62 protein-coding genes and 1 pseudogene (1 of these 63 running past the window's edge) are annotated in these 54,552 nt (G+C 71.3%); 25 read left to right on the forward strand and 38 right to left on the reverse strand.

What is annotated here, in order from left to right:
* Positions 1-45 precede the first annotated feature (45 nt).
* The gene (locus ACGFR9_RS27520) at positions 46-528 is read right to left on the reverse strand and encodes a VOC family protein (RefSeq protein WP_393213285.1); all 483 of its coding nucleotides are present in this window, start codon (positions 526-528) and stop codon (positions 46-48) included.
* 231 nt (positions 529-759) lie between these two features.
* Here ACGFR9_RS27520 and ACGFR9_RS27525 point away from each other — a divergent pair, with 231 nt between their 5' ends.
* On the forward strand, positions 760-1,419 hold the full coding sequence (locus ACGFR9_RS27525) for an ATP-dependent Clp protease proteolytic subunit (protein ID WP_030222879.1): 660 nt from the start codon (positions 760-762) through the stop codon (positions 1,417-1,419).
* Positions 1,419-2,021, forward strand: coding sequence for a ClpP family protease (locus tag ACGFR9_RS27530; RefSeq protein WP_393213288.1), 603 nt, complete (start codon positions 1,419-1,421; stop codon positions 2,019-2,021). Before ACGFR9_RS27525 ends, ACGFR9_RS27530 begins: the two co-directional genes overlap by 1 nt.
* A gap of 15 nt (positions 2,022-2,036) precedes the next feature.
* Here the strand turns inward: ACGFR9_RS27530 and ACGFR9_RS27535 are convergent, their stop codons facing one another.
* Positions 2,037-2,429: a helix-turn-helix domain-containing protein gene (locus tag ACGFR9_RS27535; protein ID WP_393213291.1), complete on the reverse strand. Its 393-nt coding sequence runs from the start codon at positions 2,427-2,429 to the stop codon at positions 2,037-2,039.
* Between the two features lie 232 nt (positions 2,430-2,661).
* On the opposite strand from ACGFR9_RS27535, the gene ACGFR9_RS27540 reads away from it, so the two are divergent.
* Positions 2,662-3,549, forward strand: a complete 888-nt coding sequence (locus ACGFR9_RS27540; RefSeq protein ID WP_393213294.1) for a SigB/SigF/SigG family RNA polymerase sigma factor — start codon at positions 2,662-2,664, stop codon at positions 3,547-3,549.
* 15 nt (positions 3,550-3,564) lie between these two features.
* On the opposite strand, the gene ACGFR9_RS27545 is transcribed toward ACGFR9_RS27540, so the two are convergent.
* A complete protein-coding gene (locus ACGFR9_RS27545; protein ID WP_393213297.1) occupies positions 3,565-4,023 on the reverse strand; it encodes an ATP-binding protein in 459 nt (152 codons plus the stop codon).
* 147 nt (positions 4,024-4,170) lie between these two features.
* Here ACGFR9_RS27545 and ACGFR9_RS27550 point away from each other — a divergent pair, with 147 nt between their 5' ends.
* The 3 genes from ACGFR9_RS27550 to ACGFR9_RS27560 are packed head-to-tail and all read left to right on the forward strand — an operon-like array spanning position 4,171 to position 6,504.
* Positions 4,171-4,755, forward strand: coding sequence for a PRC-barrel domain-containing protein (locus ACGFR9_RS27550; protein WP_393213300.1), 585 nt, complete (start codon positions 4,171-4,173; stop codon positions 4,753-4,755).
* Positions 4,752-5,183, forward strand: coding sequence for a PRC-barrel domain-containing protein (locus tag ACGFR9_RS27555; RefSeq protein WP_393213303.1), 432 nt, complete (start codon positions 4,752-4,754; stop codon positions 5,181-5,183). Before ACGFR9_RS27550 ends, ACGFR9_RS27555 begins: the two co-directional genes overlap by 4 nt.
* A 46-nt stretch (positions 5,184-5,229) precedes the next feature.
* Positions 5,230-6,504 (forward strand): streptophobe family protein, encoded by a 1,275-nt coding sequence (locus ACGFR9_RS27560; protein ID WP_393213305.1) that lies wholly within the window; start codon positions 5,230-5,232, stop codon positions 6,502-6,504.
* Between the two features lie 11 nt (positions 6,505-6,515).
* Here the strand turns inward: ACGFR9_RS27560 and ACGFR9_RS27565 are convergent, their stop codons facing one another.
* Entirely contained in the window at positions 6,516-6,926 is a 411-nt protein-coding gene (locus tag ACGFR9_RS27565) for a hypothetical protein (RefSeq protein ID WP_393213308.1), read from the reverse strand.
* A 312-nt stretch (positions 6,927-7,238) separates the two neighbouring features.
* Between ACGFR9_RS27565 and ACGFR9_RS27570 the strand changes: the two genes are divergently transcribed.
* On the forward strand, positions 7,239-7,640 hold the full coding sequence (locus tag ACGFR9_RS27570) for a nuclear transport factor 2 family protein (protein ID WP_393213311.1): 402 nt from the start codon (positions 7,239-7,241) through the stop codon (positions 7,638-7,640).
* An 83-nt stretch (positions 7,641-7,723) separates the two neighbouring features.
* On the opposite strand, the gene mgrA is transcribed toward ACGFR9_RS27570, so the two are convergent.
* On the reverse strand, positions 7,724-8,716 hold the full coding sequence (mgrA, locus tag ACGFR9_RS27575) for an L-glyceraldehyde 3-phosphate reductase (protein ID WP_393213773.1): 993 nt from the start codon (positions 8,714-8,716) through the stop codon (positions 7,724-7,726).
* 128 nt (positions 8,717-8,844) lie between these two features.
* Between mgrA and ACGFR9_RS27580 the strand changes: the two genes are divergently transcribed.
* Complete coding sequence (locus ACGFR9_RS27580; protein ID WP_393213314.1) at positions 8,845-9,729, forward strand: LysR substrate-binding domain-containing protein; 885 nt, start codon at positions 8,845-8,847, stop codon at positions 9,727-9,729.
* A gap of 27 nt (positions 9,730-9,756) precedes the next feature.
* Positions 9,757-10,272, forward strand: a complete 516-nt coding sequence (locus ACGFR9_RS27585; protein ID WP_393213317.1) for a DinB family protein — start codon at positions 9,757-9,759, stop codon at positions 10,270-10,272.
* Here the strand turns inward: ACGFR9_RS27585 and ACGFR9_RS27590 are convergent.
* The 3 genes from ACGFR9_RS27590 to ACGFR9_RS27600 all read right to left on the reverse strand — a co-directional run bounded on the left by ACGFR9_RS27590 (position 10,254) and on the right by ACGFR9_RS27600 (position 12,782).
* Positions 10,254-11,324, reverse strand: coding sequence for an adenosine deaminase (locus ACGFR9_RS27590; RefSeq protein WP_393213320.1), 1,071 nt, complete (start codon positions 11,322-11,324; stop codon positions 10,254-10,256). The genes ACGFR9_RS27585 and ACGFR9_RS27590 overlap by 19 nt on opposite strands.
* 66 nt (positions 11,325-11,390) lie before the next feature.
* Positions 11,391-11,786, reverse strand: a complete 396-nt coding sequence (locus tag ACGFR9_RS27595) for a VOC family protein (protein WP_393213323.1) — start codon at positions 11,784-11,786, stop codon at positions 11,391-11,393.
* 105 nt (positions 11,787-11,891) lie between these two features.
* A complete protein-coding gene (locus ACGFR9_RS27600) occupies positions 11,892-12,782 on the reverse strand; it encodes a glycoside hydrolase family 19 protein (protein ID WP_393213326.1) in 891 nt (296 codons plus the stop codon).
* 346 nt (positions 12,783-13,128) lie between these two features.
* Here ACGFR9_RS27600 and ACGFR9_RS27605 point away from each other — a divergent pair, with 346 nt between their 5' ends.
* The 3 genes from ACGFR9_RS27605 to ACGFR9_RS27615 all read left to right on the forward strand — a co-directional run bounded on the left by ACGFR9_RS27605 (position 13,129) and on the right by ACGFR9_RS27615 (position 15,589).
* Positions 13,129-14,676: an SDR family oxidoreductase gene (locus ACGFR9_RS27605; protein WP_393213329.1), complete on the forward strand. Its 1,548-nt coding sequence runs from the start codon at positions 13,129-13,131 to the stop codon at positions 14,674-14,676.
* Between the two features lie 78 nt (positions 14,677-14,754).
* Positions 14,755-15,195: an SPW repeat protein gene (locus tag ACGFR9_RS27610; RefSeq protein WP_393213332.1), complete on the forward strand. Its 441-nt coding sequence runs from the start codon at positions 14,755-14,757 to the stop codon at positions 15,193-15,195.
* Between the two features lie 130 nt (positions 15,196-15,325).
* Positions 15,326-15,589, forward strand: a complete 264-nt coding sequence (locus tag ACGFR9_RS27615; RefSeq protein WP_393213335.1) for a GlsB/YeaQ/YmgE family stress response membrane protein — start codon at positions 15,326-15,328, stop codon at positions 15,587-15,589.
* A gap of 313 nt (positions 15,590-15,902) precedes the next feature.
* On the opposite strand, the gene ACGFR9_RS27620 is transcribed toward ACGFR9_RS27615, so the two are convergent.
* Positions 15,903-16,694 carry a GNAT family N-acetyltransferase gene (locus tag ACGFR9_RS27620; protein ID WP_393213338.1) on the reverse strand — a complete coding sequence of 264 codons (792 nt, stop codon included), beginning with the start codon at positions 16,692-16,694 and terminating at the stop codon, positions 15,903-15,905.
* A gap of 55 nt (positions 16,695-16,749) precedes the next feature.
* Between ACGFR9_RS27620 and ACGFR9_RS27625 the strand changes: the two genes are divergently transcribed.
* Positions 16,750-17,235 carry a nucleoside deaminase gene (locus ACGFR9_RS27625; protein WP_393213341.1) on the forward strand — a complete coding sequence of 162 codons (486 nt, stop codon included), beginning with the start codon at positions 16,750-16,752 and terminating at the stop codon, positions 17,233-17,235.
* Here ACGFR9_RS27625 and ACGFR9_RS27630 read toward each other — a convergent pair.
* Positions 17,195-17,815: a chaplin gene (locus tag ACGFR9_RS27630; RefSeq protein WP_393213344.1), complete on the reverse strand. Its 621-nt coding sequence runs from the start codon at positions 17,813-17,815 to the stop codon at positions 17,195-17,197. The two genes, ACGFR9_RS27625 and ACGFR9_RS27630, sit on opposite strands and share 41 nt — an antisense overlap.
* A gap of 286 nt (positions 17,816-18,101) precedes the next feature.
* Between ACGFR9_RS27630 and ACGFR9_RS27635 the strand changes: the two genes are divergently transcribed.
* The 3 genes from ACGFR9_RS27635 (at position 18,102) to ACGFR9_RS27645 (ending at position 22,557) form a co-directional block, all read left to right on the forward strand.
* Entirely contained in the window at positions 18,102-19,688 is a 1,587-nt protein-coding gene (locus ACGFR9_RS27635) for an alpha/beta fold hydrolase (RefSeq protein ID WP_393213347.1), read from the forward strand.
* 79 nt (positions 19,689-19,767) lie between these two features.
* Complete coding sequence (locus ACGFR9_RS27640) at positions 19,768-20,862, forward strand: chemotaxis protein (protein ID WP_393213350.1); 1,095 nt, start codon at positions 19,768-19,770, stop codon at positions 20,860-20,862.
* A gap of 291 nt (positions 20,863-21,153) precedes the next feature.
* Entirely contained in the window at positions 21,154-22,557 is a 1,404-nt protein-coding gene (locus ACGFR9_RS27645) for a PP2C family protein-serine/threonine phosphatase (RefSeq protein ID WP_393213353.1), read from the forward strand.
* Between the two features lie 12 nt (positions 22,558-22,569).
* On the opposite strand, the gene ACGFR9_RS27650 is transcribed toward ACGFR9_RS27645, so the two are convergent.
* Positions 22,570-24,060 carry a hypothetical protein gene (locus tag ACGFR9_RS27650; protein ID WP_393213356.1) on the reverse strand — a complete coding sequence of 497 codons (1,491 nt, stop codon included), beginning with the start codon at positions 24,058-24,060 and terminating at the stop codon, positions 22,570-22,572.
* Positions 24,061-24,294: 234 nt separating this feature from the next.
* Here ACGFR9_RS27650 and ACGFR9_RS27655 point away from each other — a divergent pair, with 234 nt between their 5' ends.
* Both ACGFR9_RS27655 and ACGFR9_RS27660 read left to right on the forward strand, forming a co-directional pair.
* Positions 24,295-25,407, forward strand: a complete 1,113-nt coding sequence (locus ACGFR9_RS27655) for an aminoglycoside phosphotransferase family protein (RefSeq protein WP_393213359.1) — start codon at positions 24,295-24,297, stop codon at positions 25,405-25,407.
* 316 nt (positions 25,408-25,723) lie between these two features.
* Positions 25,724-27,634, forward strand: a complete 1,911-nt coding sequence (locus ACGFR9_RS27660) for an N-acetylmuramoyl-L-alanine amidase (RefSeq protein WP_393213362.1) — start codon at positions 25,724-25,726, stop codon at positions 27,632-27,634.
* A 56-nt stretch (positions 27,635-27,690) separates the two neighbouring features.
* On the opposite strand, the gene ACGFR9_RS27665 is transcribed toward ACGFR9_RS27660, so the two are convergent.
* From ACGFR9_RS27665 to ACGFR9_RS27680, 4 genes are all read right to left on the reverse strand, one after another.
* Positions 27,691-28,188, reverse strand: a complete 498-nt coding sequence (locus ACGFR9_RS27665) for a hypothetical protein (RefSeq protein ID WP_030222954.1) — start codon at positions 28,186-28,188, stop codon at positions 27,691-27,693.
* Between the two features lie 57 nt (positions 28,189-28,245).
* Positions 28,246-28,839, reverse strand: coding sequence for a CGNR zinc finger domain-containing protein (locus ACGFR9_RS27670; RefSeq protein ID WP_393213365.1), 594 nt, complete (start codon positions 28,837-28,839; stop codon positions 28,246-28,248).
* Positions 28,840-29,052: 213 nt separating this feature from the next.
* Complete coding sequence (locus tag ACGFR9_RS27675; RefSeq protein WP_393213368.1) at positions 29,053-29,943, reverse strand: universal stress protein; 891 nt, start codon at positions 29,941-29,943, stop codon at positions 29,053-29,055.
* 138 nt (positions 29,944-30,081) lie between these two features.
* On the reverse strand, positions 30,082-30,324 hold the full coding sequence (locus ACGFR9_RS27680; protein ID WP_393213371.1) for a DUF397 domain-containing protein: 243 nt from the start codon (positions 30,322-30,324) through the stop codon (positions 30,082-30,084).
* Between the two features lie 229 nt (positions 30,325-30,553).
* On the opposite strand from ACGFR9_RS27680, the gene ACGFR9_RS27685 reads away from it, so the two are divergent.
* Complete coding sequence (locus tag ACGFR9_RS27685) at positions 30,554-32,314, forward strand: sulfatase (RefSeq protein WP_393213374.1); 1,761 nt, start codon at positions 30,554-30,556, stop codon at positions 32,312-32,314.
* A 125-nt stretch (positions 32,315-32,439) separates the two neighbouring features.
* A pseudogene (locus tag ACGFR9_RS27690) lies at positions 32,440-33,219 on the forward strand (AMP-binding protein); the annotation flags it as partial.
* 170 nt (positions 33,220-33,389) lie between these two features.
* Here ACGFR9_RS27690 and ACGFR9_RS27695 read toward each other — a convergent pair.
* Positions 33,390-33,977 (reverse strand): hypothetical protein, encoded by a 588-nt coding sequence (locus tag ACGFR9_RS27695; protein ID WP_393213376.1) that lies wholly within the window; start codon positions 33,975-33,977, stop codon positions 33,390-33,392.
* A gap of 240 nt (positions 33,978-34,217) precedes the next feature.
* On the opposite strand from ACGFR9_RS27695, the gene ACGFR9_RS27700 reads away from it, so the two are divergent.
* The 5 genes from ACGFR9_RS27700 (at position 34,218) to ACGFR9_RS27720 (ending at position 36,741) form a co-directional block, all read left to right on the forward strand.
* Entirely contained in the window at positions 34,218-34,478 is a 261-nt protein-coding gene (locus tag ACGFR9_RS27700; protein WP_393213379.1) for a hypothetical protein, read from the forward strand.
* A complete protein-coding gene (locus ACGFR9_RS27705) occupies positions 34,450-34,977 on the forward strand; it encodes a DUF6879 family protein (protein ID WP_393213382.1) in 528 nt (175 codons plus the stop codon). The genes ACGFR9_RS27700 and ACGFR9_RS27705 overlap by 29 nt, the downstream gene beginning before the upstream one ends.
* Before the next feature lie 19 nt (positions 34,978-34,996).
* Entirely contained in the window at positions 34,997-35,851 is an 855-nt protein-coding gene (locus tag ACGFR9_RS27710) for a helix-turn-helix domain-containing protein (RefSeq protein WP_393213385.1), read from the forward strand.
* A gap of 91 nt (positions 35,852-35,942) precedes the next feature.
* The gene (locus ACGFR9_RS27715) at positions 35,943-36,332 is read left to right on the forward strand and encodes a hypothetical protein (protein WP_393213388.1); all 390 of its coding nucleotides are present in this window, start codon (positions 35,943-35,945) and stop codon (positions 36,330-36,332) included.
* Entirely contained in the window at positions 36,322-36,741 is a 420-nt protein-coding gene (locus ACGFR9_RS27720) for a hypothetical protein (protein ID WP_393213390.1), read from the forward strand. Before ACGFR9_RS27715 ends, ACGFR9_RS27720 begins: the two co-directional genes overlap by 11 nt.
* A gap of 66 nt (positions 36,742-36,807) precedes the next feature.
* Here the strand turns inward: ACGFR9_RS27720 and ACGFR9_RS27725 are convergent, their stop codons facing one another.
* The 22 genes from ACGFR9_RS27725 to ACGFR9_RS27830 form a co-directional block, all read right to left on the reverse strand.
* Positions 36,808-37,506: a collagen-like protein gene (locus ACGFR9_RS27725; protein ID WP_393213393.1), complete on the reverse strand. Its 699-nt coding sequence runs from the start codon at positions 37,504-37,506 to the stop codon at positions 36,808-36,810.
* Positions 37,503-37,778, reverse strand: coding sequence for a hypothetical protein (locus ACGFR9_RS27730; protein ID WP_393213396.1), 276 nt, complete (start codon positions 37,776-37,778; stop codon positions 37,503-37,505). The genes ACGFR9_RS27725 and ACGFR9_RS27730 overlap by 4 nt, the downstream gene beginning before the upstream one ends.
* A 10-nt stretch (positions 37,779-37,788) precedes the next feature.
* Positions 37,789-38,007: a hypothetical protein gene (locus ACGFR9_RS27735; RefSeq protein WP_393213398.1), complete on the reverse strand. Its 219-nt coding sequence runs from the start codon at positions 38,005-38,007 to the stop codon at positions 37,789-37,791.
* A gap of 11 nt (positions 38,008-38,018) precedes the next feature.
* Positions 38,019-39,128: a peptidoglycan-binding protein gene (locus tag ACGFR9_RS27740; protein ID WP_393213401.1), complete on the reverse strand. Its 1,110-nt coding sequence runs from the start codon at positions 39,126-39,128 to the stop codon at positions 38,019-38,021.
* 66 nt (positions 39,129-39,194) lie between these two features.
* Entirely contained in the window at positions 39,195-41,003 is a 1,809-nt protein-coding gene (locus ACGFR9_RS27745) for a glycosyl hydrolase family 28-related protein (protein ID WP_393213404.1), read from the reverse strand.
* Position 41,004: 1 nt separating this feature from the next.
* Positions 41,005-41,946: a hypothetical protein gene (locus ACGFR9_RS27750; RefSeq protein ID WP_393213407.1), complete on the reverse strand. Its 942-nt coding sequence runs from the start codon at positions 41,944-41,946 to the stop codon at positions 41,005-41,007.
* Between the two features lie 2 nt (positions 41,947-41,948).
* On the reverse strand, positions 41,949-43,127 hold the full coding sequence (locus tag ACGFR9_RS27755; protein WP_393213410.1) for a siphovirus ReqiPepy6 Gp37-like family protein: 1,179 nt from the start codon (positions 43,125-43,127) through the stop codon (positions 41,949-41,951).
* On the reverse strand, positions 43,124-44,095 hold the full coding sequence (locus tag ACGFR9_RS27760) for a phage tail protein (RefSeq protein ID WP_393213413.1): 972 nt from the start codon (positions 44,093-44,095) through the stop codon (positions 43,124-43,126). Before ACGFR9_RS27760 ends, ACGFR9_RS27755 begins: the two co-directional genes overlap by 4 nt.
* A complete protein-coding gene (locus tag ACGFR9_RS27765; protein ID WP_393213415.1) occupies positions 44,096-46,834 on the reverse strand; it encodes a hypothetical protein in 2,739 nt (912 codons plus the stop codon).
* A 136-nt stretch (positions 46,835-46,970) separates the two neighbouring features.
* Entirely contained in the window at positions 46,971-47,417 is a 447-nt protein-coding gene (locus tag ACGFR9_RS27770) for a hypothetical protein (protein WP_393213418.1), read from the reverse strand.
* Positions 47,418-47,429: 12 nt separating this feature from the next.
* Positions 47,430-47,957, reverse strand: a complete 528-nt coding sequence (locus tag ACGFR9_RS27775) for a hypothetical protein (RefSeq protein ID WP_393213421.1) — start codon at positions 47,955-47,957, stop codon at positions 47,430-47,432.
* A gap of 3 nt (positions 47,958-47,960) precedes the next feature.
* Positions 47,961-48,443 carry a hypothetical protein gene (locus ACGFR9_RS27780; RefSeq protein WP_393213423.1) on the reverse strand — a complete coding sequence of 161 codons (483 nt, stop codon included), beginning with the start codon at positions 48,441-48,443 and terminating at the stop codon, positions 47,961-47,963.
* A complete protein-coding gene (locus ACGFR9_RS27785; protein WP_393213426.1) occupies positions 48,443-48,616 on the reverse strand; it encodes a hypothetical protein in 174 nt (57 codons plus the stop codon). The genes ACGFR9_RS27780 and ACGFR9_RS27785 overlap by 1 nt, the downstream gene beginning before the upstream one ends.
* Complete coding sequence (locus ACGFR9_RS27790; RefSeq protein WP_393213429.1) at positions 48,616-48,945, reverse strand: hypothetical protein; 330 nt, start codon at positions 48,943-48,945, stop codon at positions 48,616-48,618. The genes ACGFR9_RS27785 and ACGFR9_RS27790 overlap by 1 nt, the downstream gene beginning before the upstream one ends.
* 12 nt (positions 48,946-48,957) lie before the next feature.
* Positions 48,958-49,410: a hypothetical protein gene (locus ACGFR9_RS27795; protein WP_393213432.1), complete on the reverse strand. Its 453-nt coding sequence runs from the start codon at positions 49,408-49,410 to the stop codon at positions 48,958-48,960.
* Positions 49,411-49,977 (reverse strand): head-tail connector protein, encoded by a 567-nt coding sequence (locus ACGFR9_RS27800; protein ID WP_393213435.1) that lies wholly within the window; start codon positions 49,975-49,977, stop codon positions 49,411-49,413.
* 9 nt (positions 49,978-49,986) lie between these two features.
* A complete protein-coding gene (locus tag ACGFR9_RS27805; protein ID WP_393213438.1) occupies positions 49,987-50,412 on the reverse strand; it encodes a hypothetical protein in 426 nt (141 codons plus the stop codon).
* Positions 50,409-50,798, reverse strand: coding sequence for a hypothetical protein (locus ACGFR9_RS27810; RefSeq protein ID WP_393213440.1), 390 nt, complete (start codon positions 50,796-50,798; stop codon positions 50,409-50,411). Before ACGFR9_RS27810 ends, ACGFR9_RS27805 begins: the two co-directional genes overlap by 4 nt.
* A gap of 68 nt (positions 50,799-50,866) precedes the next feature.
* On the reverse strand, positions 50,867-52,324 hold the full coding sequence (locus tag ACGFR9_RS27815; protein WP_393213443.1) for a phage major capsid protein: 1,458 nt from the start codon (positions 52,322-52,324) through the stop codon (positions 50,867-50,869).
* Positions 52,321-53,139, reverse strand: coding sequence for an HK97 family phage prohead protease (locus ACGFR9_RS27820; RefSeq protein WP_393213446.1), 819 nt, complete (start codon positions 53,137-53,139; stop codon positions 52,321-52,323). Before ACGFR9_RS27820 ends, ACGFR9_RS27815 begins: the two co-directional genes overlap by 4 nt.
* A 1-nt stretch (position 53,140) precedes the next feature.
* Complete coding sequence (locus ACGFR9_RS27825) at positions 53,141-54,466, reverse strand: phage portal protein (protein WP_393213449.1); 1,326 nt, start codon at positions 54,464-54,466, stop codon at positions 53,141-53,143.
* A protein-coding gene (locus tag ACGFR9_RS27830; RefSeq protein ID WP_393213452.1) for a hypothetical protein crosses the window boundary here: on the reverse strand, positions 54,463-54,552 show its 3' end. It continues 93 nt past the right edge of the window; the window shows 90 of its 183 coding nt (coding positions 94-183); its start codon lies off the right edge, out of view; it ends in the stop codon at positions 54,463-54,465. The genes ACGFR9_RS27825 and ACGFR9_RS27830 overlap by 4 nt, the downstream gene beginning before the upstream one ends.

Consider the following 54,552-nt stretch of genomic DNA (forward strand, 5'->3'; position numbering starts at 1 on the left):
GAACCCCGGGCGGGGACGTGCCTCGGCCGGCCCGGCCCGGGCGCGTCACTCGCCGGCATACGCCTTCTCCAGTTCCGCGATGTCGAGCTTGGTCATCGTCATCATGGACTTCATCGCCCGGTCCGCCTTCCGCCGGTCCGGATCGCCGATCATCTCGGTCAGCCGTACGGCGTTGACCTGCCACGAGACGCCGAAGCGGTCCTTCAGCCAGCCGCACGGCCCGTGCTCGCCGCCGCCCTCGACGAGCTTCTCCCAGTAGTGGTCGATCTCCGCCTGGTCCGCGCAGTCGAGCTGGAAGGAGATCGCCTCGTTGAACGTGAACTCGGGTCCGCCGTTCAGCGCGACGAACTTCTGGCCGTTGGCCGTGAACTCGACGGTGAGCACCGAACCCTCGGTGCCGGGCGCGGCCCCGGTGTTGCGGACGATGTCGCCGACGCCCGAGTCCTTGAAGACCGAGACGTAGAAGTTCGCGGCCTCCTCGGCCTGGCCGTCGAACCAGAGACATGTGGTGAATCCGTCGGTGGTCATGAGAGGTACCTCCTGGGCGTGGAACGCGGTCATGGGTGGTGACCCGTCCCGGCCCCGCAACTCATCGGTGCGGCCCCGGATTCATCCGTACGGCGATCCGCGCGAGCGCTCTGCCCACGGCGAATCTGCCGCGGGCAGAGATTTCCCCGCCCGCCCCCGTGGCCGTTCGAGAGTGGAGGCGCACGCGGTCGTCCCGGCCGCGTCGACGACGAGCGACCTCCAGGAGCGCCGATGTCCCCACTCACCGCCGCCGGCCCGTGGCCGGTCCCGCTGCCCCGGGCCGAGGAGGGCGACACCCCGCCGACCCGGTTCGACGACCAACTCGCCGCCCAACTGCTCGCGCAGCGGATCGTGCTGCTCGGCACCCAGGTCGACGAGGTGTCCGCCAACCGGGTCTGCGCGCAGTTGCTCATCCTGTCCGCCGAGGATCCGCGCACCGACATCAGCCTGTACGTCAACAGCCCCGGCGGCTCGGTCCACGCGGGCCTGGCCATCTACGACACGATGCGGCTGATCCCCAACGACGTCTCCACGCTGGCCATGGGCTTCGCCGCCAGCATGGGCCAGTTCCTGCTCAGCGTCGGCACCGCGGGCAAGCGGTACGCGCTGCCGAACGCGCGGATCATGATGCATCAGCCGTCGGGCGGCATCGGGGGCACGACCGCGGACATCGAGATCCAGGCGGAGAGCCTGGAGTTCACCAAGCGGACCATCGAGCGGATCACCGCCGAGCACACCGGGCAGACTCCGGAGACCATCTCCCGGGACGGCGACCGGGACCGCTGGTTCACCGCCGAACAGGCCAGGGAGTACGGGATGGTCGACCGGGTGGTGGAGTCGCTGGACGACGTCCGCCCGGCCGCCACGCGACCCCGGATGGGGCTGCGCTGATGGGTTCGTACACGATTCCGAACGTCGTCGAGCGCACGCCGCAGGGGGAACGGTCCTACGACGTGTTCAGCAGGCTGCTCGCCGAGCGGATCATCTTCCTGGGGACGGAGATCGACGACGGGGTCGCCAACGTCGTCATCGCGCAGCTTCTCCATCTGGAGTCGTCGGCACCGGAGAGCGAGATCGCGGTCTACATCAACTCGCCCGGCGGCTCGTTCACCTCGCTGATGGCGATCTACGACACGATGACGTTCGTGCGGGCGCCGGTCTCGACGTTCTGTGTCGGGCAGGCGGCGTCCACGGCGGCCGTACTGCTGGCGGGCGGGGATCCGGGGCGGCGGTTCGTGCTGGAGCACGCGCGGGTGCTGCTGGGGCAGCCGGCCTCGGGCGGGGCCCGCGGCACGGCGTCCGATCTGGCGCTGCGGGCCAAGGAGATGGTGCGGATCCGTTCGCAGGTGGAGGAGGTGCTGGCCCGGCACACGCACCACGACGTGGGGACGCTGCGGGCCGACATGGACCGCGACAAGGTGTTCACCGCCGGGGAGGCCGTGGCGTACGGACTCGCCGACGAGGTGCTGACCCGGCGCCTGACGGGGCTGTGAGGCGCCGGGCGCGGGTCAGGCGGCCAGGCAGAGTCCGTGGTGCGCGGAGCCGGACGCTCCGCGGGGCGCGGTGGCGGCCCGCCGGGCGGTGACGCGGACGAGTTCCGTGTGGGCCCGGGTCAGCAGATCGCCGAGGCCGAGGCCGAGTGCCTGGGCGGCGGCCGCGAGGACCTCCGAGGAGGCCTCCTTGCGGCCCCGCTCCACCTCGGAGAGATAGGGCATGGAGATCCGGGCGGCGTCGGCGACGTCCTTCAGGGTCCGCTCCTGGGCGAGCCGCTCGCCGCGGAGCACGTCTCCGACGAGGTCGCGCAGCAGCGGTTCCCTGGGGGCGGGGGCCGGGGCCGGCCGCAGGGGGATGACGCGGGCGTGTTTCGGCGCGGCGGGGCCGGCCGTCTCCTGACTGGTCATCTCCCCAGCCTAGGAATTCCGCTGCCGAGGGGAAGGGACCGGCGTTCCGCCCTGAGTGAAGCCGCACCGGGCGCGGCCGCGGCCGCTCCGCCGTACCATGGGACGTACGAGTGACGACGGGTGCGCACCATTTTTTCGATCCTTTCGGAGGATGGTGGGCATGGTCTCGCATGACCTGGGTACTCGCAGGGCTCAGGTACATGTCCGCCGGTGACGTTCGTGGGGAGAGGCAATGAAGACCGCCGTGATCCGGTCGCAGGCGCAGACGCTCGAGGAGCACTCCGGGGCCGGGACGGGTGACGCGGACGGGCGGGACGTGCCGGACCCGCGTGCCGTGGCCCCGCGCGACGCACGGCAGCTGTCCCGCCAGTTCTTCCGCCGGCTCGCGGAACTGGAGGAGGGCACGCACGAGTACCAGTACGCGCGCAGCACCCTCATCGAGATGAACATGTCCCTCGTACGGTTCGCGGCCGGGCGGTTCCGCGGCCGGGGCGACGACATGGACGACATCGTGCAGACCGGCATGATCGGTCTGATCAAGGCCATCGACCGGTTCGAGCTGTCCCGCGAGGTCGAGTTCACCTCCTTCGCGCTGCCGTACATCGTCGGTGAGATCAAGCGTTTCTTCCGGGACACCACGTGGGCCGTGCATGTGCCGCGCCGGCTCCAGGAGCTGCGGGTGGAACTGGCGAAGGCGCGCGAGGAGCTCGCCAGCCGGCTGGACCGGGAACCCACGGTCGGTGAGCTCGCCACTCTGATGAACATCACGGAGCAGCAGGTCATCGAGGGACAGATCGCGGCGAACGGGTACAACTCGTCGTCGCTGGACGCGGCCCTGACCGGTGACGGCCCGGAGCACGGCGAGGCCGTGCTGGCCGACTTCATCGGTGTCGAGGAGGAGGGGCTGCGCCTCGTCGAGGACTTCCAGTCGCTCGCCCCGCTGATGGCCGAGCTCAGCGAACGGGACAGGGAGATCATCCATCTGCGGTTCGTCGAGGAGGCCACGCAGGCGGAGATCGGCGAGCGGCTCGGCTGCTCGCAGATGCATGTGTCCCGGCTGATCAAGCGGATCATCATGCGGCTGCGCGAGGGCATGCTGGGCGAACTCGGCTGCGCCTGACGGCGGGAGAGGACGTCAGCCGGCGTCGACGAGGGGCAGCACCGCGCACACGCGCTTGCCGACCGGTACGCGTTCCACGCTGACGTCCCTCGCGAGTGCGCGGACGATCTCCAGGCCGTGCCGGCCGACGCGTTCGGGGTCGCGGGGGAAGACCCGGGGCAGACGGGCGCTGCTGTCGTAGACCGTCACCGTGAGCGCGGTGTCGGTGCCCTCCAGCTCGAGGATGTACGGCCCCTCGCTGTGCCGGTCCGCGTTGGTGACGAGTTCGCTGACCACCAGCAGGACCGCGCCGTCGGCGCGCTCGTCGACGACGGCGCACCATTCGGTCCTGAGCTGCTGGAGGAACTGCGCCGCGAACGTCCTCGCCTCGGCGATGCATCCCGGCTCGCCGGTGAAGTGCGCCGCGCGCCGCAGCGGCTCCACGGGCACGTCGAAACCAGTCGCTATCACTGCCCCGTCCAGGTGGTAGATCATGCGTTTCTCTCTGCGAAGCCGGGCGTGCCGGACGAATCTGCACCAGTCCTGGTACCCCGACTCCCGCTCCGCACTCCACCCTGATCGGTGTGCGGCCTCGCGGGGCGGGGAACCCGGTTTTCCGCCGGGAACGGCGGAAGGGGCGCCATGAACGCACTGACGGCGGTACGGAGCCTGACGACGCTGCCCGTGGTCACCCTGGGCGGGGACGCGGTGGCGCATGTCAAGGACACGGTGTTCGACCCGGAGGCCGGGCGGATCGCGAGTTTCACCCTCACCGGCCGGACCCTGCTGTCGGGCCCGCTGCCGCGGGATCTGCCGTGGGCGGCGGTGCACTGTCTGGGCCGGCACGCGGTGATGGTCCGTGACGAGGGGGCGCTGTGCGCGCTGCCGCTGTCGGTGGCGCGCCGTGATGCCCTGCGCGGGCGGCTGCTGGGGGCGCATGTCATGACCGACGACGGAGATCTGGTGGGCACGGTGCTGGACGTCCTGGTCGAGGGCGGCACCAGCGGGCGGCTCGTCGCGTTCCGGCTGGCCGCGCACCGGGAGCTGGTGCACGGGACCCGGCACCGCAGGCACCGGGTGTATGTGCCGCGGGGCGAGGCGCTGAGCGTCTCCGGCCGGACGCTGGTGATCCCGGCGCACGCGACGACGTACGTCACCGACGACCTGCCGGCCTTCACCGCCCGGGTCGGCGCGTACCACGACCGCGGCGGGAGGGCGGCCTCATGATGCTGTTCTCGCGGGTGCGCGGGCTGCCCGTGCTGACCTTGGGCGACGCGGACCGGGTGGGAGTGGTGCGCGCCCTGACGGTCGACGCGGGCTCCGGGGAGGTCACGCACGTACGGGTACGGCGCGGGCGGATGCGCAAGGACGCCGTGGTGGCGTGGGACGCCCTGGGCGCGGTCGGCCCGGACCTGCTGATCGCGCGCCCGGCCGGCGACCCGTCCGGGGTCCCGCCCCATCACGACCTGGTGGGCAGCAGGGTGCTGACGGAGTGCGGCGAGGAGCGCGGCACCGTGCTCGACGCGGCGTTCGATCCCGCCACCGCCCGGATCGAGGCGGTGCTGACGACGCGCGGCGAACTGCCGGCCGGGCGGCTGCTGGGCCTCGGCGATCACGCCCTGGTGATCCGGACGGGCCACGGGCATCCCGGTTAGGGTCTCCCGGCGGGCGGGGCGGGCCGGGGCTGCTTAGCGTGCAGGAGTGAACGCACGTACCGCCTCCGGCCCTCCGGCGGCCCGGCACGGCTGGGCGGGGGCCCTCGCCACGGTCCTGGGCGCGCTGGTCGTCATGGGTGTGGTGGCCGCGCTGGGTCTGTGGGCGGCCGGCGCCACGGACCTCCCCGGTGACTCGTTCCCCCGGGTGCTGGCGGCGACCCTGGTCACGGCGGTCGGCGGCTCGGTGAAGCTCTCCGGGGACGCCGGTGAACTGGCCGGAACGGAGGGCGGTCTGACGGTGATCCCACTGTCCGTCACCCTCGCCGGGGCGCTGGTCGCCGGCTGGGGGTTCCTACGTCCGCTGCGGCACCGGGCGGTGGCGGGGGCGCCGGAACTGGCGGGGTGGGCGGCACGGATCGCCGTACTGTGGCTGCTCGCGGTGCTCGGTCTCGCGCTGGCCGCACGGCACACGTACGAACTGTCCCTCGGGGAGGGCCCGCTGGGCGACCTGGGGGATCTGTTCGGGATCAGACCGGTGGTGGGGTTCTCCACCGATGTGGCGCCGACCGTCCTGATCGGTCTGGTGTGGCTGGCGGGCGTCCTGCTGGTGGCGCTGATGGTGGCGCGCGGCGCCCCGCTGCCGGCCGGGCTGCTGCGCCTGCGGACGTCGCTGCGGCCGGCGGCGTACGCGATGGTGCTGCTGTTGCTGGCCGCCGTCGGCATCGGCCTCGTGATCGCGCTGGTCGTCGCCGCCACCCGGGGGCATCCGGCCGACACGTTCGCCGTGATCCTGCTGGGGCTGCCCAACGTGGTCTGGCTGGCGCTGACGATCGGGCTCGGCGCCACCTGGGACGGCAGGGTGGAGGGGCCGTTCGGGCTGCCCATGCCGCATGTGCTGGACGAGGTGCTGCGGACCCCGGACGTCTCCGCTCTGAATCTGGGCACCCTCACCGAACACGACGGCGGGAAGTGGTGGCTGCTGCCGGTGGTGAGCGCGGTGCTGCTGTGTGCCGCCGCGTTCGTGATGGCGGCCCGCTCCCCCGCCCGGGTCCGGGCCTGGCAGCACGCCGTGAACATGGCGGTGGCGCTGGCACTGACCGTGCTGATGATCTGCCTGATGGTGCGGATCTCCGCGCGGGTCGGCCTGTCCTTGCTCGGCATCGGCGAGCTGGGCGAGGGCCTGTCGGGTCAGGTGCTGCTGAGGCCGCGGCTGTGGGGCGCTCTGGGACTTGCCCTGCTGTGGGGCCTGGCCGCCGGGTTCGCGGGGGCGTTCCTGGCGCGCGCGGTACGCCGTACGGAGGGTGCGGGGGCCGAACGCTGACGCGGGGCCGGTCAGGCGACCGGGACACCGAGGCCACGGGCGGCGCGCTGCATGCGCAGGGCGTCCACGGACTCGGCCAGCAGTTCGTACTCGGTGGTCTCGTCGCCGGTCGCGAGGCGCACCATCCGTCCGGCGGCGAGCGTCTCGGCCACCTCCTCCTGCCGGGCGACGTCACCGCACCAGGTGCGCAGCACATCGGGTACGTCGGGCACGTCGTCGGCGACGGGGACGAGCGCACCCGGCGGTACGTGCTCGGCGTCCGGCCGTGGGTCGAGGCGCTCGGCGATCCACAGGGCACGGTCGCGCAGCCACCACAGGGCGAGGGCGAGGGTGGGCGCCCGGTAGGTTCCGAGCGGTACGCCGATGCGCCGGCCGTCACAGACTCCGTAGGCGGTGACATGGCACAGGAATTCGTCGTGCACATTCCCTCCCCCGCTGCGTCGCTCGCCCGCCGGGCCGGGCCGGCTGCCCGCCTCGTGGCTCGCATGCTGTGCGTGAGTGCGCCGTCGCGCGGCGTGAAGCGCTCTCATTGTCGAGTATGTTCACCTCTGAAACACTGTCACCATGTGTTTCCGGCCAGACTCCTGGCATATTCACCGCCAGGTGTGGCCGAAACCGTGCGGTGATGGCCGACGGACGGCATATGACCTCGGGGGTAATCGACGTCCGTGCGAGGTGGCGGGCACTGTGGGGGTGTCCGAACGGCAGACACGATCTCACTTGGGGGATTCGCCATGACCACAGCCGCCCACCGTTACGACGCCGTCGTCGCCCGCTACTTCGAGGCCTGGAACGCCGAGGGTGCGCAGGCGCGCGCCAAGGCCGTCGCCGACGTCTGGACCGCGGACGGGAGCTACACCGACCCGCTGGCCGACGCCGCCGGCCACGAGGCGATCAGCGCGATGATCGGGGCGGTGCGTGAGCAGTTCCCGGGCTTCGAGTTCCGGCTCACCGGTGCCGTGGACGGCCATCACGACACTGCCCGCTTCTCGTGGGAACTGGTGAACGCGGCTGGGGGCACCCCCTCTGGGGGAGGCTCGGCGCCGGTCGCGGGGTCCGACGTGATCACGCTCACCAAGGACTCCCGCATCCGCGCGGTATACGGCTTCCTGGACCGCGTCCCCGCGGGGGCGTAGCCCACTTCCGCCCGTCCGCGGGCTGTCGTGCCGCCGGGCGGCGCGACAGCCCGCGGACGGGCGCGGTGCCCGGCGTCGGTGCTCTACCGTTTCACCGCCGCGTCGATGCGGGTCAGTTCCTCCTTGGTGAAGTCGAGGTTGCGGGTGGCCGCGACGCTGTCCTCGAGCTGGCGGGGGCTGCTCGCCCCCACCAGGGCGGAGGTGAGGCGGCCGCCGCGCAGGACCCAGGACAGTGCCAGCTGCGCCAGGCTCTGCCCGCGTGCCGCCGCGATGTCGTTCAGCGTGCGCAGCCGGCCGACCAGTTCCTTGGTGACGGCGTCGCTGTTCAGGAAGGGGCTGTCGCTCGCGGCGCGCGAGTCCTCCGGGATGCCGTCGAGGTAGCGGGCGGTGAGCAGGCCCTGCTCCAGCGGCGAGTACGCGATGGAGCCGACCCCGAGCTCGTCCAGGGCGTCCATCAGCCCCCCGTCCTCCGGGCGGCGGTCGAGCATCGAGTAGCGGGGCTGGTTGATCAGCAGCGGGGTGCCCAGCTCGCCGAGGATGCGGGCGGCCTCGCGGGTCTGCTCCGCCGAGTAGTTGGACACGCCCACGTACAGCGCCTTGCCCTGCTGGACCGCCGAGTGCAGCGCGCCCATCGTCTCCTCGAGCGGAGTCTCCGGGTCGAAGCGGTGCGAGTAGAAGATGTCGACGTACTCCAGGCCCATCCGGCCCAGGCTCTGGTCCAGCGAGGACAGCAGGGACTTGCGTGAGCCCCATTCGCCGTACGGGCCGGGCCACATCAGGTAGCCGGCCTTGGTCGAGATCACCAGTTCGTCGCGGTACCGCCCGAAGTCCGTCTTCAGCGCCTCGCCGAGGGCCGACTCGGCCGCGCCGGGCGGGGGCCCGTAGTTGTTGGCGAGGTCGAAGTGGGTGATGCCCAGGTCGAAGGCGCGGCGCAGGATGGCCCGCTGGGTCTCGGCCGGACGGTCGGGACCGAAGTTGTGCCACAGGCCGAGCGAGAGCGCGGGGAGCTTCAGGCCGCTGCGTCCGGTGCGCCGGTAGGGCATGTCCGCATAACGGTCGGGATGGGCGGTGTACAACACGACTCCAGAGGGGTTGGCACGCATGACTGACGGTTCCGTCGAACCGTCCCTCCACTCTGTCGTGACCTGCGGGCAGTGGTCCAACAGAAGAATCCGATGGAATTCAGCGGATACGCTTCTCAATCATGGAACTGCGTCACCTCCAGCACTTCGTCGCCGTGGCCGAGGACCAGCACTTCACCCGCGCGGCGGAGCGGCTGATGGTCTCCCAGTCGGGCCTGTCCGCGTCCATCCGCGCGCTGGAGCGGGAGCTGCAGACGCCGTTGTTCGTCCGGACGACCCGCAGCGTGACCCTCACGGAGGCGGGGCGGGCCCTGCTGGCGGAGGCCGAGCGGATCCTGGCGCAGGTGCGCGCCGCGCACGAGGCGGTGGCCGCGGTGCAGGGCGTGCTGCGCGGCACCCTGGCGCTCGGCACCGAGCAGTGCATCGCGGGGGTGAACGTGCCGGAGCTGCTCGCCGCGTTCCGCCGGCTCCACCCGGACGTGGAGATCCGGCTGCGGCAGTGGGGCTCGGCCGCGCTGGCGGAGGAGGTGGCGGCGGGGCGGCTGGACCTGGCGTTCGCCTACCGCACGGAGGCCGATCCGGAGCAGCTGCGGTCCCTGCCCCTGACCAGCGAGCCGATGACCGTGCTGTGCCACCCGGACCATCCGCTGGCGCGGGCCGGGGCGCCGCTCACCCCGCACGACCTCGCCGACGAGGTGTTCGTCGACTTCCACCCGGACTGGGGTCCGCGCCGGGCCACCGACGCCGCGTTCGCCGCCGTCGGCGTACGCCGCACGGTGGCGCTGGAGGTCAACGACGTGCACAGCCTGCTCGACCTGGTCGACGAGAACCTGGGCGTCGCCGTCGTACCGAGGCACTTCCGGCACAAGCGGGAGGCCCTCACCGCGCTCCCGCTGAAGGACACCGGGGAGGCGGTGTACGAGACAGTCGCCCTGGTGCCGTCACCGCGGGCGGCCAGTCCGGCGGCGCGGGCGCTGATGGCGCTGCTGGGCGACGGGGGCGCGTGAGGCGCGCGGATGCGCGAGGCTGGGGGCATGCATGCCAAGGACATCCTCATCGACGGCTTCGGTCGCGTCCGGGAAGAAGTCCACGCCGTCGTGGAGGGCCTCGGCCCCGAGGCGCTCAACGCCCGGCCCGGCCCCGACGCCAACTCCGTGACCTGGCTGGTGTGGCACCTCACCCGGGTCCAGGACGACCACATCGCCGACGCCTTCGGGCTCGACCAGGTGTGGCTCTCGCAGGACTGGGAGAAGCGCCTGGGCCTCGGGCTGCCCCGCGCCGACACGGGGTACGGCCACACCTCGGCGGAGGTCGCCGAGGTGCGGGTCGGCTCCGGTGACCTGCTGACCGGCTACCACGACGCCGTGCACGAGCGGACCGTGCGGGCGCTGCGCGGGCTGACGGCCAAGGACCTCGAGCGCATCGTCGACGAGCGCTGGGATCCGCCGGTCACCCTGGGCGTACGGCTGATCAGCGTCCTGTCCGACGATCTGCAGCACGTCGGACAGGCCGCGTACGCGCGGGGGCTGGTTCAGAGCGCCGAGGCGTAGCCCGGCAGGACGACGTCGCGGATGAGGGCGTTGCGCTCGTCGAACGGCAGGAAGGCGCTCTTCACGGCGTTCACCGTGACCGTGCGCAGGTCCTCGACCGTCCAGCCGGCCTGCTCGACCAGCAGGGACATCTCGCGGGTCATGGTGGTACCGGAGACCAGACGGTTGTCGGTGTTGAGGGTGACCCGGAAGCCGAGGTCCTTCAGCGCGGTGACGGGGTGCCCGGCGATCGAGGTCGCGGCGCCGGTCTGCAGGTTGGAGGTGGGGCACATCTCCAGCGCGATCCGGCGGTCGCGGACCCAGCCGGCCAGACGCCCCAGCTTGCCGTCCACGATGTCGTCGGTGATCCGCACGCCGTGCCCGATGCGCTGGGCGCCGCACACCTGGAGCGCCTGGTGGATGCTGGGCAGGCCGTGGGCCTCACCGGCGTGGATGGTGAAGGGCACGCTCTCACGGCGCAGATGCGCGAAGGCGTCGAGGTGGTCGGCCGGCGGGAAGCCGTCCTCGGCTCCGGCGATGTCGAAGCCGACGACCCCGGCGTCCCGGAAGGCCACGGCCAGGTCGGCGGCCTCGCGGACCCGGTCGAACATCCGCATGCCGCAGAGCAGGGTGCCGACCCGGACGGGCGTCCCGGCTGCGGCCGCCCTGGCCATACCGGCGGCGAGGCCCTCCTGGACGGTCTCCACGACCTCGCGCATGGTCAGCCCGCCCCTGGTGTTGAGCTCGGGAGCGTAGCGCACCTCGCCGTAGACGACTCCGTCGGCGGCCAGGTCGAGCACGTACTCCTCGGCGGTGCGCAGCAGGCCCTCACGGGTCTGCATCACGGCGAGGGTGTGCTCGAAGGTGGCGATGTAGCGGACCAGGTCGCCGGAGTTCGCGGCCTCGACATACCAGGCGGCGAGCTCGTCGGGGTCGGTGGTCGGGAGGGTGTGACCGACGGCCTCCGCCAGTTCGACGACGGTCGCGGGGCGCAGCCCGCCGTCGAGGTGGTCGTGCAGTACCGCCTTGGGGAGGCGGCGGAGGGTCTCGGCGTCTATGCGCGTAGATGACATGTGCGGTGGTTCCTCAGCGGGTGGTTCGGCGGCGACGGGACGGATCGGGGGCGGCGCCGGGACGTATCAGGGAGCGGTGGGCTGGAGCAGGTCCCAGCGGTTGCCGTACAGGTCCTGGAAGACGGCGACCGAGCCGTACGGCTCGTGGCGCGGCTCCTCCAGGAAGGTCACGCCGGCGGCGGTCATCCGCGCGTGGTCGCGGGCGAAGTCGTCGGTGTGCAGGAAGAAGCCCACGCGCCCGCCGGTCTGGTCGCCGACCCGGGCCCGCTGGGCCTCCCCCTCGGCACGGGCGAGCAGCAGTGCGGCGCCGGTGTGCCCGGCGTCCGGCTCGACGACGACCCAGCGGCCGCCGTCCGGCCGGGGCGCGTCCTCGGCGAGCCGGAAACCGAGGGCCTCGGTGTAGAAGCGGATCGCCTCGTCGTAGTCGTCGACGACGAGGGTGACCAGGGGAACGCTTCTCATCGTGACCTCTCACAGGTGGGATTGACCGGAGAGGTTATACGTAAAACCACCGCACGCGCCAGTCCCGCTCCGGGGGCGACGCCCGGAGCGGGATCGGGGAGGGCGTCAGCAGTACAGGTTGGCGCCGGGGGACGTGCCGAGGATCTGGGTGAACCGCTGGTACGTGCTCACCCTGCTCTGGACCTGCGCCGGGTTACGGCCGTCGCACTCCAGGGAGCCGTTGATGCTGCGGATCGTCTGGCCGAAGCCGGCCTGGTTGACCATCGCGTTGTGCGGGGTCATGGAGCCGGGGCCGGACTGGGTGTTCCAGTACCACAGGGCCGTCTTCCAGGCCACGGCCGCGTCGTTCTGCACCAGCCAGGGGTTGCCCAGCAGGTCGATGCCGAGCGCGTCGCCCGCGGCCTTGTAGTTGAAGTTCCAGCTGAGCTGGATCGGACCGCGGCCGTAGTAGGCGGCCTGGCCCGCCGGGCAGCCGTACGGCTGGCCCCAGTCGCAGTAGTGGGGGTAGTTGGCGGTGTTCTGCTCCACCACGTGCACCAGACCGCCGGTCTCGTGGCTGACGTTGGCCAGGAAGGCGGCGGCCTCCTGCTTCTTCACCGTGTCGCTGCCGGTGTTGGCGAAGCCGGGGTAGGCGCTCAGCGCGGCCTTGAGCCCGCTGTAGGTGTAGAAGGAGTTCCGGCCCGGGAACATCTGGTTGAACTGCGCCTCGGACACGACGAAGGTGCCGGCGGGGGTGTCCGAACCGCCGTCGCAGGCGTACGGCTCCCAGTACCAGGTGCTGATGATCGGGTCGTAACCCGGGTTGGCGTGTTCGGCGATGTACGCCCGGCCGTCGGTGTAGCGCACGATGTCACCGGCGTTGTACGACCGACCGGCCACCCAGTTGGGATAGCTGGAACAGGAGGCCGCGGAGGCGGAGGCCGCGGGCAGCAGTATCGGGGCACTGCCGGCGAGGACGAGAGCGGCGATCAGAGCGGCGACGCGTCTTCTCGACAAGGGATCAACTCCTTTGCGGAACACGGCCGCTCCCGGGCGAGGGCATGCTGGTGCGAGGCCTCGCCCGCACGTGCCGGCGAAGCCGGTCACGGCTGTGGGGGCGGCCGTGGTGGGGGGTGTGAAAGCACACTCAACCGCTTTGGTCTGTACCAGTCAAGGGTTTAGACCAGTCATCGTGGCCTGGACCTTTCGGTCGGCGCCGACGGCACGTGCGGGGCCGGCTCGGCGCCGCCGTGCGCCGAGCGCGCGCACGCGTTGCGGCGCGCGCCGAACGGGAGTCGGGTTGTACCGATCCGTGATTGCGGACAACTGGTCGCAGGACATCACCCGACGCGAGGAGGACACCGTGACGGCGGCATCGAACAACGGCACCGGGCCGGGACCGCTCTGCCTGGTCACCGGCGCGACGGGCTACATCGGCGGACGGCTGGTGCCCGAACTCCTGGACGCCGGCTACCGGGTGCGCTGTCTGGCCCGTTCACCCGACCGGCTGCGCGACCAGCCCTGGGCGGGCCGCGCGGAGGTGGTCCGCGGCGACGTCACCGATCCCGCGTCGGTGGCCGCGGCGCTGGAGGGCGTGGACGTGGCGTACTACCTGGTGCACGCATTGGGGTCGGGCCACGACTTCGAGGAGACGGACCGCCGCGCGGCGCGGATCTTCGGCACGCGGGCGCGGGAGGCGGGCGTACGGCGGCTCGTCTACCTCGGCGGTCTCACCCCGGCCGGCGTTCCCGCGCGGGAGCTGTCCCCGCATCTGCGGTCGCGGGCGGAGGTGGGCCGGATCCTGCTGGACTCGGGGGTGCCGACGGCCGTCCTGCGGGCCGCGGTGGTGATCGGCTCGGGGTCGGTCTCGTTCGAGATGCTGCGGCATCTCACCGAACGGCTGCCCGTGATGGTCACCCCGCAGTGGGTGCACACCCGGATCCAGCCGGTCGCGGTGCGCGACGTCCTGCGTGCCCTGGTGGGCTGCGCGGGCATGCCCGAGGAGGTCAGCCGGGCCTTCGACATCGGCGGCCCGGACGTGCTGACGTACCGGGAGATGATGGTGCGGTACGCGGCCGTGGCCCGGCTGCCGCGCCGGGTGATCGTCCCGGTGCCACTGCTCACGCCGGGGCTGTCCAGTCACTGGGTGGGGCTGGTCACGCCGGTGCCCGCGTCCGTCGCCCGGCCGCTCACCGAGTCGCTGCGGCACGAGGTCGTCTGCCGGGAGCACGACATCGCGCGGTACGTGCCCGATCCGCCCGGTCATCCGATCGGCTTCGACGAGGCGGTACGGCTCGCCCTGAAACGGGTGCGCGAGGCCGATGTGGCGACCCGGTGGTCCTCGGCGTCGGTGCCCGGCGCGCCCAGCGATCCGCTGCCCACCGACCCGGACTGGGCGGGCGGCAGCCTCTACACGGACCGCCGGGAGCGGACCGTGGACGCCTCCCGGGAGTCCCTGTGGCGGGTGATCGAGGGCATCGGCGGAGAGAACGGCTGGTACTCCTTCCCGCTCGCCTGGGCGGTGCGCGGACTGCTGGACCGGCTGGTCGGGGGCGTGGGACTGCGCCGGGGACGGCGGGACGCGGCACGGCTGCGGGCCGGTGACTCGCTGGACTTCTGGCGGGTGGAGGAGATCGAGCCGGGCCGGCTGCTGCGGCTGCGGGCCGAGATGCGGCTGCCGGGTCTGGCCTGGCTGGAGATGTACGCCGAGACGGACGAGGCCGGCCGCACCCGGTACCGCCAGCGCGCCCTGTTCCATCCGCACGGACTGCTCGGTCACCTCTACTGGTGGGCGGTGTCCCCGTTCCACGCCGTCGTGTTCGGCGGCATGGCCCGCAATATCGCGCGGACCGCCGCCCGTACGGAGACCGCGTCAAACTCCCTGCCAGATCTACACATAAAGGGAAAATAAGAGCAGAATGGGCCCAAGCGGCTCCTACCGCAGACCGCACCAGACGCGGTCAGGCCTGCCAGTCAAAGGAGACGACTCATGGCCAACGTCTCGCACCCGCGCGGTGATATCGCCAGCCACCCCGACGCTCCCGAAATGCGGCAACGGTACGACCGTATGCTCGGCGGTCGCGATGTGGCCCTGATGGACGGACCGGTGTTCCTGCTCGGTCTCTACTGCGCGGTGTCCCCGTGGATCCTCCACTACACGACGAGCCAGCCCGCGCTCGTGACCCACAACCTGATCGTGGGCATCGCGATCGGTCTGCTCGCCCTCGGGTTCACCGCGGCGCCCGCGCGCATGTACGGCCTCAGCTGGGCCATGTGCGCACTGGGCGTGTGGATGATCATCTCGCCCTGGATCGTCGGCAGCGGTCCGGACGCCGGCGTCATCTGGAACAACGTCGTCATCGGCGGCCTCGCCGTGCTGCTGGGCGCGGCGTGCGCCACCACGGCCGCCAGGAGCGGCGGCCGGCCGTAGCGACGGCGACGAAAGGAGTCGAGCGCCGGTCCGCGTGCAGCGCGGGCCGGCTCTTCCGTGTCCGGGCGGGAGTGTCCCGACGGCGCGGGGGCAGACGCAGTGCAGCGGAGGTCAGGAAAAGAGGGGTGAGATGGAGATAGACGGCATCATCAGTGCGATCGTCATCGGAGTCGTCATCGGCGTCCTGGGCCGGCTCGTGGTTCCGGGCCGCCAGCGGATCGGGGTTCTCTGGACCATCCTCGTCGGTATCGTCGCCGCGCTCATCGGTTCGGGGATCGCCGCGGCGTTCGGGGTGGCCGACACGGACGGCGTCGACTGGGTGGAGTGGCTGATCCAGATCGGCCTCGCCGCGGTGGGGGTGACGGCGCTGGACCGAGCGAAGTCACACCGCTGACGCCGCCACCGGCCCCGTGCCGCCCAGCCGCCGGCAATCGCGTCCCACCCACCCGCAGGCACGCGGCCCCGCACCCCGTCCAGCCGCGGGCAATCGTGCCGCAGGGCGATGGGGGTACCTCACGCTCGAGCGAAGTCGAGAGTGGGGGAGGGCGGGCGCGACGGCACCTCGTAAGCGCCGTGTAGCGCGAACCTCCCCCGGCCCGCACCCGCACCGGTGTGCGGCGGGGGTGGGTTCACTCGCCGGCGTTCGCCGGGTGCCGCTGCGCCCACCCGTGCCGCCCCGGCGGCACGGGTGCCCGCAGCTACGGCAGCTACGGCAGTTGCGGTGGGGTGTATACGTAGGGCCTCGTCGTGGTCAGCGGGGTGAGGCCGAGGCGTTGGAGGATGGGGCGGCTCCGGGAGGACGCGTCGACCTGGAGGTAGGTGTAGCCGCGGGCCGCGGCGATGCGGGCCCGATGGGACACCAGGGCCCGGTAGATGCCCCGCCCCCGCCAGGCCGGGACCGTACCGCCACCCCACAGCCCCGCGAACCGCGTCCCCGGCACCAGCTCCATACGCGCCCCGCTCACCGGCTCCTCACCGGCCAGCGCCACCACCGCCACGACCGCGTCCGGCTCGGCGGCGAGCCGGTCCAGCAGATGCGACCGGAACCGCGAGGCGTCCGCCCCGAACGCCTTCTCCTGCGCCCGCGCCATCAGATCCACACCCGCCCGGTCGGTGACCGGCACCAGCCGGACCCCCTCGGGCGGCTCCGCGTCGAGCACGGCGCCGGCGATCTCACCGATCATCAGCGTCTCGACCGGCTCGGCCACGAACCCCGCCGCCACCAGCCGCTCCCCCAGCTCCACCGGCCGGTCGTGCCCGTACAGCTTCCATTCGAACCCGCGCCCGAGCCCGTCGAAGTACGCGATCTGCTCCGCGATCGCCGCGTCCGCGTCCGCCGCCGACTCGAGGCCTGACCAGACGACGCCGTTCCAGCCGTGCGCGGGACCCGTATGACGCACCACCGCGCCGACACGTTCGACCCGTGCGCCGGGTCCCTCGGGCCGCGCGCCCTCGCGCAGCTCACGGTCGAACAGGGCGAGTACGCTGCTGTGATCCATGCCGCCGACCCGACCACGCCACCGCCCCCGAGGGCAACGGGATTACGCTGGCCCCATGCCCGTGAACGATGACGAACTGCCGTATCTGCGCCGCTGTGTGGAGCTGGCGGCCGAGGCGCTGGAGTCCGGGGACGAGCCGTTCGGGTCGGTACTGGTGGCCGGGGACGGCACCGTGCTCGCCGAGGACCACAACCGTGTCGCCTCCGGGGACCGCACCCGGCACCCCGAGTTCGAGCTGGCCCGCTGGTCGGCGGCGCACCTGAGCCCCGCCGAACGGGCCGCGGCCACGGTGTACACCTCGGGCGAGCACTGCCCGATGTGCGCCGCGGCCCACGCCTGGGTGGGCCTCGGCCGCATCGTGTACGTGGCGTCCTCGGAGCAGCTGGTGTCCTGGCTCGCCGAGCTGGGCGTGCCCTCCCCGCCGGTGCGGCCGCTGCCCGTCGCCGAGGTCGCCCCCGGTGTGACCGTGGTGGGTCCCGTCCCCGGACTGGCCGACGAGGTCAGGGAGTTGCACCGGCGCTTCCACCGCGGACGGGACTGACCCGCCGGGCCCCGCGGTACAGGGCGACCCCGCCCAGGAACAGCGCGGCACCGGTGCCGAGGACCGGAAGCGTCCGGTCGGCGCCCGTGTGGGCGAGGGCGACGGTGTCCTTCGGCGGGGCGGGAAGCGTGCGCGGCGGGGCCACGGGCCCGGGCTCGGGTTCCGCCGGGCGGGCGGGCCGTTCGCCGGAGGTGTTCGTGGAGCTGTAGCCGACGGCGGCGTTGCCGGCACCGGCCACGTTCACGCTGTTCCCGCTGATGTCGACCGGAAGGTCCACCGGCAATCGCACCCCGTTTCCGGAGGCCACGCCCGGCGAGTCGTGCGCGCCGCTCACCGCCGTGGCATCCCCGGAACCGCCGCCCGGGGCCTCGTCGACGCAGGCGTTGCCCGCGGCCGGATTAAGCAGACCCACCACGTTCACCGTGTTCCCGCACACGTTCACCGGGAGGTGCACCGGGAGCTGGAGGGTGTTGCCGGACCCCACACCGGGCGAGCCGGCCGTGAGGCCGTCCGCACCGGCGTCGGCGTACGCCGGTACCGCCACGGCCATCGCACCCGACGCCGCGGCGACGGCGATCACACCATTTCGGGTAACCCGTCTCATCGCTTTCCCCGCCTTCCGGACATGGTCGCGAGCGCTCGCCCGCACCGATGCGAACGGAACTGAGGCATCCGGGTCATGGCTCATCCGTATGCCGCAGCCGGTTCACCCCATCGGGCGCCCCCCTGCTCGAACCCCGGGCAAAGACCGTCGAACTCACGGCGCCCGAACACCGCGGCGGGCCCGCGCCGGGCCGACGGGCGGGAGCCCGGGGCCCCGCTTATGGTGGGCGAGGGCGCCGGTCGGGGCGTCCTTGGAGGCATCGATGCTGGCCAAGCTGTCGAAGCGATCCGCGGTGCGTCCCTCGGTCCGGCGCTGCGCGGCCACCGGGGCGGTCGGCCTGGCGATACTGGGCTCGGGGCTGACGGCCACCGGCCGTACGGATCCCGGCCCGGGACGGTTCCACGACCAGAAGATCAAGTGGGCCGCCTGCGACACCCCGGACCTGCCGAAGGATCTGCAGTGCGGGACGGTCACCGTGCCGCTCGACTACGCCGATCCCGGCGCGGGCACCCTCGAACTGGCCCTCGCCCGCTACCGCGCCTCCGGCGACCCGCGCGGCTCGGTGCTGCTGAACTTCGGCGGCCCCGGCGGCTCGGGGGTGCTCGGACTCGCCCACGGCCGCAAGGACTTCCTGGGCCTCACCGAGGACTACGACGTGGTCTCCTTCGACCCGCGCGGTGTCGGCCGTTCCTCACCGGTCAGCTGCGGCACCGACGCCACCGGCCAGGCGCTGGAGGCGACCGACGGCGAGGAGATGGCCGATCCCCGTGACACGCTGCGGAGGCTGCGCGAGGTGGCCGCCGAGTGCGCCGAGCACTCGGGTCCCGTCCTCGAGCACATCGGCACCGTGGACGTCGCCCGCGACCTGGACGTGATGCGCCAGGCGCTCGGCGACAGGAAGCTCAACTACCTCGGCTTCTCGTACGGCACCCGGATCGGCGCGGTGTACGCGGCCGAGTTCCCCGGGAAGGTGGGCCGTATGGCACTGGACGGTGTGGACACGCTGACCGAGCCGCTGGCCGAGCAGGGGCTGGCCGGTGCCCGGGGTCAGCAGACCGCGCTGGAGAACTTCCTCACCTGGTGCACCGGGGAGCTCGCCTGCCCGTTCGGGCAGGACGCGCGCAGCGCCCGCAGACAGGTCGTGGACCTGGTCCACTCGCTCGACGAGAACCCCGTACCGACCGACTTCGGCTACGAGTTCACCGGACAGGACCTGGCCGGCGCCATCGGACAGGGCCTGTACGCGCGGGAGATGTGGCCGCTGCTGCAGCGGGCGCTAGCCCAGCTGATCGAGGACGGGGACACGCGCGGGGTGGAGACTCTGGCGACCGGCGGCATGACGCAGCCCGTGCCACGGCGGGCCGACGACCCCCTCGTGGACCCGGACGAGGTTCCGCTGGACAATCTGCCGGCCGCGCTGATGGCGGTGAACTGCGCGGACGACCCGGACCGGCCCTCCGCCGACCGGGTGACCCGGGACCTGGCCCGGCTGCGCACCGCCTACGAGGAGGCCTCCCCGGTGTTCGGGCCGTACCGGCTCGCCCAGGTGGTGCTGTGCTACGGCCGTCCCAGGGGGACCGACTTCATCCGCGAGCGGGTCAAGGACGTCGACACGCCGAAGATGCTGCTGGTCGGCACCCGGGGCGACCCGGCCACGCCGTACCGCTGGACGGTGGAGACCGCCGAACGGCTCGGCCCGTCCGCCGTGGTGCTGGACAACCGGGCCGAGGGCCACACCGGCTACGGGGCGTCCGAGTGCGTCCACCGCACCATCGACGACTTCCTGCTCTACGGTTCCCTGCCGCGCAGCGGGAGTTCCTGCGGCTCCGAGGAGGACGACCGCCTCTGAGCGGCCGCCCGGACCCCTCGCGGACGCTGGACGCTTTGTCCCGAATGCCCTGTCGGGGAATTGGCCCTATGGTGCTCTCATGGAGCACGATCTGAGCCCCGCGACCCTTGCCGAGCTTCGCCGTCCGCGCCCCTACCCCGCGGTGTCCGTGCTGACACCGACGCACCGGCGCGACCCCCTCAACACCGAGGACGCCGTACGTCTGCGCAACGCGGTGGCCGAGGCCAAGAAGAAGCTGGAGTCCGATCCCGCGGTCACCCGGGACCGGCGTGCCGACGTGGAACTACAGCTCGACCGGGCGCTGTCCGAGGTCGATCTGGCGCACTCCGAGGACGGTTTGGTCATCTTCGCCGCGCCGGGCGAGCACCAGGTGTGGTCGCTCGCGCGCAGTGTGCCGGAGCGCATCGTCCTGTCGGACACGTTCCTGACCCGCAACCTCGTCTCCGCGCACACGGCGGAACGGCCGTTCTGGGTGCTGTCCGTGTCGGCGGACCGGGCCACGCTGTGGAGCGGCGGCGTGGACCGGGTCACCGAGGAACGCGCCGGCGGCTTCCCGCTGATCCGGGAGGAGCCGAACTTCGACCCCGAGCGGCAGGAACGCGTCGGCGACCAGCCGAGCAACTTCCGTGACGAGGACACCCGCCGGTTCCTGCGCGACACGGACACCGAGATGGCGAGGGTGCTGCGCGGTCATCCGAGGCCGCTGTACATCACCGGGGCGCCCGCCGCCCTGTCCCTCATGAGCGAGGCGGGCCAGGTGGCCCGGGACGCCGTACAGGTGCCGCACGGCGGGCTCGCGCACGGCACACCCCAGGCGGTGTGGCAGGCCGTACGTCCGGTACTGGAGGCCGAGGCGCGCAGGAGCACCGAGGACGTGGCCCGGGAGCTGGAGTCGGCCCGGGGGCGCAAGGAGTTCGCGGCCGGGGTCGACGAGCTGTGGCAGAACGCCCGCGAGGGCCGGATCCGGCTGCTGGCCGTGGAGGAGAACTACCGGATCACGGTGCGCGACGCCGGTGACCATCTGGTCGTCGCCGATGACGGCGACCTGGACGCCCGCGCGGACATCGTGGACGAGATCGTCGAGCAGTGTCTGGAGACGGGTGCGGAGGTCCGCTTCGTCCCGGACGGCATGCTCGGGGACGCGGACGGGATGGCGGCGGTGCTGCGCTACTGAGGACCGGGGTGACCCACCGGTCTTCCACATATGAACACCTGTGCGTCGAACGTGCGCGTGGGTGCCGACGTGAAGCGACGGTACGTCATGTCACTTGCGTACCATGGGAGTTGAGACACCGGGAGCGCCTCCGACGTATTCCCGGGGGTAACCCCGCAAAGACGGTGACATATGCCGTAGGCACCGCCTTATCGTGTGTTGCCGAATCCCTTACAGGCCGTCGCGGGCTGTGCGACAGTCGTAACGGTCCCTCCGCCTGAAGGCCGAACCGTTCCCGCATCGGAGTGCGTCATGCCGTCCCACCTCTCCGCGGACCGTCCAGCCGCCCCGCCGCCAGGACGCGGCCCGGTCGACGCGCTCATCTCGCAGACCCGGCGGCTCATGGGCGAGGTGGACGCCGTACGCCAGGACACCCCGCAGGACACGGCGGACCCGCGCGAGCGCTGGCGGCGCGCGCTGTGCGACCTGGCGCTGCGTCAGCTCGACGATCTCGACCGGCACCTGGCGCAACTGCGGGACGATCCGCCGGCCGCGCCGGGCCGGCTGCCCGCGCCGCGGCAGGAGGCCCTGCTCAGCCGGGTCGGCAGCGCGGAGTGGGATCTGCTCACGGACGAGGTCCGCTGGTCCGGTGAGCTGTACCGGATCCTGGGCCGGGACCCGGCCGCCGCCCCGCTCACCCTCGACGAACTGCCCTCGCTGGTCTGCGACGAGGACCGGCCCAGGCTGACCGCGATGGTCACGGGCTGTCTGGTCGACGCGCGGCCCATCGACGGGGAGTTCCGTGTCCTGCGCCCGGACGAGGGCGTACGGACCGTGCACATGATGGGCGAACCGGTGCTCGGTGCCGACGGCAGCACCGCCTCGATGTGGGCGGTGCTGCGGGACGTCAGCGAACTGCGCCGCTGCCGGCGGGCGGTGAGCGAGACCCGTGACTCGCTGCACCGCCAGCGGCACGCCACCGCGCGGACCGAGCACCGGCTCGCGGTCGAGCTGCGGGAGGCCGTGCTGCCGACGTGGCACGGCCCCCTGCGGCTCCCGCCGGCCGGCCCCGGAACCCTCGACCTCGCCGGGGCCCATCTGCCGCCGTCGACGCACACCCGGATCGGCGGCGACTGGTACGACGCCCTGGAACTGCCCGACGGCGCGACACTGCTCGGCGTCGGCGAGCTGACGGGACACGGGATCGGCGCGGCCTCGGGCATGACGATGATGCTCGGCGCCGTACGCGGCATGGCGATGACCGGCACCGCGCCGGGACCGCTGCTGGCCTGCCTCGACCGATTACTGGACGCCACCGCGCAGCCGGTCCTCGGCAGCGCCGTCTGTCTGCGCTACCGGCCCGACACCGGCTCACTGCTGTGGGCGCAGGCCGGACACCCCGCCCCGCTGCTGTTCCGCGGCGGGACGGGGCGGGCGCTGGACGCGCCGGACGGCGTACTGCTCGGCGCCACCTCGGGCGCCTCCTACGGACAGGCCGAGGAGACCCTCGAAGCGGGTGACGTACTGCTGCTGCACACCGACGGGCTGGTGCCCGGGCACGCCGGAGCCACCGCCGTACGGCACTTGCTCGAACTGGCCCCGCGCTTCGCCGCCGCACACACCGCACAGGACTGTGTCCGGGCGGTCGTACGGGAGTTCGGCGAGCAGGAGCGTGACGACAACGCCTGTGTGCTCGTCGCCCGGGTCACCCCGTAGCGGGTCCGGGCGTCATGCCCGGGCGCTGCCGCCCCTGCCCTTCTGTTTGGGCAGCACCAGCTCGATCTCCTCCCTGAGCTCCTGGATCCTCGGATAGGAGGAGTACTCGGCGGTGAGCCGGTACATCTGGCGCAGCCGGTCCCAGGTACGGCGCGAGGAATTCTGCCCCATCGAGACCAGGGCGAGGCGCGCGAACCGGTCCGCCTGCTCGGGATCGTCGGCGATGAAGCAGGCGGACGCCATGGACAGGAAGTCGAAGATCTTCGACCGCTGCTGTGCGTCCACACGCAGTGCCAGCGCCTTGTCCGCGTAGTGCTGGGCGTGCCTGGCCGCGTCCGGTTCGAACTCGGCGAGCGTCCGGTACGCCAGGGCCTGCATGCCGTACAGATCCGCCTCGTTGAACAGCTGCATCCAGTTCGGCGACGGCACGTCCCCCTTGTCGGAGACGAACAGGTCCTCGGCGCGGCCCAGGGTGCGGCGCATCGCCTGGCCCTTGCCCATGGACGCCTGCGCCCACGCCTCGATGGTGTGGAACATGGCGCGGGTGCGCGGCAGGACCTCCTCGCCCGATCCCGACTGGGCGAGCTTCATCAGGTCCATCGCCTCGTCGGGCCGGCCCAGGTGCACCATCTGGCGGGCCGCCCGGGACAGCGCCTCACCGGCGCGCGGCCGGTCGCCGCCCTCGCGGGCCGCGTGGGCGGCGATCACGAAGTACTTCTGGGCCGTGGGTTCCATGCCGACGTCGTGCGACATCCAGCCGGCGAGGACGGCGAGGTTGGCGGCGACGCCCCACAGGCGCCGCTGGAGATGGGGTGGGTGGTGGTAGGCGAGCATGCCGCCCACCTCGTTGAGCTGGCCGACCACCGCCTTGCGCTGGAGGCCCCCGCCCCGGGCGGCGTCCCAGGCGCGGAACACCTCCACGGAGCGCTCCAGTTCCTCGATCTCCTGCGACCCGATGGGGGCGGCCTCGTAGCGGTCGAAGCCGGCCGGCTCGGCGTGCAGGGGGTCGTGGAGGCGGGGTGCGTCGGCGGTCAGGGCCGGATCGGTGTGCAGCCAGTCGTACATGGCGCTGCTGAGTGCGGAGCCCGCGGTGAGCGCGGCACCCGCGCCCACCAAGCCGCGTCGGTTGAGCATGAGGTCCATTCCCGTGAATTCGGTGAGGACCTCGGCTGTCCGCTCGGGCGCCCACGGCACTCCGTCGGGATGTTCCGCACTCCCGCCGCCCTGCCGTTTCCCCGTACGCCCGTGCCGGACCAGACCGAGATCCTCGATGGTCACGACACGGCCGAGACGCTCGGTGAACAGGGCCGCCAGCACCCGCGGTACGGGATCGCGCGGGATCTCTCCCACGTCGATCCAGCGCCGCACCCGGGAGGTGTCGGTCGCCAGCTGGGGGTGGCCCATGGCCGCCGCCTGCCGGTTGACCAGCCTCGCGAGTTCGCCCTTGGACCAGCCGGCCAGGCCGAACAGGTCCGAGAGCCGGGTGTTGGGTTGTCCGCTCACGTCAAGCCCCCAGGTTCTCGGCTGAGTTGACAGTAGCCCGGTGCAGGTTGCCGGGCGACTATTCGCCAGGGTTCGCCAGGGTGCGCCAGATGGTGTGCCAGGGGACATCGGGTGTCGAGTAGGAACGCGCCACCACGACCCCGTCGCACAGGGGCATTCCCCCAGGGTGCGTCCGGGCGGCCGGGCCGGGTGGTGCACTGACGTCGCAGGCACACGAAGGGATCTGTATCACCCATGTACGCAGCATCGTCCTCCGTGTCCGCACCGCCCCGGCCCCTGCGTCCGCGCCCGGCGGACAGCGGGCCCTACCTCGCCCCGGCGCGCCCGGCGGCGCCCGTCCTCGGCGCCGGCAACGTCCGGCGTACCGCGGCACCGGGTGCCCAGCCGCTCAGCGGGCGGCTCGATCTGTCCGGCCCGCAGGGCGCCCAGCTGCGCACGGCGATCGCGTCGGTGCACCGCATCTGTCCGGAGTTCGCGCCGGTCCAGGTGCTGCGCCGCAGCGGGCGGTCGGTGCTGCTGGTCGGCACCACCGGGCGGAGCACCGCGGTCGCGAAGTGCTTACTGGACCACTCCCCCGCGTGGAGTGAGCGGATCCGCCACGAAATAGCGGCATACCGCTCGTTCGTCCGGCACCGCCCGCCTGTGCGGGCGCCCCGGCTGATCGCGGCGGATCCGGACAACGGCACGCTGGTGATCGAGCGGCTGCCCGGCAGAGTCGCGGCGCTCCAGCGGCACCCGGTGGAGGCACCGCCGCGGGCGGACATCCGGGCGGCGCTCGGCGCGATCTGCCGGCTCAACTCCTGGCGGCCACCGGCCGGGACGTTCGACGCGCCGCTGGACTACGCGGCGCGGATCTCCCGGTACCACGAGCTGGGGCTGCTCACGGACCGGGACCTGGGCGATCTGCAGAAGCTGCTGCACGGCATCGCGCTGGCGAGCGGGCGGCAGGGCATGGGCCAGTTCTGCCACGGCGACGCGCTGCTCAACAACATCCTGATGTCACCGGCCGGTCCGGTACTGGTGGACTGGGAGCACGCGGGCTGGTACCTGCCGGGGTACGACCTGGCGACGCTGTGGTCGGTCCTCGGGGACGCGCCGGTGGCGCGCCGGCAGATCAGCCAGATCGCGCAGTCGGCGGGGCCGGCGTCGCGTGACGCGTTCCTGGTGAACCTGATGCTGGTCCTGACGCGGGAGATCCGTACGTACGAGACGGCCGTGCACCGGTCGATGCAGGACGCGAACCCGGTGGCGGCGTCCGGCGAGGAACACCGCCTCCTTCTCCGCCGCCTCCACGACGACTGCCAACTGGCCCGCAAAGCAGTCCGAGCAGCAGTAGGCACCCGCTGACCCCAACGGCATCCGGCCGCGGGCAGTCGTGCCGCTGTGGCGGCACGGGTGGGCGGTGGGGGTACCTCCCGCTCGAGCGGAGCCGAGAGTGGGGGAGGCACCTCGTAAGCGCCGGGCGGCGCAACTCCACCCGCCCCACCGTCACAGGCGTACACCACTGACGCCCCGCAGGCCCGGCAACCGCCGGTACGAAAGCGACGCGCACCCCGATTGACAAGGTAATACGCACCTCCCTGGGCATGATTGACGGATTATCAGCCGACGGGTACCACTGACCCACCACCCCGGCTCACGTCACCCGCCCCAGGAGACCGCATTGAGACAACCCGTCCGCATCCTCGCCGCAGCCGCCCTCACCCTCCCCCTGCTGGGCGCCGCCCCCGACACCACCACACCCGCCACCGCCCACCTCCAGCAGGCGTTCGCCACCGCCGCCGCCAAGTACGACGTACCGCAGAGCGTGCTGCTCGGCGTCTCCTACCTCCAGTCCCGCTGGGACGCCCACGCCGGCGCCCCGAGCGTGACCGGCGGCTACGGCCCCATGCACCTCACGGACGCCCGTACCGCCCTGGAAACCGCCGCCGGCCACCACCACGCCGGCACGGAGGACCCGCGCGGCGACGAGGCCCGCCCTTCGAAGCACCCCGAGGCGGCAGCGGCCGATCCCGGCGACCTGCCCGCCCGCCTCACCACGCTCCCCCGGGCCGCCCGCCTCACCGGCCTCACCCCCGAGCGCCTCCGCGAGGACCCCGCCGCGAACGTCGCCGGCGGTGCCGCCCTGCTCGCCGACGCGCAACGCCGACTGGGTGAACCCAGCACCGACGACCCCGCCGACTGGTACGCGGCGGTCGCCCTGTTCTCCGGCGCGGACGACACCGCGTCGGCGGCGGCGTACGCCCACGACGTGTACGAGGTGATCCGCGCCGGCGAGGCACGCCTCACGGACGCCGGACAGCGGGTCGCCCTGGACGCCCGCCCCGGCCTCGCCCCCGACACCGCGGCCCTGGAGCGCGCCGATCTGCGCACACCCTCCGCCGCCGGTACGGAGTGCCCGAGGACGGTGTCCTGCGAGTGGATCCCCGCACCGTACGAGGAGTTCGGCGACGACTACGGCAACCACGACCTGGGCGACCGGCCCGCCTCGCAGCGCATCCGGTACATCGTCGTCCATGACACGGAGGGCGCCTGGGAGGGCGTCCTCAACATGGTGCAGGACCCCACCTATGTGTCCTGGCAATACACCCTGCGCTCCACGGACGGTCACATCGCCCAGCATGTGAAGGCGAAGGACGTGGCCTGGCACGCGGGCAACTGGTACGTCAACGCGGGGTCGATCGGCCTGGAGCACGAGGGCTTCCTGACGAATCCCGACACCTGGTACACGGAGGCGATGTACCGTTCCTCGGCCCGGCTGGTGAAGTACCTCGCCAAGAAGTACGACATCCCGCTGGACCGGCAGCACATCCTCGGCCACGACACGGTGCCGGGAACGACCCCGGCCACCATCCCGGGCATGCACACCGACCCCGGCCCGTACTGGGACTGGCGGCACTACTTCGAGCTGCTGGGCCGCCCCCTCGAGGCCCAGGGCGGATCGAAGAGCACGGTCGTGACGATCCGGCCCGACTACTCCGCCAACCGTCCGGTCTTCACGGGCTGCGAGAGCGCGGGGGAACCGTGTGCCACGCACGGGTCGAGCGCGGTGCGGCTGTACTCCGAGCATGACGAGGGCTCTCCGCTGATCCGGGACATCGGCCTCGGCTCCGCCCCGACCACGGGGGTGAACGACCTGTCCTCGCGGGTCTCCACGGGCCAGCAGTACGCGGTCGCCGACCGCTGGGGCGACTGGACCGCCATCTGGTACCTCGGCCAGAAGGCCTGGTTCAGGAACCCGGCGAAGCAGCCGACGGCGGTGCCCGCGAAGGGCAAGGTCGTCACCCCGAGGAAGGGCCTCGACTCGGTGCCGGTCTACGGCAGGGCGTACCCGGAGAAGGAGGCCTACCCCGAGGGCGTGCCGGCCCAGGCGGTGACTCCGCTGCCGTACACGGTCCTCGAGGGCCAGAGGTATGTGACCGGGGGCAAGGTGCCGAGTGAGTACTACTACGCGGTGACGTTCGACGAGGCGTCCCACCAGGTGGTGCGGGGCAAGGATCAGTACTACGAGATCCAGTTCGGGCACCGCGTCGGGTTCGTCCGGGCGGCGGACGTGACGGTGAAGTCGTCGTAACGGCGCCGTGGTGACGGAGAGAGGGCCGGGTTCCCGTCGGACCCGGCCCTTCCGCGTCAGCCCTGCTGGAACAGTTCCGCGGGGAGCGGCTTGAGGAGGGCGTACAGGTCGTCGGTGATGGGGCGGTCCCAGGCGGCGATGGTCACCAGCACGTTGTCGCTGCGGTCGAACTGGACACAGGAGATGCGGCCCTCGGAGAGCTTCACGCGGCGCACGATCAGCAGGTTGTCGCCCTGCATCACGGGTACGTCCTCGGTGCCGACGACGGTGATCTCCTCGTCGTTCTCCAGCGCCAGCAGCAACTGTCCGACCTCGAAGGGGATCTCGCCCTCCGGGAGGTCCCGGGCCGGGGAGCCCTCGGGCAGATTGCCGATGACCATCGCGGGGCCCCGGCCGCCGAACAGGTCGTAACGCAGGAAGACGCCCTGGCAGCTTCCGTCGGGGGCGGGCAGCAGCCCGGCGCCCAGGTTCCCGGGCCAGTCGCCCGGGTCCATGGCCAGAACGTCGAAGTCGGGCCCGGCGGGCGTGGCACTGCGGCGGCGGAGGAACGACATGCCGCAATGGTACGTGCCCGCGCGCGTGTACGGACGGTCGGGCGAGGCCCGCCCGGGCTATCCGGACCGCCGGTGCCGCTCGTGGTGGCGGGCGACCCGGGCGCGGTTGCCGCAGGAGGGTTTGCACCACTCCTGACGCGGGTGTTCCTTCAGGAAGTAGCGGACGCAGCGGGGGGCGTGGCAGGCGCGCAGGCGTTCGCGGTCGGGGCCGGTGAGGAAGGTGATGGTGGCGTGGGCGAGGGTGGCGGTGAGGTCGGCGCTCTCGCCGGGTGCGGGCTGTCGGTGGCCGACGGGGTCGGCCCCGTCGGGCCAGTTCAGGACCGGGACGGTGGGGGTGCGGGCCGCTGCCTCGTTCAGGCGCCGTAGGGCTTCGGCGAGGGGGAGCAGGCGGGATGCGTCGGCGGGGCTGGGTGGGGTGGGGTGGACCGCGTGGGCGAAGAGGGTGCGGATGGCTGTGCGGAGGGTGTGGACGGCGGTGAGGTCGGTCTCGTCGGCGGTGAAGGTGTCCGGGGCGGGGTGGGTGTGGGGGTGTGCGCGGACCCAGGCTTCCAGGGCAGCGGCGTGATCCAGATCGTCGGTGACTCCGCCGTTGCCGTCGTGGCGGATGGTGAGAGCGAGCTCCAGGGGGAGCGGTGTGTCTGAGTCCCGCATGCGGCTAATGATAAGGGGGCTTGCAGGCATTAGCATCGGTGTGCGTCGCGCGGTCCTGCGTGGGGGGGCTGGGTGGGGTGCCGGGCCGGGGGGTGGCGCTGCTCGGCGTTTGCGAGGCGCCTCCCCCACCGCCCACCCGTGCCGCCACAGCGGCACGATTGCCCGCAGCTGACGGAACCTGCGCCCGCGGTGGGCGGGGCAGGTGTGCGGGAGCTATGTCAGCTGCGCGGGTGGGATCACCGCTGCCGGGCTCGCCGCGTGCAGGAGTACCGCCTGGGTTACCGAGCCCATCATGCGGGCCGGGGACAGGAGGCGGCGGCGGTGGCGGCCCACGATCACCAGGGACGCGTCCCGGGATGCCTCGACCAGGTGGCCGGCCGCGTCGCCGGGGAGCACGTCCGTCCGCGCGGTGACCGAGTCGTGGCGCTCCCGGTACGGGGCGAGGAAGCCGTCCGCCAGGACCCGGGTCTCGTGTGCGACCGCGTCCTGGTCGATGTCCGGCGGCGGCATCTCCCCGGGCAGCATCCAGGTCTGCAGGGGCCAGGGGTAGGCCGCGAGGATCCTCAGCGGGACCCCGCGCAGTGCCGCCTCCGCGAAGGCGAAGGCGAGCGTGGCCTCGTCGGGACTGTCGGCGTTCACCCCGACCACGACCGGCGCGTCAGGCCCTGCCGGCCCCGCGCCGTCTCCCCCGCGTCCGGGCCGCGGCACGACGACGACCGGGCACTCGGCGTCACGCGCCGCGGCCAGGGAGGTGGAGCCGAGCAGCAGGCTCGCGAAGCCCCCGCGCCCCCGGGAGCCGAGCACCAGCAACGCCGCCTCCGCCCCCGCTTCAGGCAGCAGAGCGCCCGGCGCCCCCTCCAGCGCGACGTACTCGGCCTCGGAGAAGCCCGCCAGGTGTTCGCGGGCCCGGTCGAGGACCGGGTCCTCGTCGGGGTCCGGCGGCCCGGCCGCCAGCACCTCGGGCCGAGCCCAGGGGGCGTACTGGCGTACGTGCACGACCCGCAGCGGGGCCGCACGCCGGCGTGCGGCGTCCAGGGCCCACCGAAGTGCGCGGAGACTGTCGTCCGAACCGTCGACCGCCGCGACGACCGGCTGGGTGCTCATGATTCCTCGCCTCCGGATACGGCCTACGACCTCTGTCCCGCGCCTCCCCCGGCCAGCCTGACTCAGGCCGGGTCCGGGAACGGCACTTCGGATCGCGTGTCCGGAAAAACGCGCGGAACACCCCCGCGGCGACGCCGCTCAGGTCAGGTCGAACTCCCCTTCCCGTGCCCCCGACACAAACGCACCCCACTCGGCGGGTGTGAAGATCAGACCGGGGCTCTCCGGGTGGCCACTGTTGCGCATGGCGATGAAGCCCTCCACGAAGGCGATCTGGACATCGCCCAGGCCACGGCTGCTGGACTGCCACTGTGCGTTGCTCAGGTCCAGGTCCGGCTTGTCCCAGCCCGTGAGCGGGCGCTGCTGGGTGGTGCTGTCGGCCACGTCCGTGCTCCTCCCGATTTCCGTCGTCCGCGGGTCAGCCTAGCGACCGGTCCCTGCCCCCGACAGGCCGCGCGACATGTGCCTTCGTGCGGGGGCACGGGGGCCGGCGGAGGAGAGGGAGCGGGTGTGCGTTGAACCGGGAGGGACATGTCGACGTACTGGTGTGCAGGTCCGCGCACCGGGCCCCGTTCGTCATGCCATCGCAGTACCGCACGGAAGGACCCTCCGGGTGTCGCTCTTCACTCGCCCCCGCCGACCGCAGGACACCACCGAGGGCGAAGCGGACCGGGGAGAACCCGCCGCACCCGAAGAAGGCACACCACCTGCGGCCACACCGCCGGGATGGTTCGGCTGGCGGCACCGGTGGCCGCGCACGGCACACGGTGTCACCGTGGCGATCACGGTCCTCGCCGCAGCGCTGGTCCTCTTCGCGCTCCTCGTGCCGAACCGGGTGGAACGCCTCGAGGCCGGCGCGTTCCTGCGGCTGCCCGCCGAGGGCATCCTGCTCGCCACGCTGCTGCTCACGCTCAAGGCACGGTGGCGGCGGATCACGGCCATGGTCATAGGCGTTCTGCTGGGTCTGCTGACCGTCCTGAAATTCATGGACATGGGCTTCTACCAGGTGCTGGCCCGCCCCTTCGACCTGGTGCTCGACTGGATCCTGCTGGACGACGCGACGGACTTCGTCCGGGAGTCGTTCGGCCGGGGCGGTCAGGTGCTGGCCGTGGTCGGGGTGATCGTGCTGTTCGTGGCCCTGCTGGCGCTGATGACACTGGCGACGGTACGGCTGACCGGGCTGATGACCCGTCATCGTCCCGTCGCCGTGCGCACGCTGCTGGTGCTGGGCGTCGCGTGGATCACCTGTGTCACGGTCGGCGTGCAGGTCGGCGGGGTGCCGATCGCCGACAAGGGCACGGCGGATCTGGTGGGCGACCGGGTGGAGCAGGTACGGGCGGGGCTGCGGGACGCGCGGGTCTTCGAGAAGGAGGCGTCCGTCGACGCCTTCGCGAGGACGCCTCCCGATCAGCTGTTCACCGGGCTGCGCGGCAAGGACGTCCTGTTCACGTTCATCGAGTCCTACGGCCGGGTGGCGATCGACGATCCGGCGATGGCCGGACCGATGGACACGGCGCTGAGGGAGGGCACGCGGCGGCTGGAGGACGCCGGTTTCGCCTCCCGCAGCGGCTGGCTGAAGTCCCCGGTGACCGGGGCGGGCAGCTGGCTCGCGCACTCCACCTTCCTGTCCGGCCTGTGGATCAAGAACCAGCAGCGCTACCGCAGTCTGACCACCAGTGACCGCATGACCCTGACCAACTACTTCCGCAAGACCGGTGACTGGCGGACCGTCGGTATCGTGCCCGGGGTGCGGCGGGCCTGGCCGGAGGGGAAGTTCTTCGGCCTGGACCACATCTACGACTCGGAGCACCTCGGCTACCAGGGTCCGTACTTCAGCTGGACCCCCGTGCCCGACCAGTTCAGCCTGGAGGCCTTCGAGCGTCTGGAGCACGGCCGGAAGGACCGCGAGCCGATCATGGCGGAGATCATCCTGGCCTCCAGCCACAACCCCTGGTCCCCCATCGCGCACATGATCGACTGGGACGATCTCGGCGACGGTTCGGTGTTCCACGAGATCAAGAAGGAGGGCACGGATCCGAAGGAGGTCTGGAAGGACCCGGAGAACGTGCGCACCGAGTACCGGCGGGCCATCGAGTACTCGCTGAGCAGCCTCACCGAGTGGGTCGAGCGGTACGGCGACGAGAACACGGTCCTGGTGTTCCTGGGCGATCACCAGCCGGTGCCCACCGTCACCGCCGGCAGCACCGTCAAGGATGTGCCGGTGTCGATCGTGGCCAAGGATCCGAAGGTGCTGGAGCGGGTGGCCGACTGGAACTGGACCGACGGTCTGAAGCCCGCGGCCGACGCCCCGCGCTGGGGCATGGACACCTTCCGCGACCGCTTCATGACGGCGTACGGGCCGGTGCGCCAGTAGGCGGTCTCGACAAAAGTACTGGCTGACCCTTGCCCCCGGCCCAGTGGCCTGACTTACTGATCCCGGAAAGATCGACCGAATGATCGGTCGTCCGCATTGCTGTGACAGGTGGGAGGACGGCGCCGATGACGGATACGGCGGAGCGGCTCGACCCCGAAGGGCTGCGCGCGCTCCAGCTGGAACGGCTGCGGAGTTCCCTGCGGCACGCGTACGGCAACGTGCCGTTCTACCGGGAGTCCTTCGACAAGGCGGGCGTCCACCCGGACGACTGCCGTTCCCTGTCGGATCTGTCCCGCTTCCCGTTCACCACCAAGGCCGACCTGCGCGCGAACTACCCGTACGGCATGTTCGCGGTACCCCGCGACCGTATCCGCCGGCTGCATGCCTCCAGCGGCACCACCGGACGCCCCACGGTCGTCGGCTACACGGACGGTGACCTTTCCATGTGGGCCGACATGGTGGCCCGGTCCATCCGCGCGGCGGGCGGCCGCCCCGGGGACACGGCACATGTGGCCTACGGCTATGGCCTGTTCACCGGTGGCCTGGGCGCACACTACGGTGCCGAACGGCTCGGCTGTACGGTGATCCCCGCGTCCGGCGGGATGACGTCCCGCCAGGTGACGCTGATCCAGGATCTGAAGCCCTCGATCATCATGGTGACGCCGTCCTACATGCTCACCCTGCTCGACGAGTTCGAGCGGCAGGGCGTAGACCCGCGCTCCACCTCGCTACGGGTGGGGATCTTCGGCGCGGAGCCGTGGACGGAGCGGATGCGGCAGGAGATCGAGGAGCGGTTCGCGATCGACGCGGTCGACATATACGGGCTGTCGGAGGTGATCGGCCCGGGTGTGGCTCAGGAGTGCGTGGAGACCAAGGACGGCCTGCACATCTGGGATGAGAACTTCAGTTTGGTACGTAGGTTAAGCGCAAAGGGAAGCCCCGCTCATCCGTGACGGGGGCACGGACGAGCGGGGCAGTTCTTGTGGGGGTCAGCAGCCGCAGGTAGCGACGCCCCAGACCAGGGCGCCGGCCAGGCCGAGCAGCACCGCCAGGTAGACGATCAGCGCGCGGCGACTCACAGCACATCCTCGTCGGCGAGGGCGTGCTTGCCGGCCGCGATCAGGCGTGCCACTGCGAGCGGCGCGCACAGTGACCCCATGGAGGTCATCGGCACCGACCAGTAGGAGTCGAGCGACGCTGTCTCCAGACATGTCCTGTCCAGGCGGGGCACCCCGAGGTACGTGTCGCGGCCGAGGCAGTCGACCTCGTCGGTGCGCCACTCGTCTGCCGCCTGGTGCCACGTGGTCGGCATGCTCGCCGGGACCAGGGCGTAGTAGCGGCGGCCGGCCGGGTGGCAGATCACCGGCCCGTCCTCGAGGACCTGGGCCAGGAACGCATCGGCCTCGGCCGAGGGGCGGACCCCGCCGATCGGCGCGAGTGCGAGACGGAGAGGAATCCGCACCGCAGAGAACAGTGTCCCCAGGGCCAGCAGCGCCACGCCCGTCCTGCGCCAGTCCCGGCGGGCCTGCGCGGGGGACTCGATGTGGGCGGACGCGAGCCACTGCTCGGTCGCCAGCCGCCGGCTGGCGGTCGGATGCACCAGCACCCCGGGGCCGGCCTCGACAGGGCGCAGGGTGCGCGGTGGTGTGTTCTCGCCGGTCATCCTCGTGCCTCCGGTGCGCTGCTCTGCCCGGGATCGAGGTGCGGCGTGTACATGGGCAGAGAGGTCGAGTCGCCGCTGGTCACGAAGCTAGAAGTGAGATCTGCTGCACATCCAGCGATGTGCAGATTTCTGCATGCAAGTCACTCGCCTGCCTCCTTGGCCGCTTTCCGCTCTTGACGTGACAGCGCAGGCCAGAAACGGTGATGCAGAAATATGCACACACCGTTGAAGGAGGCGGCCATGCCACTACTGTTCATCGGGATCGATCCCAATACGGGAGATGACGAGTCCCCCACCGTATGGGTCGACCGAGAGAAGAAGGAGATCGTTTTCCAGGGGTGGAAGCCGAGTCCCGAACTGGAAGCGGAGTGCGCTGCGCTCACGATCCCCGGCCATGCACAGGGGATCCCCGAGCATGAAGCCGTTGTCCGCGTCCCGGCCAGGATGGTGCACATGATCAGGGAGGCCTGCGATGCCGTCGAGCGCGCCACCGTTCGCTGACCTGATCTCCTCCTGCACGCAGTCCGCCGTGCACCTGGAAATGCGCGACGTCTACTCCGTCGAGAACGAGCGCACCCGCTTCGACGAATGGCGCAGCGGTGTCCGGCTCGATCCCGACGACGAGGCGACCTGGTGGCGTCCGTGGGTGGACCTCATCCGGAAATCCGTTGCCCGCGGCATCGTCGTCCGCCGGGCCCGCATCATCTCTGAGCCGGTCACCGAGTACATCCGCTTCGAGCACTCCGGCACCTTCACCAACGTCGCCGCCGGCGAAAGCGTCCGCTGGCTGCCACGCCGCCGCGCCAGCGACATCGCCCTGCCCGGGAATGACTTCTGGCTGTTCGACGGCCGGCTGATCCGCTGGAACCACTTCACCGGTGACGGCGCCTCAGCCGGTCAGGAGCTGTCCGACAACCCCACTGCGGCCGCGCTCTGCGAGTCCGCCTTCGAGGCGGTGTGGGAGCGAGCCACCCCACACGACCAGTACGAGATCCACTAGCACCCGTAAGGCCAACCCCATGCCCGTGTCCCCGTCCTCCTCCGCCCAGGCCGCGCGCGAGGCCGTCGCCAGACGCCTGCGCGACCTCCGTAAAGAGGCGGGGCTCACGGTCGTCGCGCTCGGCAACGCCTGCGGGTGGCACAACTCCAAGACATCCCGGATCGAGAATGCGCTCACCGGCCCCAGCGCCGTAGACATTCGGCTGTGGTGCGCGGCCACCGGCGCCACAGATCAGGCGCAGGACCTGATTGTGCAGTCCGTCAACGCCGAGTCCATGTACAAGGAGTGGCGGCACCAGGTCCGGCGGGGACTGACCGAGCTGCAGGCAGGCACCGCCCAGCTGATCCGCACCACCGCCCGGTTCCGCGTGTACTCGTCCACCCTCGTACCCGGCCTCCTACAGACCGAGGGCTACGCCGCCGGCGTCCTCGGCGCGGCCGCGAGGTTCCGAGACCTGGCCGTCGATGACAGCGCCGAGGCAGCACGCGCCCGCATCGACCGCTCGGGCGTCATCCGCGAGGCCGGCCGCGAGGTCCTCCTGGTGATCGAGGAGTCCGTGCTGTACTGCCAGATCGCCGACACGGACAACATGGCTGCTCAGCTTGGTTACCTCCTCACCGCCGGCGCACAGCCCACGGTGTCCCTCGGCATCATCCCCGCGGCCACCGAGCTGCGCGCCCACTGGCCGCGAGAGACCTTCCACGTCTACGACGACCAGCTGGTGTCCGTCGAGCTCGTGTCCGCCCGTATCCGCATCACCCAGCCATCGGAAGTGTCCCTGTACCTGAAGGCCTTCGAGGAGCTACGCGGCATGGCCGTGTACGGGGCCCAGGCACGCGAGCTCATCCTTCGGGCTATCGAGTCCCTGAACTAAATCGGGCAGGTAAAGTCACTATCTAATTAGCCAAAAAGGGGGAGGGGCGTTGGCTAACAACCGCAATCGGAGGCGGCGCAACCTGTCGGACATGTCCGACAGGCCGGAAGATCAGGCATACGAACCGCCGCCGGTTCCTCCGGCCGAGGAAGCTACCTGGGACATTTTGATCGCCCCCGGTGAGGAGCTCAGGGTGCGGTCACGCACCCTCCGCGGCCGGATGGTGGATTTTGCAATCATGCAGATGACTGAGCTTGGTTGGGGCCCCTGGGTAGAAATCGCCAGGATCGACTGCTGCCACGGCACCGTTCACCGTCATCTCTTCACCCGTGAAGGCGGGGTTCTAAAAGATCACCAGCCGATCTGCGAACTCTCGCCTGATACGGGCCCGCAGGTAATCGAAGATGCCTTCGATGTTGCCATGGACGAATTTTTGGCAGAGTGGGAAGAGAACCTACGGAGGTGGAACAGTGGCAAGTGATGCGCAGCACCGCCGGGAGGGCAGCTTCCATCTGGCCCGCGAGCTGGCCCACCCAGCGACGCGTGCCCGGTACGAGCGGAACGGGTTCCAGCTGAACGGATCCCGCATCATGCTGGCCCTCGAGAGTGATCTCATGCGTGACGTCTACGCGCGGCTGGATGGGCCGGGCACGATCGCCGTGTACTGGCCGGAGACCAAGCGGCTGGAGCTTGCCACGCTTCTCGGACCACCGACAGGTGTGAGAGAGCAGGCGGATCTTTCTCCGGACGGGACGCATGTTGAGGTCCACGCGAAGACGACGATCGGAATGTACTTCGACATCGTGACGGCCACGGGAGCCTCCTGGTCGGTGTTCACTTCCTCGTGGAACACGCCGGTACGGTTCAGCCCTCGAGCGCTGTCGGTCTAGCACATCTGGTCGCACTGAATCGCCCCCTGCCCAGCCCGTCGTGGGCTGCGCAGGGGGCGCGTTGGTTTAGGGGTACTGCCGTCGGTTCGGGTCGAGCGCGGCCGCCAGTGGGTTGGGTGGGGTGCCACTGTCCGGGCTGGGCTCTACCGGCGCATCGCACCGGTACCGAGGCGCATCGGGGTCGAACCCGTCGACCGGCGTGCAGGTGTAGGTGACGCCGCCGTACTCGAAGGACCAGCCGGCCGGCGGCCGCCCGTCGGCACCGGTCTGTCCATCGCGTCCGTCCCGTCCTGGCGGACCGGACGGCCCGGGCACAGTCGAGTCGGCACCAGGTGCACCCGGAGATCCCGCGGGCCCGGGCACGGTGGAGTCGTCGCCGTCTTCCCCCGCAGGCCCCGGCGGTCCGGGTGCCGGCGTGATCGTGGGCGCCGGTTCACCGGGCTCGCCTTGCGGTCCTCGAGGTCCCGGGATCGGCACGGGTACGCGGGTGCGGTCGTCGAGACCGTCCACGGCCTGGCTGGGGTCGGGCACGCGCGGTGTGGCACCGGCCTCGCGGACCTGCGCGCGCAGGATGCGGACGTCTCCGGCGAGGGTGGTGACGGCGTCGCCGCGGCGGTCAGCCTCGGCGGCGAGCGTGTCTGCCCGCTGGGTCTCGGCGTCGATGCGCGCCCAGATGAGGACAACCGCACCGGACAGGGCGACCAGCCAGCACGTCAGCGCCAAGGGCCGCCAGCGGCTGGCAAGAGCCCGCTCAGGTCGGGTCACGGTTGTCCTCCGAGGTGGATGATCAGGGCTCGTAGTCGGGCGATCTCGGCCTGGTCGGCGGCGCGCAGGGCGGACTGCTCGGCCTGCTCGGCGAGCAGCTCCCGCACCCTCCGGTCCAACCGGTCGCGTTCTTCCTGCAGGTTGTCGGTGAGCGATGAGTAGCCGGTCAACGCGTTCTCACCGCGCTTGCCCAGGTACGACACCAGCCCGCCAACGACGGCGCCAACGCCCAGCAGGAGGCTGCCGAGGGTGGTCAGGGTGGTGGCGTCCATAGGGGTCTCCCTACTCGCCGGCGGTACGTCGCAGCGCCTGTTCGAGGCCGCTGTCCTTGGGCTCGCGGTTCGGTACCCAGTAGGTGATGCCGAGCGCACCGAGGACGACGAGCGCCGCGGTGATGCCCTCACCGGCGGTGATCCGGTCGTCGTTGAGCGCCGTGGCGAGGGAGCCGGCACCGGCTGAGACGGCGCCGGCGATGGCCTTCCAGTAGCGGGGCAGATGCATGATCAGTCCTTTCAGGTGAGGAGGAGCTTCCAGGTGAGGGGGCCGGGGTAGCCGTCCGCGTCGCCGGCCAGGGCCGGCGTCGCGCGCTGGAAGTCGGCCACGTTCTTGCGGGTGTGCTCGGTGAACCGGGGCCCTGGCTGGTAGCCGTCGCCGTCGTGGTGCCGGGTGTAGCTCTTGCGGATCAGCCCGCCGTCCAGGGTCGTCACGGCGGGGTTGGTCTTGCCGAGGACGAACGCGCTGCGGCCGGGGAACGGCGGCGCCGCCTTGTCCTTGGCCGGTGTCTTGCCGGGGACCTTGCCGAGCAGCTGCTGCAGACTCACCTCACCCGGGACGCCGTCGGCGTCCTGGTGCGGGGCCGTCCCCTCGTACCCCATCGCCAGCTGAAACGCCTGGTAGTTGCGGGTGTCGGCGTCACTCCACTCGGGCCCGGGCCCCACCTTGTAGTGCTTGCCGAACCCTGCGTCGACGAGCGCCTCGCCCACCGCGGTGATGTGCGCGCCCGTGGCGCCGTACCCGTAGCGCAGGCCGTTGATCGTGACCTGGTAGCGGGCGATCCCGCCGGCGCCTACCTCGCCGCCGGCGCCGCCCTGCGGCTCGGATCCGTCCGGCCGAGGCACGCCCGCCTTGACCCACTCGTACAGCCGGTCGCCCGGGCACGCCGTGGCGTACCCGTCGCGGTGGCCGCCGATCCGGCTGCCCGCGCCGCCGGCGTTGCGCAGCCAGCCGATGGCGTCAAGGATCCCGTCGAGCATGGCGTCCGTGGGGACGATCAGGCCGGACGCGCCGAGCATCGCGCACACCGCGTAGTCACGGGAGTTGAGCGAGGAGTTGCCGTTCGCTCCGGTCTTGCGGTGCGGGCCGCGCCCCTCAAACACAGCCCCGTGCGGGCAGACGACCGCGTTGTACGCGATGTCGCTGTAGTCCTCCTGCCGGTTGGCGAGGTGGCTCGCCTGCAGGTCCCGCATCCGGCCGGCACACGTACTGTGCGCGTCGGTGGCCGCCAGACTCTTGGGCACGTACGTGCCCTCGTAGTGGACTTTCGTCCCGCCGGTCGACGCGATGTAGGCGAGCTCGTATCGAGACGGACGCGCACCCCAGCTGGCGCGGGTCACGAGTTTCATGAGGCCTCCCAGGGCACACGAAAGCCCCGGGCCACAGCGGCACGGGGCGGCGATCAGACGGGACAGTTACGCAGGTTCGAAGAGGAGCCAGACCACGGTCGAGGTCTCGGCCGCGCTGTCGGAATCGATGGTGAATCCGACGCCGGCGTCGACGTCGGCGGACAGGTTCCCGAGCGTGCCGCCCGCCGCCTGCCGAAACGCGAGCACGCGGGTTGTAGCCGTCACCGACGTGTTGGCCACGGTCACCGTCCCCGCCGCCAGCGTGGCCACGCCCATGCGCGCGTTGACGCCCTCCTTGATGGAGATACCGCCGCCCGCCGACCCGAGGTTCAACGCCTTGGACTGGTTGGCCCAGATGTTCCACTGGCCGTTCGACTGCCCCGAGTTCACCGCGGCGTACCCGCCGACGTTGAGGTTCCCGGCAACGTCGGTGGGCGGCGCGAACGCATCGACCGGGGCGGCGGTAGTGCCGGTGCGCTCGGCGATGTTCAGGCCCCGGCGGAGGACGGTGTTGTCGCCGGCGTCGGACCATCCCGCATCGGCGGCGTGCAGGAACCCGGACGCCACGGATACGTAGGCGCAGCCGGTGAACCTCGCTCCGTACTGCGGCGAGTTCGTCTGGGTGCCGTCGTCGTCGACGCCGGGGTAGCAGGTGACCAGGCCGACGAGGACGGGCACGGTGGCGTCCGCGACGGCGAGGCCGGCGTACCCGCCGCCGCCGTCGCCGTCGTTGCGGCCGTCGCGCCGGGTGTGGAGATTCTCGATCTGGATCGGCGGGTTCCCGGTCGCGTCGACCAGGACTCCGTTCTGCCCGTTGCGGTCGGTGCCGCAGTCGCCGATCAGCATGCCGCCGGAGCCGGTGCCGGTAGCCCAGTCCCCCGTGATGTGGATCCCGTTGCCGACGTTCCACTCGGCCCGGCACACGGCCATCTGGCTGTTCGCCGCGTTGACGATCTCGAAGCCGTTGGCGCCGTTGCCGATGGCCTGGCAGTCGACCATGGTGATGTCGGTCATCACCTCGACGGCGAACCCGTGCCAACCGCAGTTGTCGGTCATCACCCGGTGGAGCCGCCAGGAGTACGGGAAGAACCCGCTCGCCTCCTCGGTGTGGATGCCGGCACCGGTGACCCGGCGGATCGTCAGGTCGCGCAGCCCGACGTTCTGGATGTTGCCCGCTGCCCGGAGGCCGTCGATGCCCTCGTCGACGAGGTCCTGCCCGTCGATCATCAGGTTCAGGATCCGGTGCTCAGCCGAGATCGTGGAGTAGCCGCCCGTCGCGGCGTCGACCAGGCTGATGACCGCCGTCCCCGCGAACGCCGCGAGCGGCCGGATGTAGCAGGGCGGGTCGGTGAGACCCGGCACCGTCATCAGGTTGGTGTGGGTGCCCTGCAGGGTGACCGCCGGGGGAATCGTCAGCGGTGCGCTGGTCCGGTAGGCACCGGCGGGCAGGTAGACGATGCCGCCCATCGGGCACGCGGCGAGCGCGGCCTGGATCGCTGCGGTGTCGTCGGTGACATTGTCGCCCTGGGCGCCGAAGTCGCGGACGTTGAGCCAGTCGCGCACGGACCCGGCGTCGCCGCCGCCCTCACCGCCGGCGGGTTCATGGGCGTCCATCCACGCGCGGGTGCCGCCGCCCGCCTCGGCCCACATGCCGACGACGCTGTCCGGCCCCCACAGCGTGGGGATGAGCCCCTGCTCGTCGGTGGTCACCTCGGTGATGGGGGTGCTGCCGGCGTCGAGGAGATCGGTGTACTGGGTGCCCTCGGTCGGGGCGGACCAGAACGTCACGGCCACGCCGGCGCCGACGCCCCACTGCCCGTCCGTGGGCTGCACCACGTAGTCGGCGACACCCCGCCCGAACTGCATTCGCGCCATGTCACACCATCCAGCTGATGCCGCTGTGCGGCAGAACGAAGTCGTTGGTCGTGAGGCCCGGGTGGTGGATCAGCCACAGCTCACCGCGCCGCGCCGTCTCCGACGAGCTCTTGCTGTAGATCTGCATGCGGCACAGCCCGGCACCGGTGATGTATCCGAGGATGTACTGGTCGCGTGTGGCATGGACGTACTTGCTGGGGATGACAGCCGGCAGTTTCGAGTCGGACGACGCGGACAGCGTGCCCGCCGTGCGTTTGAAGCTGCCCGGCCGGAAGGAGACGATCCCGTTGCGTGCCTCCAGCACGCTGGCGACGGTGATCTGCCACGCGGATACCGGGAAGTCGCACAGGATGTCGCCGGCGTCCTCGTTCACGATGCGCCAGCTGCTGCCGTTCCACTGCCGCGTGATCCCCGTGTCCGTCTCGTACACCTCCTCGCCTACGACGGGGTGCAGGTTGCGGGTGGATGACGTGGCCGGCCGCAGCCGGGTACCCACGTACAGCTCCCGGCGAGTGACGGTGACGGACCCGGCGCCGGTGAGCAGCGACACGTCGGCCAGCAGTACCTCGTACGTGGTGGACCCGGCGCCCGTGGTCAGGGCTGGCGGCCCGTCCCCGGGCGTGCCTTCTTTGACGACGGCACGGACTTGCCATGTCGAGCGGTCGAGGCGCAGGACGACCCGGTCGACGCGCGTCTGCCCCGAGGTGTTGGGGGCGATATCGAGGGTGTCGCCGGTGCTGCCGGACGTCCAGCCGTGCCCGCGCACCGACGCCAGTACGTCGGCGCGTACGGCCACGGTCAGGCCGATACCGGCGGTCACGACCTGGGTATCGAGTGGGGTGCCGTACACCCCGTCGTCGGAGAACCGGGCTGCCAGCTGCTCGTACTGGACGTCGGTGATCTCCCGGTCATCTGCCGGGTCCGGCCATGAGTCCTGAGCCACGGCTACCCCCTTCCTTCTATCTGGCCCAGCCGATAGGCCAGGTCCCGTATGGTCCACACGGTCCGCGTCAGCGTGGTGGCATCGCTGTTGCCGACCACGGTGGTCACCAGTTCTCCCTCGTCCGGGGTGGCCTCCAGCCGGATCGTCTGTACGACGTCGGCGATCTCCAGACCGGTGGGCAGGACGACGGCGACCTGGTCGCCGAGCGTGTAGTCCCGGCCGGCCCTGAGGTCCTCGGTGTCCACGGTCTCTGTGGCGAGGGAGGCCTGCGGGTTGTCGTTGCCGAAGGCGAGGACACCGGCCTGCGTCAGCTCGCCCTTGCTGTCGTCCTTGCCGGACTGCTCGATCAGCTTCTCGACGCGGTACCAGTCGGGTTCGGTCCCCGAGGTGACCTCGACGTAGACCCGCTCGTTCGCGGGCTCACCTTCACCGGCGGGGTCCTTGGGGTCGTTGCCTCCCATGACGAGCTCGGACGTAGCGGTCGGCGCGCCGAGGGTGAACTTGACCGACCGGAGATTCCCGAGCCCTGCCGAGAACCGGGCGGTGCCGGTGCGGTCCGCCGGGGCGTACACGCCGAACTTGATCTGGCTGCCGTCCTGGCGGGTGCGGAACCCCAGCCCGTCGACGGCGGCCGCCGTACGGCAGGCGTCGAGCAGCGGGTCGAACCTGGTGCTGATCGAGCGTGTGCTGCCGACGCCGGCGACGTCGTCGAGGACCAGCTGCGGGATGCGCCGCGCGGTGATGGCGCCCGGCCCGCAGTTCACGTTCACCAGCGTCCGGATGATCGTCTCGGCGTTGGTGTCGGTGAGCTGATACATCACGTCGCTGGTCGTGGTCTGCGACTCGAAGTCCGCGGCCGGGGTCGGGTAGGTGAGGTATCCGGCGATCCGGCCGAGGTCGTCGGTGAAGTTGACGGTGACCGTGCCCGGCTCGGCGTTGGCGCCGAGGTCCCAGGCGTATTGCTGCGGGACCTCCATCGGCCCGGCGCACCAGATGGCCGCATCTCTGATCAGCACCAGGCGGCGGCCGGACTGCAGGAGCGCCATGTTGTCCGTCGTCGCCGGCAGCGTCACCGACCCGGCCGCCGGCCGGTTGTGGTTCCGGTCGCATGACACCTTGGTCCATCCGGCCAGGACGCCGAGGGTGCTGAGGCTTTGGTCGGTGACCAGCAGTTGGATCATGCGGTCTCGTATCTCGGGTGGTATGTGAGGTCGACGGCGCTGCCGTCCGATGCCCCGTCCAGCTGGAACGTCACCGGGGTCAGGCCCGGCGGGATGCTCCACAGGACGGCCTCGGGCCAGTTCAGTCCGTCGAGGAGGTTCTCGCCGGTGCCGGACACGACGCGCAGCGGATCGGTGGAGATCGTCACCGTCTCGCCGGCGAGGAGCGCCCCGTGGACGGTGTCCGCCATGGTGAGGACGAACTCGTCGTCGGTGTCGTCGCGGGTGAACGTGATCGCCGTGGCCGGGCCGGTCACGGTCCACTGGGGCCAGACGTCGACGTCGCCGGGGTTGTCGACGGTGGTGGCGCCGAGGACCTGCGACGAGGACACGGTCGGGTACGGCGCCAGGAAATCCCCGGGCGTCCCGGTCTCGCGGTGCACGGTCCGCGGCTGCAGGTCCTCCCAGTACGGGTCCTCACACCACAGGGTGAGGACCGCCGAGTCCCAGGTGATCCCGGTCGCCGTGTCCCCCTGCCCGTCGAACCCCTGGCTGTAGTAGACGGCGATCCGCCGGCCGGTACCATCCGGGCGCAGCACCTCGAGCGTGCCCGGCGTACGCCGGCCGTCGGCCCCAAGCCGCAACGTCCGCGTGAACGCCTTCGCCAAGCTCCGCCAGTTCGCCGTGAACGCCAAGTGATCCGCGCCCTTGATCAACAGCGGCCAGACGATCGTGCGCGGCTGCGGCTGGACATGCCGCAGCCGCGCACCGCCGCGCGGGTGCGGATCCGACGTCAGCACGTACGGCGCCGCGCCCAGTCCTGACACGCCCTTGGCGAGGGTGTACCAGTCGGCGGCCAGGTTGGTCATCGGCCACCGGGTCCCGGTCGGGTCGATGTAGGTGATGGTCGCGTAGCCGATCTCGGGGATGTCGACCGGTGGTGTGGTCGGCTCCTCCGGTGTGACGACCGGTGCTGTGATCAGGGGCATCTAGCCTGGCCTCCCCACACGCATGCGCGCCTCCTCCTGTCGGGTGATCAGTTCCAGGTCACTGGCGCTGATCACCGACTTGCGCGGGTAGACGTTGTACGTCACCGACCGGCCGTCGCCCGTCCCGGCCGGGGCCGCCACGGGGGCAGCGGCCATGCCGGGCCGGATGGTCTGCCCGATCGGCAGCCGGCCGTCGCTGACGTCGCCGATCATCTGTCGGGTGACGGTCGAGTCGAACACGCGCGCGGCCTCCCCGAACACGACGAGCTCAGGGCCCTGCTCACCGACGATCGCGAGCTCGCCCGCATCGGGGAATCCACCGCTCGCGTAGTGCCCGGGCCGCAACCTGTCCTTGTTGCGAACCTCGCCGGTGGCGCCCTGTACGAGGTAGTGCGTCACCACGTAGGTGGTGGACGTTTTCCCGTCGATCCCGTCCAGCTGCCGGCGCGCCGCGGCGATCTGCCGCTCAAGTTGGTCGATGTTCGCCCGCACCTGGGCTTTGCGGGAGTCCGGCACGCGTTTGAGCTGGGCTTTCGCGTCGTCGAGTTTCTGCTGCAGGTCCTCCATGTCCCCGCGCAGCTTCGCCGTCTTGTCGGGGGTCTTGAGGATCTGGTCGGCGAGGGCTTTGGCCTCGCCACGGGTGAGCCCCATCTGCACCGCGGACTCGACGAGCTTCTGCCGGCCGCGGTCGTAGATCCCGTTGACCGTCTCCCACGACGCCCCCGACTCCCGCGCGCTGGCTGCCGCTTCATCGGTCTTCGCGGCCAGGTCCTGCAGCGACGTCGCCGCCGCCCGCTGCTTCTCGGTGTTGAGGACCAGCTGCCCGTTCTGCACGTCGAGGACGCCGGCGTTCTCCCGCGCCGCCTTCGTCGCCGCGTCGATCGCCGCCTCGAACCCGATCATCCCGCCGAGGCCCTGCCGCTGTACGTCGTTGAGCGCTTGCAGGCTCTGGCGCAGTCCGTCGGCGCTGGCCCGCTGGGTGTCCAGCTTCTCCTGGACGGCCTGCGCCTGTTCACCGAACAGGCCCATGGACTGGGCGGCGAGCTCCTGCTCGAGGGCTTGCCCGGCGAGCGCGGCCTTGTAGGCGTCGAGCTGCCCGGTTATCTCCTCGCTGGTGAACCCCTGCTCGATCAGGCTGGCTTTGATCTTGTCGAGGGCCGCCGCCGCCAGGTCCGCCTGACCGCTCGACACGAGACCGGCCAGCGCCTGGTCGAGCGCGTCGATGTCCTCCTTGGCGGTCTTCACCGGCGTGGAGTCCATGCCGATCAGGCTGGTCAGGGACTGCTGTACCTGGTCCCATCCCTCCGGATCGGTGGCCAGCTGCAGAGACTCGCCCAGCCCCGCCAGGTCCTTGCCGTAGGCGCGGGCGGCCTCCCCGGAAACCTTGCCCGACTGCGCCAGCTCGCCCAGGGACGTCGACAGTTTTTCGACATCGACTTTCGGTTCCTGGCTCGCCGTCGACAGCTGATCGAGGGTGATGAGCAGCAGCCCCAGACCGGTCCCGACCAGCGCCAGTTTCGCCGCCTTGGACAGGGTGCCGATCGCCGCCGTCGTGCCGGCGAGCGCCCCGGGCGCACCGGACGCCGCCGCGCGCATGGCGCCGATCTGCACGCCGAGGGCAGCGAGGCCGGCCTGAGCGGCGCTCGCCCCAGCCGACGCGAGTTTCACCGCCTTGATGGCGATGGCCAACTGCAGCAGGATCGCGATCGCCTCGGGGGGCACCGCGGACACGACGCCGGTCAGGGCGTTGATGACCTCGAGCATTCCGACGCCCACACCAGAGCCGGCTTCGAGGACGTTGAGGAGTGCGTCGGCGACGTTCTCCAGTGTGTCCCCGACGAGCGGGCCCGCCTCCTGCGCGTAGTCCCACCACTGCCGCAGCTCGCCGTTGTCGTAGTCGCCGTTCTGCAGCTTGGCGAGGAAGATCGTAAGGTTGTCGATGCCGTGATCGAGGGTGCCGGTCGCGAACGCTTCGAACCGTCCGGTGAGGGCGTCGAACCCGGGCGTGCTGATCGCGCCGCCGACGAGGGTAACGAGCCGGTCGAACTGGTCCGACGTACCGCGCACCAACCCCGAGGTCTTGGGCAGCAGCGCGTTCGCGATGCCGACGCTCTTGATGAACGGCCCCATCACGTCGTCGCTGAGGCTGTCGGACCAGTCCTGATAGTTGTCCTTGAGGATGCCGACGGCGACGGCCGCTTCCCGCGTCGCCGGCGGGAGCTTCTCCAACTGCTGCTGGTAGGCGAGCTGCGCCTTGATGGCCTCCTCGCTGGCGGCCCCCGAGGTCCGGACCGCTTCTTCCCACTTGTCCTGCGCGTCGACGGCCTCACCGATCGCGGAGATCTGCGGGCCGAGGGCGAGCGCGTAGACGCCGGCCGCCACACCCACCGCGCCGAGCTGCCCGGCGAGGACGGCCGCCGAGGAGGCGAGCCCCGCAGCCGCCGGGATGGCCGCCGGCAGCAGCGAGATCAGGTTCGCTTTGACGGACTCGCCGAGCTTGTCGGCCGCATCCGACAGATCGTTCATGCTGCGCCGGACGGTCTGCGAGTGGTCGTCGACCAGGCGCTGCGCCTCGGCGAGCGTCAAGAATCGGCCGTTGAGGTCCCTCAGTCGGCCGTCGGCGTCCCCCGTGATGCCGGCCAGTCGCAGCCGCAGACGGTCCGCCGAATCGGCGGTGCCGTTCATCACCCGGGTCAGCTCGTCACGGCCGGCCAAGGTGAAGGTGAGACGCTCCGCCACGGGTCACCTCCTCACCGTCGTGCGACGTAGTGCTGGACCCAGGCCACCGCTGACTCGAGCTCCTCGGCGGACAGCTGGCCGATCTCCCACGGCCGGATGTGCAGGTAGTGCGCGAGCAGCCACCGGTACTCGGAGATCAGTCCTCGGAGTCCTTCCGGCGGCGCGCCAAGTGGCCTTTTCCCAGGGCGTCGAGCGCGGCGTCGACGTCGTCGGGGTCGTGCGCGAGTTTGCGCAGGTGCGGGGTCAGTACGTCGATCGTCGAGTCCGCGGATTTGGCGAGTGCTTCGCGCATCACGTTGGTGAGGGCCTCGTCGATCTCGGCCCGGGACAGGCGGGCCCGGAGCCTGCGCCGCCAGTTGGGGACGTCGAACGCGGCGAACTCGATGGCGGGTTGCTCGCGTCGGCGGAACGCCCACAGGACGGCGCGCAGGGCGGTGGGGTCCTGGGCCTGCAGCCGCATCTCGATGCCCCGCCAGGGGACGTCCTTGAGGACGTCTTCGATGGCGGCCGCCTCGAGCGCTGACAGGTCGTCGGTGTCGAGCCGCTCGTCGGTGCCGTCGTCCTGCCGGTAGGTGATGATCACTGGCTGTTCTCCTTATTCGAGGGACCGGCGTACGTCGGCCAGGACCCGTTCGACCTCGGCGCGCATGCGCGGGGTGCCGGCCTGCACCCGGCGGGTCCAGAACCCGGCCGGGCCGCGCTGGTTCGCCCACCGCTTGCGGTTGCCGAACACGGGGTGCCGCAACCTGCCGGTCTGGTTGATCTGGTGCAGGACGTTCCGCGCTTTGGGTTCGATGCGGCTGCGGTCAACCCACACGCGCGCGCCGGGGCTGGCGCCCTGGCGGACGCTGATCCGGACACCGCCGGCAAGCATGCCGCGGAAGGGGCGGGTTGTCAGCGACGGGCCGCCCCGGCCCATCTGCCCGCGCCTGTTGCGCTTGCGTCCCTCGGACTGCAGGCGCATCGTCCGTACGTCGCTCTGCAAGTCGCTGTGCAGGGGCTCGGCGGCCCGCCGCAGCCTGCGCGCCATGTTCTGCCGGAGGCGGGGGCCGCCCGCCGCCCGCAGGCGGCGGGACAGCGTGACCAGCTGGCCAGTGCCCAGGATCTGCACACTGGTGGCCATGGCTCAGGCCGCCGGGATGTCGACGTTCTCGGACGGCTCGGAGGTGATCGAGAACTGCACCATGATCTGTGCGGCGGTGTCGAGTTCCCTGACCTTGGCCTGGCTGGTGACGGTGACGGGGTAGACGTCGCAGGTCTGACCGGGCACGTCGCCCTCGTCCATCCACATCACGAAACCCGTGGTCTCGCGGGTCAGCAGCGTGCGCACGTCCACGCCGGTCTTGGACGCCCACAGGGTCAGCGAGCTGTCCGCCGCGGTGATCTCACCGCCGACCGTCGGCGTGAAGCGGGAGCCGAGGGCGGGGGTGGGCACGGTGGCGGACGTGGTCTGCCATCCCGCCATGGCCCCGGTCTCACCCTCGAGCGCCGTACCCGCGTTGATCTCCGACCTACTCGGGGCCGCCTTGTTGGCGATCGCCGGCACCCAGAGGACCTTGGTGACACCGCGCCTGTAGTAGCGGGTGCTGGCAGTGATCGGCGTAGACATCAGTCGCTGTCCTTCCTGGTGGTGTGCCGCCGGCTGCGTGCCGGAGACGTGGGTTCCTGCGGCAGGTCCTCGGTGATCTGCCAGCCCGCCGCCTGGTGGTGCGGCACCGAAAGCTCGTCGACCACGATCCGCTGCTCGGGCAGATCGGGGTGCGTCATCGTGACCGTGGCCATCAGACCGGCACCCGGACCACGGCGACCGTCACCGAGGTGACGCCGTCGTAGGTGATCGACGCCCGCCCCGTCGACGAGTCCCGGTAGTCGGCCCCCACCGGAATGGCGACGTCCTCCCCGGCGGCCACCTCGATGGCCCGGTCGCCGATCGGCAGCCCGTTGTGGGTGCCCGGCGTCACCAGCGTCACCGTGTGCGCCTCCGAGTCGCCGTTCTTGACGAGGAGTAGTACCCCGGCGCCGGTGACGCAGGTGTCCCCGCCTCCCGCCGCCGCGGTGTACGTGACGGTGGCGCCGTCGAGCGGCGTCACCGTCGTGGAAAGTGCAGCCATGCGTAATGCCTCCTAGATCCATCCGCGGCCGGCCACGGTGAGCAACAGCCGCGCCGACGCTCCCTGGTCGGTCTGGTCCTGCACAAGTCGCGTGGCGGCCACCCCGGCCTCGAGCTCGGACAGGCCGAGGGTGGGGCTGGCCTGCAGCCAGGCCACGACCCGGCCGCCGATCTCGTACGCCCGGGCGCGGGCGGCCACGACGTCGGTGTCGCCGCGATTGGAGATCGCCGCAACGGTCACCTGGAACTGCTCTTCCCGGCGGGTGCTCAGGCCGGCGAACTCGGCGATGGACTGGGCCGCCTCGAAGTCTCCGGTGGGGTCGCCGTCGAACCCGATGACCAGCCAGTCCATGGCGGCGGTGTCGGACACCTCCGGGCCGTCCGCCACCGCGACGCCCTCAAGGTCGGGGTCCGTCCGGCCGAGTCCCACCAGGGCCGCGATCACGTCGGGGATACGGGAATCCATTCAGGCCACTCCTGGGGGAAGTCGGTACGGAGCGAGGAGCTCGAGGACCCGGTTGGGCACGGCGTAGCCGAATCCCGGGATGGGCTCGCCCACGGTGTAGTCGTCACCGCCGCCGGCCAGCCCGCCGCTACGGGATGGACGCTGGGTGCGCCACAGGTGCTGCACCAGCATCCGGGAGGCGAGGTTGACCGTCGGCGGGACAGGCGGAACGCCCGCCCGTCCCGCCTGCACGGTGAACAGCAACAGGCCCCGGAACCGGCCCCCGTCGAGGCGGCGCACTGCCCCGGTGTCCGGGTCCAGGTCCAGGCCGGCTACCGGGTGGGACACGCCGCCGGTGAGGACCGGAGTCACCGAGGTGAGCGACAGGACAGGCGTCGTGCGCAGCACGATGACGCTGCGGCCGCTTTCCGCGTCGTGCCGCTCCGTCACCGCCCTCGGCTCGATGGGCCCGCAGTACTCCTCGACCACCGCGGTGACGCTGTCGATGTAGTCCTGCAGCTCGACGTCGTCGCCGTCGCCGGTGAGGTTGAGCTGGGCTTTGGCCTCGGCCAGGGTCAGCAGCGCCACACCCGCCCCCTACGTCCTCGAGATCGGCGTGACGTTGGGGAAGCCGAGGAGGATGACCGCCCCGTAGATGCCGCCGGTCTCGGGGCTGCCGCTCACGGTGGTCACGGCCCGCAGGTAGCGGGCCGTGCCGAGGTAACCGACCTCGTAGACCTTGCCGTCGTCCGCGGCCGCGATGGTGGGCAGCGCGCCCTGCAGGTCCTTGGCCGGGGCGGCATCCCAGTCCTGGCCGTCATCGCTGACTTCCAGGGTGATGGCGTGGGACCCGTCGGTGATGGTGCCGGCGTGAACCAGCAGCGTCGCCGACTGGTGCCACTCGTTCGTACCGGACGCCCCGGAGAGCTTCCGGTCCACCGTGCTGCCGTCGGTCGCAGCGGTGTACGCGGCGACCCCGAGGGTGGCCACGGCGCGGACGTGGTTGTAGACCGTGCGCCTCACTTCGCACCTCCTGCGGGCTTACGGGCCGGGGCGGTGGTCTTCGCCGCGGTCTTTTTCGCCAGAGCCGGGGCCGGCTGCCGATCGGGGGTGCTGGGCCCGGCGGGTCCCTCCGGCGGGGCCGGCATCACCGGCTTGCCGGGGTTGGTGGGTTCGGCTGGCGGCGGCAGCTCCGGGCCGCGCTCGCCGACGACCACCGGCACGCCGTCGCTCGGCTCGGTCTCGGCCGGCTTGTCGGCGGTCTGGGCAGGCTGTACGGCCTGGGGGATGACGACGGCCTCGAACAGTCCCTCGCGGCCCTTGACGACCGGGTCATGTGGGGCGACCAGGTCGCCCTTGACGATGCGCCGGTTGTCCGGCGCCCAGAATGTGTCCTTCGCTCGATACATGACGGGTGCTCCTGCAACGTGACGAGGCGCGGCCTGCAGCTGCGGGCCGCGCCTCAGGGCGGACGGGATCAGGTGACGTTGAGGAGCCGGAACGCGTCCGCGTTGACGACGTCCGCGCCGACGCGCCAGTAGGCGAACCAGCCCGCCTCACCGGTCGGCCGGCCGGACGCGCCCTTGACGAGCGGCTCGTAGACCATCGTCATGCCGACCCGGTCGACGATGTAGTAGTTGCGGAAGTCGCCGAGCAGCAGCGCGTAGTTGTTCTGGCTGGCGTCGATGGCGCCGTCCATCGCGGACGCCTCGTAGATCGGCGCGCCCAGCAGCTGCTCGGGCTGGCCCATGCCGAGGTTCGCCCAGAACGAGCTGCCGCCGGCGGTGTCGAACTGCCGCGTCTTGTTGATGATCGCCTTGTTCGCCATCCACGACGGCGAGCCGGTGAGCCGGTGCCGCGGGGGCAGCGCCTGCTCGACGGCGTACACGTCGGCGACCGCGTAGGTGTCGGTGGTCGCCGAGGCGACGACCGAGCCACCCACCGCGGCCACCGCGGTGACCACACCCTTGGGCTTGCCGGAGCCGTCGCCCGTGGCGAACGCCGCCGCCTCAAGGCGGTCCTTGGCGTCCGCCAGGAGCGGCCCGACCTCGGCCGCGAACCCGGAGTCGGCCAGCACCTCGAACGAGCCCTGCACCCAGGCGGATGCCTTCTCAGGCTTGATGGACGGCTGCCCGAACGTGGGCGAGTTGTCACTGACCTCGTTCGACTCGGCCAGCCACGACGCCGTCACACCAGCGCTGGAGACACCGTTCCACGTGTCCGTTGTGATCGTCTTGATCGTCGACACCTGCCGGAACGGGTTCGCCGACCCGGCGTTCGTCAGGATGATCGTCGGGTCCAGGGTGAACGGCACCAGGAACCCGCCCGCCGCGTCCGTCAGGGTCATCGCCCGGCGGTGCGCCTCGGCCAGCTTGTACGCCTGGTACTCGTCGTCCTCGAGCAGCGCCGGGTTACCGGCGTTCGCCAGCAGCGCCTCGAACGCCCGCTGGTAGTCGTCCGACCCGGTCAGCAGCAGGTGCTGCGCGATCCGGCCACGGCGGTCACCGCGCACCAGGTGCTCGGCCCGCTCCTGCTGGTCCTCGGTCAGCTGCTCGCCCGCGAGCTCGACCGCGTACAGGGCACGGCTGCGCAGATCGCCGATCGTGGCCCGCTCGTTGAGGTTCGCACCGCGCACCCGGTCGAGCTCCTCGTACGGGTTGCCCCGGGACCGCATGAACTCCGGCCCCTCGCCCGGCGTGCGCTCCTGCCCGCCCGGGGCGTGCGCGGCCGCCCGCACAGCCTCGACGCGCCGCTCATGCTCGAGCTGCTCGTCGTAGGCCTCCTGCGCGGTGTCGACCTCGGTGAGCAGCTCCCGCGCACGCGTGACCTGCTCGTCGGTCGGCTCCTCCAGCTCCTCGAGCTCGAACAGCTCGGAGCGCAGGGCCTCCAGGCCCTCGTTGAGCCGCTCGCTCTTCTTCTTCCTCTTGGTGGTCACCTTCTGGCCCTCCTGGCCTTGATCTCGGCGCGGAGCTTGATCCACGCGATCTTCTGCCGAGCGGAGTGCCTTGAGGGCGGGTCCTCGGCGGCGGCCCCCGGGTTGGGGTCGCCGGTGGCCGGCGGGTCGGCTGGAGTGCCCTCGGGGGGCGGGTCCAGCGGCGTACCGGTCCGAAGCATCGTGGCGAGCTTGTCCCGTTCGTCGACGGGCAGCTCGGAGAGCAGGGTCATGACCTGCTCGGCGCGGACGCCGACAACGGCAGCGTCCTGGTAGACGGGGAACGGAGTCGGCCCGTATTCCTTGAGGGCGATCTCCTGTCGGCGCACGCTGCGCAGCTTGCCCTCGCGGTCGGCACGCCAGCCGCTGCGGGGCGGACGCCCCGGGTCGGAGCGGATGATCCGGCCGGTGAAGGACTGCCCGGTGATGGCGCCCTCGCGGATGTTCTCTAGGACCTCGTCGGCGAGCTCGGTCTTGTTGTAGCGGGTGACCGTCAGCAGCCCCCGCGTGTCCGTCTTCAGCTCGACCGGCGTGCCGATCGGCATCGATCCACGCTCGGACGGGGTGCCCCACAGGGTGCGGCCGTGGTTGTAGAACACCCCCACCCGCCATGTGCTGCGTGAGCCGGCGGGGGCGAGCTGCTGCAGCGTCCGGTCGAACGCGCGGCGGTCGATCTGCTCGAGGTAATCGCCGTCCTGGTCGTGGACTTCCACCGGGGTGTCGAACACCGCGGCGTACGCCTCGACGGTGCGGCCGTCTCCGCCGGCGCGGACACGGATGTCCTCGAGCGGGAAGTACCGCCGGAACGTGTCGTCCATCTCAGGCCCCCTCCTCCGGGTCGGTCGTCGGGGCAGTGCCCCCCTGTCCGCTGCCGGGCTTCTGCAGCTGCACGGAGTACAGGCCCGAGTGCTTCAGCAGGCTGTAGTCCTCGGCCTGTACGGCGGCGACCACGGTTTCGGGTTCGTAGCCGGCGTCGACGAGCTGGCGGATCGTGCGCGACTGCAGGCCCTGGATCTCGGCCGCGTCCCGCTGGTCCTCCCGCAGGAACGCGATGTCGCGGTCGTCGTACCAGAGGTCGGCGTTGGCGGGGACGTCGATGATCTGAGCGAGGGAGCCGGCGGCCTCCCGCCACAGCGGACGCATCGTGCCGTCCGCCAGACGCCGCCGAGACGACGCATAGTTACCGGCGTTGAGCGACGACCCGGCCAGCCCCTCGGAGAACCCGACGATGACCGACGGCACACCGGCCGCGGCCGCCAGCCGGGTTTCCCCGGCCCCCTGCGTGGCCTTGAAATCGAGCTGGTGGAGGTCCTTGCCCACGACCGTCACATCGGCCCCACCGCCCAGGTACAGCGTCTTGTAGGCGGTATCGACGCCGCGGTGCTGCGAGTCCATCAGCGCCTGGAACTTGCCGACCTTGTCCGGCGTCACCGACGGGTCGAGGGAGACGACGACCTGCGGAGTCGCCCCGTTCTCGAAGAACTTCAGCTTGTGACGGGTCGCCGCGGTGTCCCCGACGATCTCCCGGATCACCGGCGTCAGCCACGACATGCCCCGGAACTGGAACTCCGGGTCCGGGATCGGCGCGAAGTGCGCCACCTCCTCGGGCAGCAGGAACCACGGCTCGCCACCGGTCGGCGGGTCGTACATGTAGCCGACCAGGTGCGAGTCGATGGCCTCGCTCGGCAGGTTCGGATCCTCGTCCGAGCCGGTGACGATCGTGACCCAGTCCGGCCTCATGACCTTCAGCCGGCCCGGGGTGTAGTTCGTCACGAACCCGTTGCCCTCAAGGTCCGCGTTCTGGATCATCCGCGACAGCAGATTCCCCGTCGTACCTCCTGGCCACGGCGTTTCGAGCGGCGCCAGCGCCGACGTCCCGAACAGCTCCCCCGGGCGGCCGTTGCGCATCTGCCGGAACTGGAACCGGGCCTCACTGAACAGCATCTGCCGCACCAGCATCAGCGCGAAAATCGGGCCGTTCGACTTGTAGGCGTGCTGAATCTTCGCCTCGAAGTCGATCGGCAGCGGCCGTTCCTTGCCGTCCACCGGCCGCCCGGTGCCGTAGTAGACGTTCCCGCCCACCGACCACCAGTCGTCATCCGACCGCGCGGCCGGCCGCCGCGCCCGCTGCCACAGAGTCGTCACCCTTCGCCCTCCTCCGTCTCGTCGACGTCGGCCAGCAGCAGGAACGACCCAGCCGTCAAAGCCCCACCGACCATCAGCCCCACCCC

The organism is Streptomyces sp. NPDC048584, assembly GCF_043199595.1.
GTDB classification, from domain to species: Bacteria; Actinomycetota; Actinomycetes; order Streptomycetales; family Streptomycetaceae; genus Streptomyces; species Streptomyces edwardsiae.

Bases quoted from the DNA above. Each gene is read 5' to 3' on its own strand.
- ACGFR9_RS27520 (WP_393213285.1), bottom strand. From the start codon at position 528: ATGACCACCGACGGATTCACCACATGTCTCTGGTTCGACGGCCAGGCC.
- ACGFR9_RS27775 (WP_393213421.1), bottom strand. From the start codon at position 47,957: ATGGCCACCAGTGTGCAGATCCTGGGCACTGGCCAGCTGGTCACGCTG.
- ACGFR9_RS27810 (WP_393213440.1), bottom strand. From the start codon at position 50,798: ATGTATCGAGCGAAGGACACATTCTGGGCGCCGGACAACCGGCGCATC.
- ACGFR9_RS27555 (WP_393213303.1), top strand. From the start codon at position 4,752: ATGATGCTGTTCTCGCGGGTGCGCGGGCTGCCCGTGCTGACCTTGGGC.
- ACGFR9_RS27735 (WP_393213398.1), bottom strand. From the start codon at position 38,007: ATGCATCTGCCCCGCTACTGGAAGGCCATCGCCGGCGCCGTCTCAGCC.
- ACGFR9_RS27790 (WP_393213429.1), bottom strand. From the start codon at position 48,945: ATGGCTGCACTTTCCACGACGGTGACGCCGCTCGACGGCGCCACCGTC.
- ACGFR9_RS27640 (WP_393213350.1), top strand. From the start codon at position 19,768: ATGGAGCACGATCTGAGCCCCGCGACCCTTGCCGAGCTTCGCCGTCCG.
- ACGFR9_RS27670 (WP_393213365.1), bottom strand. From the start codon at position 28,839: ATGCGGGACTCAGACACACCGCTCCCCCTGGAGCTCGCTCTCACCATC.
- ACGFR9_RS27715 (WP_393213388.1), top strand. From the start codon at position 35,943: ATGTCCGACAGGCCGGAAGATCAGGCATACGAACCGCCGCCGGTTCCT.
- ACGFR9_RS27595 (WP_393213323.1), bottom strand. From the start codon at position 11,786: ATGAGAAGCGTTCCCCTGGTCACCCTCGTCGTCGACGACTACGACGAG.
- ACGFR9_RS27535 (WP_393213291.1), bottom strand. From the start codon at position 2,429: ATGACCAGTCAGGAGACGGCCGGCCCCGCCGCGCCGAAACACGCCCGC.
- ACGFR9_RS27525 (WP_030222879.1), top strand. From the start codon at position 760: ATGTCCCCACTCACCGCCGCCGGCCCGTGGCCGGTCCCGCTGCCCCGG.
- ACGFR9_RS27540 (WP_393213294.1), top strand. From the start codon at position 2,662: ATGAAGACCGCCGTGATCCGGTCGCAGGCGCAGACGCTCGAGGAGCAC.
- ACGFR9_RS27645 (WP_393213353.1), top strand. From the start codon at position 21,154: ATGCCGTCCCACCTCTCCGCGGACCGTCCAGCCGCCCCGCCGCCAGGA.
- ACGFR9_RS27545 (WP_393213297.1), bottom strand. From the start codon at position 4,023: ATGATCTACCACCTGGACGGGGCAGTGATAGCGACTGGTTTCGACGTG.
- ACGFR9_RS27590 (WP_393213320.1), bottom strand. From the start codon at position 11,324: ATGTCATCTACGCGCATAGACGCCGAGACCCTCCGCCGCCTCCCCAAG.
- ACGFR9_RS27625 (WP_393213341.1), top strand. From the start codon at position 16,750: ATGCCCGTGAACGATGACGAACTGCCGTATCTGCGCCGCTGTGTGGAG.
- ACGFR9_RS27580 (WP_393213314.1), top strand. From the start codon at position 8,845: ATGGAACTGCGTCACCTCCAGCACTTCGTCGCCGTGGCCGAGGACCAG.
- ACGFR9_RS27755 (WP_393213410.1), bottom strand. From the start codon at position 43,127: ATGATCCAACTGCTGGTCACCGACCAAAGCCTCAGCACCCTCGGCGTC.
- ACGFR9_RS27550 (WP_393213300.1), top strand. From the start codon at position 4,171: ATGAACGCACTGACGGCGGTACGGAGCCTGACGACGCTGCCCGTGGTC.
- ACGFR9_RS27695 (WP_393213376.1), bottom strand. From the start codon at position 33,977: ATGACCGGCGAGAACACACCACCGCGCACCCTGCGCCCTGTCGAGGCC.
- ACGFR9_RS27745 (WP_393213404.1), bottom strand. From the start codon at position 41,003: ATGGCGCGAATGCAGTTCGGGCGGGGTGTCGCCGACTACGTGGTGCAG.
- ACGFR9_RS27795 (WP_393213432.1), bottom strand. From the start codon at position 49,410: ATGGATTCCCGTATCCCCGACGTGATCGCGGCCCTGGTGGGACTCGGC.
- ACGFR9_RS27615 (WP_393213335.1), top strand. From the start codon at position 15,326: ATGGAGATAGACGGCATCATCAGTGCGATCGTCATCGGAGTCGTCATC.
- ACGFR9_RS27705 (WP_393213382.1), top strand. From the start codon at position 34,450: ATGCCGTCGAGCGCGCCACCGTTCGCTGACCTGATCTCCTCCTGCACG.
- ACGFR9_RS27700 (WP_393213379.1), top strand. From the start codon at position 34,218: ATGCCACTACTGTTCATCGGGATCGATCCCAATACGGGAGATGACGAG.
- ACGFR9_RS27760 (WP_393213413.1), bottom strand. From the start codon at position 44,095: ATGCCCCTGATCACAGCACCGGTCGTCACACCGGAGGAGCCGACCACA.
- ACGFR9_RS27530 (WP_393213288.1), top strand. From the start codon at position 1,419: ATGGGTTCGTACACGATTCCGAACGTCGTCGAGCGCACGCCGCAGGGG.
- ACGFR9_RS27585 (WP_393213317.1), top strand. From the start codon at position 9,757: ATGCATGCCAAGGACATCCTCATCGACGGCTTCGGTCGCGTCCGGGAA.
- ACGFR9_RS27635 (WP_393213347.1), top strand. From the start codon at position 18,102: ATGCTGGCCAAGCTGTCGAAGCGATCCGCGGTGCGTCCCTCGGTCCGG.
- ACGFR9_RS27665 (WP_030222954.1), bottom strand. From the start codon at position 28,188: ATGTCGTTCCTCCGCCGCCGCAGTGCCACGCCCGCCGGGCCCGACTTC.
- ACGFR9_RS27675 (WP_393213368.1), bottom strand. From the start codon at position 29,943: ATGAGCACCCAGCCGGTCGTCGCGGCGGTCGACGGTTCGGACGACAGT.
- ACGFR9_RS27820 (WP_393213446.1), bottom strand. From the start codon at position 53,139: ATGGACGACACGTTCCGGCGGTACTTCCCGCTCGAGGACATCCGTGTC.
- ACGFR9_RS27710 (WP_393213385.1), top strand. From the start codon at position 34,997: ATGCCCGTGTCCCCGTCCTCCTCCGCCCAGGCCGCGCGCGAGGCCGTC.
- ACGFR9_RS27780 (WP_393213423.1), bottom strand. From the start codon at position 48,443: ATGTCTACGCCGATCACTGCCAGCACCCGCTACTACAGGCGCGGTGTC.
- ACGFR9_RS27655 (WP_393213359.1), top strand. From the start codon at position 24,295: ATGTACGCAGCATCGTCCTCCGTGTCCGCACCGCCCCGGCCCCTGCGT.
- ACGFR9_RS27740 (WP_393213401.1), bottom strand. From the start codon at position 39,128: ATGAAACTCGTGACCCGCGCCAGCTGGGGTGCGCGTCCGTCTCGATAC.
- ACGFR9_RS27610 (WP_393213332.1), top strand. From the start codon at position 14,755: ATGGCCAACGTCTCGCACCCGCGCGGTGATATCGCCAGCCACCCCGAC.
- ACGFR9_RS27785 (WP_393213426.1), bottom strand. From the start codon at position 48,616: ATGGCCACGGTCACGATGACGCACCCCGATCTGCCCGAGCAGCGGATC.
- ACGFR9_RS27570 (WP_393213311.1), top strand. From the start codon at position 7,239: ATGACCACAGCCGCCCACCGTTACGACGCCGTCGTCGCCCGCTACTTC.
- ACGFR9_RS27620 (WP_393213338.1), bottom strand. From the start codon at position 16,694: ATGGATCACAGCAGCGTACTCGCCCTGTTCGACCGTGAGCTGCGCGAG.
- ACGFR9_RS27730 (WP_393213396.1), bottom strand. From the start codon at position 37,778: ATGGACGCCACCACCCTGACCACCCTCGGCAGCCTCCTGCTGGGCGTT.